The 56,615-nt window shown below is 72.8% G+C and carries 50 protein-coding genes, 3 pseudogenes and 1 riboswitch (1 of these 54 only partly in view); of the genes and pseudogenes, 28 read left to right on the top strand and 25 right to left on the bottom strand.

The window, feature by feature from the left end:
- Positions 1-17: pseudogene (locus JGS22_RS10845) on the bottom strand (ABC transporter ATP-binding protein); its annotated part reaches 298 nt to the left of the window's first position; the annotation flags it as partial.
- A pseudogene (locus JGS22_RS10840) lies at positions 17-319 on the bottom strand (rod shape-determining protein); the annotation flags it as partial. The pseudogenes JGS22_RS10840 and JGS22_RS10845, both read right to left, overlap by 1 nt.
- Positions 320-450: 131 nt before the next feature.
- Between JGS22_RS10840 and JGS22_RS10835 the strand changes: the two are divergent.
- Together JGS22_RS10835 and JGS22_RS10830 are read left to right on the top strand one after the other, a co-directional pair.
- Positions 451-1,482, top strand: coding sequence for a rod shape-determining protein (locus JGS22_RS10835; RefSeq protein WP_211043647.1), 1,032 nt, complete (start codon positions 451-453; stop codon positions 1,480-1,482).
- A 296-nt stretch (positions 1,483-1,778) separates the two neighbouring features.
- Positions 1,779-2,669, top strand: coding sequence for a glycoside hydrolase family 16 protein (locus JGS22_RS10830; RefSeq protein ID WP_211043649.1), 891 nt, complete (start codon positions 1,779-1,781; stop codon positions 2,667-2,669).
- A 69-nt stretch (positions 2,670-2,738) separates the two neighbouring features.
- On the opposite strand, the gene JGS22_RS10825 is transcribed toward JGS22_RS10830, so the two are convergent.
- From JGS22_RS10825 to JGS22_RS10800, 6 genes are all read right to left on the bottom strand, one after another.
- Positions 2,739-3,299 carry an SRPBCC family protein gene (locus tag JGS22_RS10825; protein WP_211043651.1) on the bottom strand — a complete coding sequence of 187 codons (561 nt, stop codon included), beginning with the start codon at positions 3,297-3,299 and terminating at the stop codon, positions 2,739-2,741.
- Positions 3,300-3,701: 402 nt separating this feature from the next.
- Positions 3,702-4,691, bottom strand: coding sequence for an L-histidine N(alpha)-methyltransferase (gene egtD / locus JGS22_RS10820; RefSeq protein ID WP_211043653.1), 990 nt, complete (start codon positions 4,689-4,691; stop codon positions 3,702-3,704).
- Positions 4,688-5,548, bottom strand: coding sequence for a class II glutamine amidotransferase domain-containing protein (locus JGS22_RS10815; protein ID WP_216814939.1), 861 nt, complete (start codon positions 5,546-5,548; stop codon positions 4,688-4,690). Before JGS22_RS10815 ends, egtD begins: the two co-directional genes overlap by 4 nt.
- A complete protein-coding gene (gene egtB, locus JGS22_RS10810; protein WP_216814938.1) occupies positions 5,548-7,113 on the bottom strand; it encodes an ergothioneine biosynthesis protein EgtB in 1,566 nt (521 codons plus the stop codon). Before egtB ends, JGS22_RS10815 begins: the two co-directional genes overlap by 1 nt.
- 435 nt (positions 7,114-7,548) lie before the next feature.
- Positions 7,549-8,973 (bottom strand): glutamate-cysteine ligase family protein, encoded by a 1,425-nt coding sequence (locus JGS22_RS10805; RefSeq protein ID WP_216814937.1) that lies wholly within the window; start codon positions 8,971-8,973, stop codon positions 7,549-7,551.
- A 337-nt stretch (positions 8,974-9,310) separates the two neighbouring features.
- Positions 9,311-10,000, bottom strand: coding sequence for a formylglycine-generating enzyme family protein (locus JGS22_RS10800; RefSeq protein WP_236073114.1), 690 nt, complete (start codon positions 9,998-10,000; stop codon positions 9,311-9,313).
- Between the two features lie 142 nt (positions 10,001-10,142).
- Here JGS22_RS10800 and JGS22_RS26815 point away from each other — a divergent pair, with 142 nt between their 5' ends.
- The 3 genes from JGS22_RS26815 to JGS22_RS10790 all read left to right on the top strand — a co-directional run bounded on the left by JGS22_RS26815 (position 10,143) and on the right by JGS22_RS10790 (position 12,704).
- Positions 10,143-10,595, top strand: a complete 453-nt coding sequence (locus JGS22_RS26815; protein ID WP_372454303.1) for a protein kinase domain-containing protein — start codon at positions 10,143-10,145, stop codon at positions 10,593-10,595.
- The gene (locus tag JGS22_RS10795) at positions 10,499-12,205 is read left to right on the top strand and encodes a protein kinase domain-containing protein (protein WP_372454302.1); all 1,707 of its coding nucleotides are present in this window, start codon (positions 10,499-10,501) and stop codon (positions 12,203-12,205) included. The genes JGS22_RS26815 and JGS22_RS10795 overlap by 97 nt, the downstream gene beginning before the upstream one ends.
- A gap of 106 nt (positions 12,206-12,311) precedes the next feature.
- A riboswitch (guanidine-III (ykkC-III) riboswitch) is annotated at positions 12,312-12,379 on the top strand.
- Between the two features lie 10 nt (positions 12,380-12,389).
- Positions 12,390-12,704 carry a DMT family transporter gene (locus JGS22_RS10790; protein WP_211041430.1) on the top strand — a complete coding sequence of 105 codons (315 nt, stop codon included), beginning with the start codon at positions 12,390-12,392 and terminating at the stop codon, positions 12,702-12,704.
- A 73-nt stretch (positions 12,705-12,777) separates the two neighbouring features.
- Here the strand turns inward: JGS22_RS10790 and JGS22_RS10785 are convergent, their stop codons facing one another.
- From JGS22_RS10785 to map, 5 genes are all read right to left on the bottom strand, one after another.
- Positions 12,778-13,209, bottom strand: a complete 432-nt coding sequence (locus tag JGS22_RS10785; protein WP_211041429.1) for a PPOX class F420-dependent oxidoreductase — start codon at positions 13,207-13,209, stop codon at positions 12,778-12,780.
- Between the two features lie 459 nt (positions 13,210-13,668).
- A complete protein-coding gene (locus JGS22_RS10780; RefSeq protein ID WP_236073735.1) occupies positions 13,669-15,726 on the bottom strand; it encodes an ABC transporter permease in 2,058 nt (685 codons plus the stop codon).
- Positions 15,727-16,047: 321 nt separating this feature from the next.
- A complete protein-coding gene (gene modA / locus JGS22_RS10775) occupies positions 16,048-16,842 on the bottom strand; it encodes a molybdate ABC transporter substrate-binding protein (RefSeq protein WP_211041427.1) in 795 nt (264 codons plus the stop codon).
- A 253-nt stretch (positions 16,843-17,095) separates the two neighbouring features.
- Positions 17,096-17,500, bottom strand: coding sequence for a TOBE domain-containing protein (locus JGS22_RS10770; RefSeq protein ID WP_211041426.1), 405 nt, complete (start codon positions 17,498-17,500; stop codon positions 17,096-17,098).
- A gap of 106 nt (positions 17,501-17,606) precedes the next feature.
- The gene (map, locus tag JGS22_RS10765) at positions 17,607-18,374 is read right to left on the bottom strand and encodes a type I methionyl aminopeptidase (RefSeq protein ID WP_211041425.1); all 768 of its coding nucleotides are present in this window, start codon (positions 18,372-18,374) and stop codon (positions 17,607-17,609) included.
- A gap of 61 nt (positions 18,375-18,435) precedes the next feature.
- On the opposite strand from map, the gene JGS22_RS10760 reads away from it, so the two are divergent.
- Both JGS22_RS10760 and JGS22_RS10755 read left to right on the top strand, forming a co-directional pair.
- Entirely contained in the window at positions 18,436-18,726 is a 291-nt protein-coding gene (locus JGS22_RS10760) for a helix-turn-helix domain-containing protein (protein ID WP_211041424.1), read from the top strand.
- Positions 18,727-19,074: 348 nt separating this feature from the next.
- The gene (locus tag JGS22_RS10755) at positions 19,075-19,668 is read left to right on the top strand and encodes an NlpC/P60 family protein (RefSeq protein ID WP_211041423.1); all 594 of its coding nucleotides are present in this window, start codon (positions 19,075-19,077) and stop codon (positions 19,666-19,668) included.
- A gap of 292 nt (positions 19,669-19,960) precedes the next feature.
- On the opposite strand, the gene aceB is transcribed toward JGS22_RS10755, so the two are convergent.
- The gene (aceB, locus tag JGS22_RS10750; RefSeq protein ID WP_211041422.1) at positions 19,961-21,565 is read right to left on the bottom strand and encodes a malate synthase A; all 1,605 of its coding nucleotides are present in this window, start codon (positions 21,563-21,565) and stop codon (positions 19,961-19,963) included.
- Positions 21,566-22,117: 552 nt separating this feature from the next.
- Positions 22,118-23,401, bottom strand: a complete 1,284-nt coding sequence (aceA, locus tag JGS22_RS10745) for an isocitrate lyase (protein ID WP_211041421.1) — start codon at positions 23,399-23,401, stop codon at positions 22,118-22,120.
- A gap of 464 nt (positions 23,402-23,865) precedes the next feature.
- On the opposite strand from aceA, the gene JGS22_RS10740 reads away from it, so the two are divergent.
- The 4 genes from JGS22_RS10740 to JGS22_RS10725 all read left to right on the top strand — a co-directional run bounded on the left by JGS22_RS10740 (position 23,866) and on the right by JGS22_RS10725 (position 27,611).
- Positions 23,866-25,275: a short-chain fatty acyl-CoA regulator family protein gene (locus tag JGS22_RS10740; protein ID WP_211041420.1), complete on the top strand. Its 1,410-nt coding sequence runs from the start codon at positions 23,866-23,868 to the stop codon at positions 25,273-25,275.
- Positions 25,276-25,699: 424 nt separating this feature from the next.
- On the top strand, positions 25,700-26,038 hold the full coding sequence (locus JGS22_RS10735; protein WP_211041419.1) for a hypothetical protein: 339 nt from the start codon (positions 25,700-25,702) through the stop codon (positions 26,036-26,038).
- Positions 26,038-26,742, top strand: a complete 705-nt coding sequence (locus JGS22_RS10730) for a hypothetical protein (protein ID WP_211041418.1) — start codon at positions 26,038-26,040, stop codon at positions 26,740-26,742. Before JGS22_RS10735 ends, JGS22_RS10730 begins: the two co-directional genes overlap by 1 nt.
- On the top strand, positions 26,739-27,611 hold the full coding sequence (locus JGS22_RS10725; protein WP_211041417.1) for a transporter substrate-binding domain-containing protein: 873 nt from the start codon (positions 26,739-26,741) through the stop codon (positions 27,609-27,611). The genes JGS22_RS10730 and JGS22_RS10725 overlap by 4 nt, the downstream gene beginning before the upstream one ends.
- Positions 27,612-27,740: 129 nt before the next feature.
- On the opposite strand, the gene JGS22_RS10720 is transcribed toward JGS22_RS10725, so the two are convergent.
- Positions 27,741-29,981: an MMPL family transporter gene (locus JGS22_RS10720; RefSeq protein ID WP_211041416.1), complete on the bottom strand. Its 2,241-nt coding sequence runs from the start codon at positions 29,979-29,981 to the stop codon at positions 27,741-27,743.
- Positions 29,982-30,069: 88 nt separating this feature from the next.
- On the opposite strand from JGS22_RS10720, the gene JGS22_RS10715 reads away from it, so the two are divergent.
- The 4 genes from JGS22_RS10715 (at position 30,070) to alaS (ending at position 34,935) form a co-directional block, all read left to right on the top strand.
- Complete coding sequence (locus JGS22_RS10715) at positions 30,070-30,564, top strand: MarR family winged helix-turn-helix transcriptional regulator (RefSeq protein WP_308405609.1); 495 nt, start codon at positions 30,070-30,072, stop codon at positions 30,562-30,564.
- Between the two features lie 92 nt (positions 30,565-30,656).
- The gene (locus JGS22_RS10710; RefSeq protein WP_211041414.1) at positions 30,657-30,971 is read left to right on the top strand and encodes a tetratricopeptide repeat protein; all 315 of its coding nucleotides are present in this window, start codon (positions 30,657-30,659) and stop codon (positions 30,969-30,971) included.
- 192 nt (positions 30,972-31,163) lie between these two features.
- Positions 31,164-32,237 carry a tRNA (adenosine(37)-N6)-threonylcarbamoyltransferase complex transferase subunit TsaD gene (tsaD, locus tag JGS22_RS10705; protein ID WP_211041413.1) on the top strand — a complete coding sequence of 358 codons (1,074 nt, stop codon included), beginning with the start codon at positions 31,164-31,166 and terminating at the stop codon, positions 32,235-32,237.
- Positions 32,238-32,292: 55 nt separating this feature from the next.
- Positions 32,293-34,935 (top strand): alanine--tRNA ligase, encoded by a 2,643-nt coding sequence (gene alaS / locus JGS22_RS10700; RefSeq protein ID WP_211041412.1) that lies wholly within the window; start codon positions 32,293-32,295, stop codon positions 34,933-34,935.
- Between the two features lie 792 nt (positions 34,936-35,727).
- Here alaS and JGS22_RS10695 read toward each other — a convergent pair.
- A complete protein-coding gene (locus tag JGS22_RS10695) occupies positions 35,728-36,342 on the bottom strand; it encodes a TetR family transcriptional regulator (protein WP_211041411.1) in 615 nt (204 codons plus the stop codon).
- An 84-nt stretch (positions 36,343-36,426) separates the two neighbouring features.
- On the opposite strand from JGS22_RS10695, the pseudogene JGS22_RS10690 reads away from it, so the two are divergent.
- A pseudogene (locus JGS22_RS10690) lies at positions 36,427-37,370 on the top strand (NAD(P)H-binding protein).
- Between the two features lie 156 nt (positions 37,371-37,526).
- On the opposite strand, the gene JGS22_RS10685 reads toward JGS22_RS10690, so the two are convergent.
- Positions 37,527-38,564, bottom strand: a complete 1,038-nt coding sequence (locus JGS22_RS10685) for a 2-dehydropantoate 2-reductase (protein WP_236073112.1) — start codon at positions 38,562-38,564, stop codon at positions 37,527-37,529.
- Between the two features lie 162 nt (positions 38,565-38,726).
- On the opposite strand from JGS22_RS10685, the gene JGS22_RS10680 reads away from it, so the two are divergent.
- Both JGS22_RS10680 and JGS22_RS10675 read left to right on the top strand, forming a co-directional pair.
- Entirely contained in the window at positions 38,727-39,314 is a 588-nt protein-coding gene (locus tag JGS22_RS10680; protein ID WP_211043586.1) for a hypothetical protein, read from the top strand.
- A 342-nt stretch (positions 39,315-39,656) separates the two neighbouring features.
- Positions 39,657-39,983: a hypothetical protein gene (locus JGS22_RS10675; RefSeq protein WP_211043588.1), complete on the top strand. Its 327-nt coding sequence runs from the start codon at positions 39,657-39,659 to the stop codon at positions 39,981-39,983.
- Positions 39,984-40,103: 120 nt separating this feature from the next.
- Here the strand turns inward: JGS22_RS10675 and JGS22_RS10670 are convergent, their stop codons facing one another.
- The 3 genes from JGS22_RS10670 to JGS22_RS10660 all read right to left on the bottom strand — a co-directional run bounded on the left by JGS22_RS10670 (position 40,104) and on the right by JGS22_RS10660 (position 42,018).
- Positions 40,104-40,805: a DinB family protein gene (locus tag JGS22_RS10670; protein WP_211043595.1), complete on the bottom strand. Its 702-nt coding sequence runs from the start codon at positions 40,803-40,805 to the stop codon at positions 40,104-40,106.
- A 161-nt stretch (positions 40,806-40,966) separates the two neighbouring features.
- Positions 40,967-41,134 carry a hypothetical protein gene (locus tag JGS22_RS10665; protein WP_211043590.1) on the bottom strand — a complete coding sequence of 56 codons (168 nt, stop codon included), beginning with the start codon at positions 41,132-41,134 and terminating at the stop codon, positions 40,967-40,969.
- A 122-nt stretch (positions 41,135-41,256) separates the two neighbouring features.
- On the bottom strand, positions 41,257-42,018 hold the full coding sequence (locus JGS22_RS10660; protein ID WP_211043592.1) for a sulfite exporter TauE/SafE family protein: 762 nt from the start codon (positions 42,016-42,018) through the stop codon (positions 41,257-41,259).
- Positions 42,019-42,188: 170 nt separating this feature from the next.
- Here JGS22_RS10660 and JGS22_RS10655 point away from each other — a divergent pair, with 170 nt between their 5' ends.
- A complete protein-coding gene (locus tag JGS22_RS10655; RefSeq protein ID WP_216814936.1) occupies positions 42,189-43,271 on the top strand; it encodes a LysR family transcriptional regulator in 1,083 nt (360 codons plus the stop codon).
- Positions 43,272-43,386: 115 nt separating this feature from the next.
- On the opposite strand, the gene JGS22_RS10650 is transcribed toward JGS22_RS10655, so the two are convergent.
- A complete protein-coding gene (locus JGS22_RS10650) occupies positions 43,387-43,965 on the bottom strand; it encodes a hypothetical protein (RefSeq protein ID WP_211041962.1) in 579 nt (192 codons plus the stop codon).
- Between the two features lie 89 nt (positions 43,966-44,054).
- On the opposite strand from JGS22_RS10650, the gene JGS22_RS10645 reads away from it, so the two are divergent.
- The gene (locus JGS22_RS10645; protein ID WP_211041961.1) at positions 44,055-44,231 is read left to right on the top strand and encodes a hypothetical protein; all 177 of its coding nucleotides are present in this window, start codon (positions 44,055-44,057) and stop codon (positions 44,229-44,231) included.
- A 132-nt stretch (positions 44,232-44,363) separates the two neighbouring features.
- On the opposite strand, the gene JGS22_RS10640 is transcribed toward JGS22_RS10645, so the two are convergent.
- Both JGS22_RS10640 and JGS22_RS10635 read right to left on the bottom strand, forming a co-directional pair.
- Positions 44,364-45,554 carry an LLM class flavin-dependent oxidoreductase gene (locus tag JGS22_RS10640; protein ID WP_211041960.1) on the bottom strand — a complete coding sequence of 397 codons (1,191 nt, stop codon included), beginning with the start codon at positions 45,552-45,554 and terminating at the stop codon, positions 44,364-44,366.
- Between the two features lie 330 nt (positions 45,555-45,884).
- The gene (locus tag JGS22_RS10635; protein ID WP_211041959.1) at positions 45,885-46,886 is read right to left on the bottom strand and encodes a DUF6891 domain-containing protein; all 1,002 of its coding nucleotides are present in this window, start codon (positions 46,884-46,886) and stop codon (positions 45,885-45,887) included.
- A gap of 130 nt (positions 46,887-47,016) precedes the next feature.
- Here JGS22_RS10635 and JGS22_RS10630 point away from each other — a divergent pair, with 130 nt between their 5' ends.
- The 5 genes from JGS22_RS10630 to JGS22_RS10610 all read left to right on the top strand — a co-directional run bounded on the left by JGS22_RS10630 (position 47,017) and on the right by JGS22_RS10610 (position 50,519).
- Positions 47,017-47,349, top strand: coding sequence for a cupin domain-containing protein (locus tag JGS22_RS10630; protein ID WP_211041958.1), 333 nt, complete (start codon positions 47,017-47,019; stop codon positions 47,347-47,349).
- Between the two features lie 213 nt (positions 47,350-47,562).
- Complete coding sequence (locus JGS22_RS10625; RefSeq protein ID WP_211041957.1) at positions 47,563-48,204, top strand: hypothetical protein; 642 nt, start codon at positions 47,563-47,565, stop codon at positions 48,202-48,204.
- Positions 48,205-48,332: 128 nt separating this feature from the next.
- The gene (locus tag JGS22_RS10620; protein ID WP_211041956.1) at positions 48,333-48,839 is read left to right on the top strand and encodes a SigE family RNA polymerase sigma factor; all 507 of its coding nucleotides are present in this window, start codon (positions 48,333-48,335) and stop codon (positions 48,837-48,839) included.
- Positions 48,840-48,967: 128 nt separating this feature from the next.
- The gene (locus tag JGS22_RS10615) at positions 48,968-49,738 is read left to right on the top strand and encodes a hypothetical protein (RefSeq protein ID WP_211041955.1); all 771 of its coding nucleotides are present in this window, start codon (positions 48,968-48,970) and stop codon (positions 49,736-49,738) included.
- A gap of 157 nt (positions 49,739-49,895) precedes the next feature.
- Positions 49,896-50,519: an NUDIX hydrolase gene (locus tag JGS22_RS10610; protein WP_211041954.1), complete on the top strand. Its 624-nt coding sequence runs from the start codon at positions 49,896-49,898 to the stop codon at positions 50,517-50,519.
- A 100-nt stretch (positions 50,520-50,619) separates the two neighbouring features.
- Here JGS22_RS10610 and JGS22_RS10605 read toward each other — a convergent pair whose 3' ends face one another.
- Positions 50,620-51,753, bottom strand: coding sequence for a glycoside hydrolase family 5 protein (locus JGS22_RS10605; RefSeq protein WP_211041953.1), 1,134 nt, complete (start codon positions 51,751-51,753; stop codon positions 50,620-50,622).
- 1,235 nt (positions 51,754-52,988) lie between these two features.
- Here JGS22_RS10605 and JGS22_RS10600 point away from each other — a divergent pair.
- The 3 genes from JGS22_RS10600 to JGS22_RS10590 all read left to right on the top strand — a co-directional run.
- A complete protein-coding gene (locus tag JGS22_RS10600) occupies positions 52,989-53,903 on the top strand; it encodes a Vgb family protein (protein ID WP_211041952.1) in 915 nt (304 codons plus the stop codon).
- Between the two features lie 266 nt (positions 53,904-54,169).
- Positions 54,170-55,399, top strand: coding sequence for a winged helix DNA-binding domain-containing protein (locus tag JGS22_RS10595; protein ID WP_211041951.1), 1,230 nt, complete (start codon positions 54,170-54,172; stop codon positions 55,397-55,399).
- Positions 55,400-55,606: 207 nt separating this feature from the next.
- Positions 55,607-56,615 (top strand): alpha/beta fold hydrolase (locus JGS22_RS10590; RefSeq protein WP_216814935.1); only part of this gene is annotated, 1,009 nt, incomplete at its 3' end.

Below are 56,615 nucleotides of genomic sequence, written 5' to 3'. Positions count from 1 at the left end.
AGGAGCCGGGCGATGGTCGGCGAGAAGACCGTACGGTCTTCTCGCCGACCATCGCCCGCAGCATGCGCTGCGCCATCACGATGTCCACGACCGTGCCGTGGCTGACCGGACGCACGACCCGGATGTGCGAGGGGGTGCGGCCGGACATCCGCTCGGCCGGCGTACCGACCGCGATCAGCGCGCCGGACATCACGTTGACGGCGACGATGGACGGCTCGTCCACGACGAGCCCCGCACCCTTGAGGTGAACCCTCGTCCTGGACGCGCCGAGGTCGACAGCGACGGTGCAGCGGCGCAGTTGGTCTGGGCTGAGATACACGGCGGTCTCCCCGCGGACGACGTCGATCGGTGTCCGCACGTCCCCTCGTCCGGCCCAGCTGAGCGGGCAGGCGGGGCGCGGCCGCCGGACGATGAGACCTACCGATCGACGTCGTCCGCGGGGAGACCGCCGTGTATCTCAGCCCAGACCAACTGCGCCGCTGCACCGTCGCTGTCGACCTCGGCGCGTCCAGGACGAGGGTTCACCTCAAGGGTGCGGGGCTCGTCGTGGACGAGCCGTCCATCGTCGCCGTCAACGTGATGTCCGGCGCGCTGATCGCGGTCGGTACGCCGGCCGAGCGGATGTCCGGCCGCACCCCCTCGCACATCCGGGTCGTGCGTCCGGTCAGCCACGGCACGGTCGTGGACATCGTGATGGCGCAGCGCATGCTGCGGGCGATGGTCGGCGAGAAGACCGTACGGTCCTGGCGACTCAACCCCCGTCTGCGCACCGCGGTCTGCGTACCGCACGAGGCCGACCCGCTGGCCCAGCGCGCCGCGATCGAGACGCTGACCGGGGTGGGCGCCAGACGAGTGCTGCTGGTGGACACGCTCATCGCGGCGGGGGTGGGGTGCGGGCTCCCGGTGGAGGAGCCGGAGGCGACCCTGATCGTGCTGTGCGGTGCGGCGGCGACCCAGGTGGCCGTGCTGTCGATGGGGTCGATCGTCGCGGCCGCGAAGGTGCCGGTCGGCGGGGAGACCATCGAGCAGGCGATCATCCAGCATCTGCGGAACCACCACGAGCTGGTGCTGCCCAGTCAGTCGGTGCGTACGCTGCGGCTGGACGTGGCGACGGGGGGCCTGAACTCGCCGCAGGGAACGGTCGTGCACGGAAGGGACGTGGCGACCGGCCTCGGACGGAAGGTGCAGATCGACCCGGCCGAGGTGCGCGAGGTGATGGCCGCTCCGCTGACCTCGCTGGTCGACGCGATCCGCAGTGTGCTGCACCGCTGCCCGCCCGATCTCGTGGCCGACCTCGCCGACAGCGGCGTGACACTGGCCGGCGGCAGCGCGTTGCTGCCGGGACTCGACGAGCAGCTGCGGCAGGCGACGCGGATGCCGGTGCAGATCGCCGAGGACCCCTCGACCGCGGCAGTCAACGGTCTCGCCGCGCTGATCGAGGGCAGGGTCAAGCCGTTGAACCTGGACGCGATGGCTCTCTGAGCATCCGACCGAGCTCCACCCGCGGAACGCCCGCCACCGCTGCCGAGCGGAGGCGGGCGTTCCGCGTGCGCAGGTCAACAGGCCTTTGGGGCGCCCGCGTTCAAGCCTTGGAGCCGACGGAGGCCGCCGAGCCCGAAATCTCGCCCCGAACAAGCCCGTGCCCGGGTTATTGACGTGCTCTCCTCAAAGCAGTTAACTCACAGGGCCGGCAAAGGTCCGTACCTTCATGGATCGCGCGAGCCGTACGCGAGACGGCTCTCCCCCGCGTTCCCCCCACCACACACGAGGTCACCGACATGCCCGTTTCGCTCACCCCACGCAAACGCAGGAAGCGCTCCACTGCGCTGGTCACCGGCGGACTCGCCGCCGCACTGTGCTGGTCGCTGCTCGGGTCCGCGGGCCCGGCCGCAGGCGAGCCCGAGCCGAAGGCCGACGCCAAGCCGATGGAGGTCCTCTTCGAGGACCAGTTCGACGGCTCCGCCGGCTCGGCGGTGGACGGCTCCAAGTGGCAGCTGGAGACCGGCGACAACGTCCACAACCAGGAGCGCCAGTACTACACCGGCGGCAACGACAACGCCGCACTCGACGGCAACGGCAATCTCGTCATCACTGCCCGCAAGGAGAACCCGGCCAACTACCAGTGCTGGTACGGCACTTGCGACTACACCTCGGCCCGCCTGAACACCTCGGGCAAGTTCTCCGCGCAGTACGGCAAGGTCGAGGCGCGCATCAAGGTCCCGCGCGGCCAGGGCATGTGGCCGGCGTTCTGGATGCTCGGTGACCGCTTCAGCGAGATCGACTGGCCGTACTGCGGCGAGATCGACATCATGGAGAACGTCGGTTTCGAGCCGTCCACCGTCCACGGCACCCTGCACGGGCCCGGCTACTCGGGCGGCGAGGGCATCGGTTCCAGCTACACCCTGCCGGACGGCCAGCAGTTCGCCGACGACTTCCACACCTTCGCCATCGACTGGGCGCCCGACAAGATCGAGTGGTCGGTCGACGGGAACGTCTTCCAGACCCGCACCCCGGCCGATCTGAACGGCAAGGAGTGGGTGTACAACCAGGGGTTCTTCATGATCCTGAACCTCGCCGTCGGTGGCCTGTGGCCGGGTGACCCCGACGACTCGACGCCGCTCCCGCAGGAGCTGGTGGTCGACTACGTACGGGTCAGCGGCTCGGAGTAGTCCGCGCCAAGTCCGCGTCAGGCAGGTTCGGAGCGCAGTGCCTCCGGACGACCGCGACGCACACGCAGCTCAACCGTGCATCGCGGGCGCCCGGAGGCCCCGGACAGCCCGTCGTCGTGGCCGTGCCGCCACGGCGACGGGCCCTGCCTCGTAGCCGATGTCCGCGCCCTCCTCGGTGCCGGTGAGCACCTGGTAGAGCCGCTGCACGTCCTCGGGCAGATCGCGACGCCACCCCAGCGAGACGACCGGCCACATCATCACCATCCCGCCGGCCAGCCACGAGGTGACCTGCACACCCACCCTGCACCCCGTCCCCTGCGGCCAGACGCGGAAGTCGAAGCGCGGCATCTGGCTGCCCAGCGGCGTCCACATGCGCTGGCCCAAGTAGCCGACGCTGACGTTGTGTTCGTAGGCGCAGCACTCCAGCCGGAAGCTGCGGTGACGACCGGGGAAGCGGTACTTGTACGCACGGCGTTCGGCCAGCGCGGACTCGTCCGGCTCCTCGGGCCCGTCGGGGCTGATCTCCGTCACGCCGCTGTGCCAGCGTGGCAGATTCCTGCCGTCGGCGAGGAAGTAGAAGACCTCGTCGACGGGCAGCGGGATTGAGACATGGACCTGCACCTGCGGCATGTGGCACCTCCTACGAGCGGGGCGTCGGATCGGCTGCGACCCGTACGCCCGGCTCCCCGTCCCGCGTGTACCTCGGTAAGCCAAGCGTGGTCGGATATGAGATATATGTCCCTTTGGGGTCGGCCATTCGAGCGACCCGCCGACGGGGGTGCGGACCGTCGGCCGGTCAGGTGTCGAACCGGTTCGCCCGCAGGGCCGTCCGAGCCGCCCGGAGTGCGGTCGGAACGGTTTGCGGGCGGGCCCGCCGGGTGGGCCGGGCCGGGCCGGTCGCTCGGACGGGCCTGGTGCGGGTAGCCCGGGCCCGCTCGGACGGGTCGCTCGGACGGGTCGCTCGGAGTTGCGACGGGTCGGCGGGAACGGGTCGCCACCGCTGTCGGCCGAACCGGTCGCCCGGAGGGGGTGTCAGAACGGGTCGGCGAGCAGCAGGCCGAAGCCGTCGCCCTGCCACCACTGCCGCACCTCGAAGCCGGCCGCGGCCAGCTCACCGGTCAGCCCCTCCCGGCTGAATTTCACCGAGATCTCGGTCCGCATCCCCTCACCGCGTTCGAACTCCGCACGCAGCGGCGGATCGGTCAGCACGACCCGTTGCGCGACGCGCGAACGCAGCCACATCTCCACCCGGGACCGCTCCGCGTTCCACCGCGCACGGTGGTCGAAGGCGTCCGGGTCGAAGTCCGCGCCGAGCTCCCGGTTGAGGACGTGCAACACGTTCTTGTTGAACTCGGCCGTCACACCCCGGCTGTCGTCGTAGGCCCGCACCAGAACGTCCGGGTCCTTGACGAGGTCGACGCCCAGGAGGAGGGCATCGCGTCCGGGGGTCAGCAGTCGGCGCAGCGAGGCGCAGAAGGCACGGCGCTCGGCGACGTCGAGGTTGCCCAGGGTGCCGCCGAGGAAGGCGACCAGGTACGGGCCGCTGCCCGGCGGCGTCAGATCGGCCTCGTAGTCGGTGACGACGGCGGAGACCTCCAGCGAGGGGTAGTCGCGGCACAGTGCCTGCCCGGCCTCGGCCAGCGCGTCCGGGCTGACGTCCAGCGGCGCGTACCGGGCGAGTGCGCCGTGCGCCAGCAGTGCGTCCAGCAGCAGCCGCGTCTTGCGTGAGGAACCCGAGCCCAGCTCCACCAACGTCGCGGTGTGCGGGGCCAGTTGGGCGACCTCGCCGGCGCACCGCTGGAGCAGGCGCTGTTCGGCCCTGGTCGGGTAGTACTCCGGCAGCTCGGTGATCCGCTCGAACAGCTCGCTGCCCCGCGCGTCGTAGAACCACTTGGGTGGCAGCGTCTTCGGAACAGAGGTGAGCCCCTTGAGCGCGTCCGCCCGCAGCGCGTCCGCGAGGTGGCCCGGGGGCAGTCGGTGGCTGAGCGAGAAGCGCGGCTGTGCGGTGTTCGATGCATTCATGGCGTGGCGGTCCTCTCGGTGGCAGCTGCCTGGGCGGGCGGCACGGCGGCGGGGGCGAGGGGGCGGAACCGCACCGGCTCGTCGTGGGCGACGGTCACGAGCGTGTGGTCCGGTACCTCGCGCCAGCCCGCGCTCGCGTCCGGTTCGGAGGCGAGCACCACCCCGTCCGCGTCGGAGCGGCACCAGAGGGTGTCTCCGTGGCGCACAGCGGTGAGCCGCGCGCCGTCGGTGAGCAGGATGTTGAGACGTACGCCGGGCCGCAGCGCGGCAATACGGGGCACCAGCTCGGCCAGCACCTCGGCGGCCGGCTCTCCCGTCAGCAGCCGGCGGTGGATCAGCAGCCAGAGGAGCGCGCTGTCGCACCGCGCCTCCATCCAGAGCAACTCCTCGGCGGAGAGCGGGAGTCGGAGCTCGTCCGGCAGCCGCTGCCAGCTGGGAACCGCGCCGTTGTGGCTGAAGAGCCAGGGCCCGCACCGGTACGGCGCGGCGGCGGACTCGTCCTGACTGGTGCCGGGCGTGGCGTCCCGCACCGCGCCCAGCACGCAGCGCGAACGCACCGTGCGGGCCAGGTCCGGGAGGTTCTGGTCGGCCCAGATGGGCACCGCTCGGCGGTAGCGGGCGGGCGGCGGAGCGGCAGCGTTCGGGCGATGGTCCGGCGGCGCGGCGTCGGACCACGTGGTCGCGGTTGTTCCGGGCGGGGGTGGGGGCGGGTACCAGCCGAGGCCGAAGCCGTCGGCGTTCACGGTGCCGTACCGCTGCTGCCGCGGCGCCCAGGACTGCTCGTACAGGCCCTGCGGCGGGTGGATCAGCTCGGTCAGCGGCAACTCGCGGCCCAGATACGCGAAATGACGACACATCAGCTCTCGGTCCGCTCGTCGGCCGCGCTGCCGCCGCGGGGATCGGGACGGGAACGGGGATCGGGGTCGCGGCGGGGATCGGGGTCGGCGCGAGGGTCGCGGGCAGGGACGGGGTCGCGGGCAGGGACGGGGTCGCGGGCGGTGCGGAATCCGGCGAAGATCTGGCGACGAATCGGCAGGTCCCAGTTGCGGAAGGTGGCGCGGCAGGCCACCTCGTCCGTACCGAAGGAGCCGCCTCGCAGCACCTTGTAGCGACCGACGCCGTCGCTGCGGCCCGGATCGGGTCCGGTGGAGGGGAAGAAGACCTCGGAGTACTCGGCGTAGGGGTGGGCCCTGAAGCCCGGGTAGGCGGTGAAGTCCGAGGACGTCCACTCCCACACGTCGCCCAGCAGCTGCCGTGCTCCGGTGGGCGCCGCACCCGCCGGGTAGGCGCCCGCCGGGGCCGGTCGCAGATGGCGCTGGTTGAGGTTGGCGTGCCGCTCCCGCGGCGGCTCGTCGCCCCAGGGATGGCGGCGCGAACGACCCGAGGCCGGATCGTGGCGGGCGGCCTTCTCCCACTCCGCCTCCGTCGGCAGCCGCCGGCCGGCCCACCGGGCGTACGCGTCCGCCTCGTACCAGCAGACGTGGAGCACCGGCTCCGCCTGCGCCACCGGCTCCAGCCGGCCGAAGCTGCGGCGCAGCGTGCGCCCCTCCTCGACGCGCCAGAAGAGCGGGCCCCGCAGCCCGGCCCGGTGCACGTACGCCCAGCCCTCCGGCTGCCACCAGCGCGGATCGTCGTAGCCGCCCGCGTCGACGAACTCCTGGTACGCACCGCAGGTCACCGGGGCGGTGTCCAGCCAGTAGGGCCCCAACTCGACCAGGTGAGCCGGGCGTTCGTTGTCCAGCGCCCAGGGGTCGGCGTCGGTGCCCATGGTGAACGGCCCGCCAAGGACGAGGACTTCGGCCGGCAGCGGTTCGTCGCTGCCCTCGCCGGGCGGGGGCGGTGCGTGAAGTACCGGTTCACCGCGCCGCAGTTGGTGGGTGGCGAGCATGGTCTCGTCGTGCTGCTGCTCGTGCTGGGCGACCATCGCGTGCAGGAAACCGTGTGCGGTCAGCGTGTCCTCGTCGTCCAGCGGAAGGTCCGCCAGGATCCCGAGCGAGAGCCGTCGGACCTCGTCCACGAAGGCACGGGCCTCGTCCGGCGACAGCATCGCCAGTGCGGGGCGATCCGCCCGAGGGGTGCGGAACGCGTCGTAGACCGCGTCGAGTTCGGGACGCAGCGCGGGCCGGTCACCGGCCGCGCGGACGAGCCAGATCTCCTCCTGGTTGCCGATGTGCGCGAGGTCCCAGACCAGCGGTGACATCAACGGCGAGTGCTGCGCCGTGAGTTGCTCGTCGTCCAGGCAGTCGGTGAGCGCCCGGGTGCGGTCGCGGGCACGGCCGAGCGCGGCCCGTACGGCGTCACGTGTGCGTTCGACGTCCGCCGCCGGCGGCGCGGTCTCGGCGGGGGCGGAGCCCGGCGCCGCGCCGCGGGGCGGGGCGGTCTGCGCCGCGGAGCGGGCGGGCGCTTCCGGCGCGTCGGGCACTTCGGCGCGGGCTTCGGGTGCTCCTGCGCGATCCCCGGGTGCGTCCGGTGCGTCCGGTCGTCCGGGCTCGGGGGCGGGGGCGGAGCCCGGCGCCGCGCCGCGGGGCGGGGCGGTCTGCGCCGCGGAGCGGGCGGGCGCTTCCGGCGCGTCGGGCACTTCGGCGCGGGCTTCGGGTGCTCCTGCGCGATCCCCGGGTGCGGTCGCGGGCACGGCCGAGCGCGGCCGATGCCCCGCCGACCCCGAGTTGGGCCCTGCCGTACGGGCCGCGCTCGGAGTAGCGCTCGGCGAACGCGGCCACCGCCCGGTGCGCCGTACCGCCGGGGTCGCTGCGGGCCAGCGCCAGCTCGGCGGCGGCAACGCAGGCCCGTACGGCGTCACGTGTGCGTTCGACGTCCGCCGCCGGCGGCGCGGTCTCGGCGGGTGAGTCGTGGGGCGTCATCGGCGGGCTCCCGTCAGCTGGTCCAGGCAGTCGTCGGCGGGGCATCGGCCGCGCTCGGAGTAGCGCTCGGCGAACGCGGCCACCGCCCGGTGCGCCGTACCGCCGGGGTCGCTGCGGGCCAGCGCCAGCTCGGCGGCGGCAACGCAGGCCCGTACGGCAGGGCCCAACTCGGGGTCGGCGGGGCCGAGTCGGGCGGCACGCAGCCACAGGTCGGACGAGTCGAGCCCCTCCAGTGCGCGGTGGGCGACGCGGGCCGCGTACGGATCGTCCAGCAGTGTGGCCGTGACCGCAGCCGCGGCGATCCAGCCGTCGCCGTACTGGGCGTCGATCATCCGCAGCTCCATCCAGCCGCGCGGCCGGACCGGCGGGAAGAGGGTGCCGAGGTGGTAGTCGAGGTCCGCGCGGGTGGGCGGCCTGATCCGGCCCCGCCCGCGCAGCCAGTCGCGGAAGGTGAGCCGCGGTGGCGCCGACCAGTCCGCGCCACCGCCGTCCTCCGGCCCGCCGCGCAGGCAGAGCAGGGAGGCGTCCAGCGCGTAACGGGTCCACTGCTCGCGCGGACAGGCGGAGGAGTGGGCGAGGTCCGGCCGCGGGGCGGGCGGACGGGTGGCGCCCGCGGGATCGGGGCTCGCCCCCGCAGCCGCCCGGCCGGCCGGGGAACGGTCGGCGGGGGCCTGCTCGGCGGAGGAACGGTCGATCGTGGAGCTGTGCGCGGGGCGGGTGCGGGGCGGGTCCATTCGCGCCCAGATGCTCTGCCGCGTGGATGCCCACCCGGTCGGACGGCCGCGCCACACCGGCGAGTTGGCGAAGGCGGCGACCAGGACGGGGCCGAGGCGGTGGGCGAGCAGCCAGCGCTGCCGGTAGCCGGCCGGCCCCTCGGTGTCGTCGCCCGCGTCGAGGCTGATCTGGAGGGCGGCGGTGGCCCGCATCATCACCCGCCCCCACGGGCCGCCGCGGTCGAAGTGCGCCTCCATGGCGCGGTAACGGGGGCTGTCCAGCACCCTCGGCGGGGTGCGGTACGGGTCGAGGCCCCGGCCGTGCAGCAGGGCTCCGCCACGAGCCAGGGCCGCGCGGAGCAGTTCGAGATCGGCGGCGGTGCGGTTCAGGCAGTCGCCCAGCGACTCACCGGGTGCGCTGCTCAGCTCCAGCTGCCCGCCCGGCTCCCTGGTGAGCCTGCTGCCGCCGGGGAGCCCGTCGGCGGCGTACAGAGGCGCCAGCACCGGAGTGATTCGCTCGGAGGGCACCACCGACGACGGGTTCGCACGGTCGCGCACCAGCCACTCCAGCTCGACCCCCACCCGGGTCGGCGGGCCGGTCTTGAAGCAGATTCCGTTGATGTACTGCTCGGCCTCGGGTTCGGACAGCACCGTGTCCGCACCGATGGGCCCTGCTGTTCCGGCTGTTCCTGACAACGCGGCGTCCATATCCGGCTCCTCGCAGAGGGGGGCGGTCAGGCGTGCGGCACGGTACGACGCACGGCGTTCGCGTCGATGTACGGCACAGAGATCTGCCTGCCCGTACCGCTCGGCAAGCGAAACGTCGGTTTCGCGACATACCGCCGCCGTACGCCTGCGTTCGCCTGCGTTCGCCTGCGTACCGCGGACGTCCGTATGCCGCCCACATCGGGCGTCCGTCGTTCACCGGGCCGCCCGGCGGGCGCCCGTCCACGGTAACCACGCCGCGGACGACCCGCGCGGCGACGGAACCGGCCGGACGGCGGCCCGGCGGCGGGTGCGGCGTACGTACGGGCGGGACGGAGAGTCAGGCGGGCAGGTTGCGGGCCGGGCGGAAGCCGACGTCCTCCAGCCGGAGCGTCGGGTGGCTGCGCCTGCGCACCGAGGCGCGGCAGCTCCAATGCTCGTCGAACCAGCCGCCGCCGCGCAGCACGCGGTAGGTGCCGTAGACCTCCGGGTCGTAAAGGTCCCAGCACCACTCCCAGACGTTGCCGAGCATGTCGTGGAGACCGAAGGCGTTGGGGCGCCGACCGCCGACCTCGTGCGGGCGCTCGCCGGAGTTGCCGCGGTACCAGGCGATCTCGTCGAGCTCGCCGTAGCGGGCGGCGTCCGTACCGGCACGGCAGGCGTGCTCCCACTCGGCCTCGGTGGGCAGCCGGTATCCGTCGGCGTCCGCGTCCCAGTCGGCCTGCTCGGCCTCCGGGTCCAACCGGTAGGCGGGGGTGAGACGTTGCTCCTCCGACAGGGCGTTGCAGCAGCGCACCGCGTCCCACCAGGAGACGCTCTCGACCGGCAGGCGACCGCCCGCGGAGGCGCTCGGACGCTCGCCGGTGAGCCGTGCGTAGTCGTCCTGGGTGAGCGGGTGGACCGCGAGCGCGTACGGGGCCAGGTCCACGCTCCAGGTGCGCTGCGTCCGCCGGTCGGCGAGCAAGACCCGGCCGGGCGGCACGGCGATCAGATCCAGCCGCCCGCCGGAGTCAACTCGCTTCTGTCGCAAGGGAGTTCCATCCGTCGAACTGTTGCAGGGCCCGTACAAGACACCTACTGGGCCGTCGGCCACCACCCCTATTCTGAGGCATCTCACGACTGGCGCCGTGACCGGGCGCACGACGAGGAAACAGGGGATCAGCGGTATGTCGATGGCTCGTACGAACCGGGGTGTGCAGGCGCTGGCAGCACACGATCCGAACACCGTCGGCCCGTACACCCTGCTCGGACGCATCGGCGCCGGCGGCATGGGACGCGTCTACCTCGCGCGCTCCGGCGAAGGGCGGTTGGCCGCGGTCAAGGTCGTCCACGAGGAGCACGCGGCCGTCGGGGAGTTCCGCGACCGCTTCCGTCGCGAGATCCGCGCGGCGCAGCAGGTCGGCGGCGAACACACCGCCGATGTGCTCGGTTCCGACGCCGACGCCGACCCGCCCTGGATCGCCACCACCTACGTTCCCGGGCCCTCGCTCGAAGCGGTCATCCGCGAACACGGCGCCCTGCCCACCGAATCCGTCCACGCGCCCTGGCCGAAGGCCTCCTCAAAGCCCTTCGCGGCATCCACGACGCCGGGATCATCCACCGCGACCTCAAGCCGTCCAACGTAATGCTGACCGTCGAGGGCCCGCGCGTCATCGACTTCGGCATCGCCCGCGCCGTCCAGCCCTCCGCCGAATCCATGCTCACCAGCACCGGCATGGTCATCGGCTCGCCGGGCTTCATGGCCCCCGAGCAGGTGCTCGGCGCATCCGTCGGGCCGCCCGCCGACGTCTTCGTCCTCGGCTGCGTCCTCGCCTACGCCAACACCGGCAACCTCCCCTTCGGCAGGGGCGCCACCAACCAGCACGCCGTCATGTACCGCATCGTCGAACAACCGCCGGATCTGGACGGCGTCGACGACGAGGCGTTGCGTGACCTGATCACCCGGTGCACCGCCAAGGACCCCGACCAACGCCCCACGGTCGCCGCCCTGTTGGCACAGTGCGCGGAACAGGAGTGGGGCGAGGACGGCCAGTTGTGGCTGCCGCCCGAATTGGTCGGCGAACTCGCGCAACGGGCAACGGAGTTGCTGGCGATCAACGCGCCGATCCGCACCCGGGACAAGCGCGCGGGCACCGCCCCGGCGCAGGCGGAAGCGAACCCGGAGGCGGTCCCGGACGACGGCCCGGACGACGGCCCGGAGGCGACGAACGGCTCGAAGGGCTCGGTCGACGGCGGTACGGGTGCCGGGCCCGGGGGCGGCGCCTCGACGGGGGCAGCCGCGGGCGCCACGGAGAACGGCGGGCGCGAGGGCGGAAGCGTCAACGCCGAGCCCGAGGACGAGCAGCCCGATGGGGTGACAGCCGGAGGCAGACCCGCCGGAAGCGGTGGCGAGGGCGACGGGGGCGAGGGGGGCGAGGAAGCCGGCGCAACGGACGAGCCGGACGACCGCCGAGGTTCCTCACGACGACGCGGGGCGCTGATCGCCACGGCCGTCGTCCTCGTTCTGGCCATCGGAGGCAGCACCGCGTACTTCGGTCACTTCCGGGACGGCGACACCGGACGGGACGGCCGGGCCGCACCCTCCGGTCCCTCGGACCCCTCCGACCCCGGAGAGAACGGCGACACCGAGGGTTCCGAGGACGACAAGGACAAGGGCAAGAGCGACAAGGACAAGGACAAGGACGACGACAAGGACGACGCGAAGGACAAGGACGCGAAGGACGGCAAGGACGGCAAGGACGGCGCCGACGGCAAGGGCGGCGACGGGGCTGACTCCGGCAACGGCGGTACGGGCGAAGGGAGTTCGGCCTCCGGCGGAGGAGGTGGATCCGGTGGCTCCGGTGGCTCCGGCAACGGTGGCGGCGCGGGCGGAGGGGCGGACAAGCCGCCGAACCCCGGCGGTGGAGTGCCGGGGAGCTTCGTCGGCACCTGGACGCGCTTCACGCACTTCGGCCCGTTCCCCCACATCATCGAGATCCGGTCCGCGTCCAAGGGCCAGCGCGCCGTGATCACGACCGACAACACGGGCCCCCGACGATGCGTACGGGCCGGAAACCTCACGCAGATGAGCGAGGGCGGCAAACGGCTGGTCGTCGGACCGCTCAAGGTGATCGAGAAGGGCGAGCAGGCGGCCACCAACTGCACGGACAGGGCGAGTGAGTCCTACATGCACGACGGCAGCCAGCTCACCCGCTGGACCAGCTTCCCCGACGGGCAGGCCTACAACCGCGGCTGACCGCCCCACGAACGCCGGACCGCAGACCGGCGGACGCCCCCGACCACCGCATCCGCCCGTGCACGGGCGGCGATCCCCGGCCCGGCGGCTGGTGTGAGAACGTGGCGGGGAGCCCCGCGACGGTGGCTTCCGGACGAGGGGCGCCGTACCCGGTGTGCGACAAGACGGCCCGTTGGAGGCTGTGATGTCGTGGCTCGTTCTGGTGGTCTCGGGTGTCCTGGAAGCCGTGTGGGCGACCGCCCTCGGCAGGTCGGAGGGGCTGAGCAGGCTCGGCCCCTCGGTCCTCTTCTTCACCGCGCTGACCGCGAGCATGGGCGGACTTGCGTACGCGATGCGCGAACTGCCGGTGGGCACCTCCTACGCGGTGTGGGTGGGTATCGGCGCGGTGCTGACGGTCGTCTACGCGATGACGACCGGCCAGGAGTCGATCTCCGCGGCGAAGGTGCTCTTCCTCACCCTGATCATCGGCGGTGTGGTCGGGCTGAAGGCCGTCCACTGACCCCTTGGCCGATCGGTCCGCGGCGGGCCGCGTGTCGTCCCGCCGCGGACCGCCAACTGCCCCTGTAAGTACGTCAGTTGAGGCGCCGACCGTAGATGTGGTCGACGGTCGCCGACATCAGTACGCGGCGCTCGGCGACCATCGCCGCCCGGTACTCCGCCCAGTCCGGGTGCTCGCCGGAGGCACGCCGGTAGTACTCGACGAGCGCGTCGACCTCGGAGCTGTCCAGGTCCTGCCCCGGGCCGGTGAGCGTGGTGACGCCCTCGGCGGTGGCCCACGACCCGCCGTCCGGAGCCGTGACCTCCAGGGTGACGCGGGGGTCGCGGCGCAGGTTCGCCGTCTTCGCCCGCCCGTCGGTCAGGGAGACGTACAGCGTGTTCGAGGCGGGGTCGTAGTACGGCATCACGGGCGACAGCTGCGGACGGCCGTCCGCCTTGATGGTGGCCAGAACGCCGAGTCGGCTCTCGGCGAGCAGTGTGCGGGGGTCGAACGCGGGGCTTCCCACGGATCGGCTCCTTCATCTCGGGTGCAGTGGTGCTCAGTTGGTGGTGCGGGGCGGCTGGTGCTGGGTGGTCGGTGCTGGGTGGTCGGTGCTGGGTTGGTCGGTGCTGGTGCCTGGTGCTGGGTCGGTGACGCGCGGGGCGGGGCCGGGCGCTGCCCCCTCGGAGGCCGAGTCCGGCAGGACCGCTACTCGGTTCAGCGCCCTCCCGTTGTACCTGTTCGTCCCCCGCGGGCCCACGATCGACGCAGACCCGTGCGGGCCGAGTTCTCCCCGCCGGACGGACGCGGACTCGGCCCGCCGGGCGGGCGCGACGAGGCGCGGTGGCCCCGTACGCCTGGCCCCGACTCCGTTGCGGCGGACGGCTGTTCGCGATCCGGAGTTCCCAAGACGATCGCCCGCAGCCTTCGTACACCCTCCGGGCGCACGAACTCCGGCCTGTACAGGCGTTGTTCACACGCCCGGCTACAGCCTCACGAGGGTCACCTCGGTCGCCTTCACCGAGGCCCAGACCAGCACGCCGTCGGCGAGTCCGAGGTCCGCGGCAGCGGCCGGGGTGACCTCGGCGACCAGTTCGACCGCGCCCGCGCCCGCGCCCGCGCCGCCGTCCCTGCCGTCCCCGCCGTCCCTGCCGGCGCCCGGCGCCTTGGGGCCGGGCGTCGGCTCCAGCGCGAGGAGGACCCTCAACCTGCTGCCCACGCCCGTGAGTTCGCGCACCCGGCCGCGCCAGACGTTGCGCGGGCTGCCGTCCGGACGGTCGCGGTGCAGCGCCACCGCCTCCGGAGCCACCACAGCGAGCGCACCGGCACCGGAACAGGGCAGCGGCTCCGCCGCGACGATCGTGAACTCACCTGCTTCTGCAGGTAGTTGGAGCCCGTCGGGGGTGGCGGTGCCCTGCCAGGCGTTCCGCCCCAGCATCCGCGCCACCCACGGCGAACGCGGGTGGCGGGTCACCTCCGACGGCGGGGCGTCCTGCACCGCCCGTCCCTCCTCCAGTACGAGTACGCGCCCGGCCAGCGTCACCGCCTCCACCGGATCATGGGTGACGATCAGGCACACACCGCCGAAGTCGGCGAGATGGGAGCGCAGCGTGTTCCGCACCCGGGCGCGGGTGGTCTGGTCGAGCGCGGCGAGCGGTTCGTCGAGCAGCAGCAGCCGCGGCCTGGACGCCAACGCCCGCGCCAGCGCGACCCGTCCGGCCTGCCCGCCGGAGAGGCCGGCGGGCCTGCGGTGTGCGAGGTGGCCGACGCCGAGCCGGTCGAGCCAGCACTGCGCCTCCGCACGGGCGGCGGCCCGGGAGTGGCCGTGCGCGCGCAGCCCGTACGCGGTGTTTGCCAGAGCGCTCAGATGCGGGAGGAGCGCGCCGTCCTGCGGTACCCACGCGACGTCGCGGCGGTGCGGCGGCAGATCGGTGACGTCCCGGTCGCCGAGTCTGAGGACGGCATGGGCGCGCGGGGTGAGACCGAGCAGGGCGCGCAGAAGGGTCGTCTTCCCCGCACCGTTGGGGCCGACGACGGCAAGGGTGGTACCGGGCTCCGCGGTCACCACGAAGCGGGTGTAGCCGGTCAACTCCGCACTCAGGTCCGAGAGTTGACGCACATCTGCGACGGGCGCCTCGATGCGCGGAGGATCGGCGGACGAGTCCGTCGCGGCCGGACGCGCCCCGCCGTCGGGCCCGTCCTCCGCCGAACCGCCCGGGCCTCCCCCTGCCGCACCGTCGTGCGGCCCGTCCCCCGCACCGTCGCGCGTGCCGTCCCCCGGGCCGCTCGCGGCGCCGCCCGTCCAGCGCCCGCGCAGGGCGACCAGGGTCGCCATCGCGATGGCGAGCAGCAGCAGCGAGACGCTCGTCGCCGCTTCCGGCGAATCCTGGAGCAGCAGGTACACCTGGAGCGGAAGGGTCTGCGTCTCACCCGGCAGATTGCCCGCGAAGGTGATCGTCGCGCCGAACTCACCGAGCGCCCGCGCCCAAGTCAGCGCCGCGCCGGCGGCCAGTCCGGGTGCGACCATCGGCAGCGTCACGGTGCAGAAGACCCGCAGGGGTGAGGCGCCGAGCGAGGCGGCGGTCTCCTCGTAGCTGGGGCGGAGGCCGGCGAGGGTGCCCTCCAGGCTGATCACCAGGAACGGCATCGCCACGAAGGTCGCCGCCAGCACCGCCCCCGCCGTGTGGAAGGGGAGCGTCACCCCGAACGTGTCCTCCAGCCACGGGCCCAGCAACCCTCGCCGCCCGAAGGCGAGCAGCAGCGCGACACCCCCGACGGTCGGCGGCAGCACCATGGGCAACAGCACCAGCGAACGCACCACCGCCTTGCCGGGGAAAGACACCCGGGCGAGCAGCCAGGCGAGCGGTGTGCCCAGCACCAGTGCGAGGGCCAGCGACCAGAGCGAGACCACGAGCGAGAGCCGCAGCGCCTCGGTCGCCGCCGGCGAGGTGAGGTGCCCCGGGAGCTCCCGCCAGGAGGTGCGTGCCAGGATCCCGGCGAGCGGCAGCAGCAGAAAGCCGACCGCCAGCAGCGCGGGCACCATCAGGACCACCGGCTGCGCCCCGCCTCCCGTACGACCCGCAGGCGTACGACCCGCAGGAGGCGCGCCTCCCGTACGGTCCGGGCGGGCGCGGCGCGGGCGCCAACGGGCCGTCGCGGCAAGGGAATCGGCGAGGCGACGGCCCGTCGTACGGGTGCCCGCGGGTCTGCTGCTCATCGTCTGCCCCTCGCTGCTGGTGCGGTACGCCGCCGGTCGGGGCCGGCCTCCCGGGAGTGGCGGCGCGGTGGTGGCGGCGCGGTGGGCGATGGGCGGTGAAAACACCCCCACCATCGATCGGTCGTCACGACAGTCACCGCCCGGCAGTCACGGCTTCTGGAACCCCGCATCGGTCAGGATCTTCCGTGCGTCGGCCGAAGCGAGCCATTTCACGAACGCGTCGGAAGCGTCCTTGTCCCGGGAGCCGTTCAGTGTGGCGGCGGGGTAGGAGGCCACGGCGTTCTGGCGGTCCGGGATCTCGACGGCCTCGGTGCGGTCGGTGGCGGTCGCGGCGTCGGTGGCGTAGACGATGCCGGCGTCGGCCTCGCCGAGCGCGACCTTGCTGAGCACCGCGCGTACGTTCGCCTCCTGCGAGACCGGTTCGACCTCGACGCCCTGCCGCTTCAGCACCTCGCGGGAGTAGCGGCCGACCGGCACCTCCGGGGCGGCGAGCACGACCTTCAGCTCGGTGTCGTCCAGGTCCGGCAGCCCGCCGACCTGCTCCGGATTGCCCTTGCCGACGGCGATGACCAGCCGGTTCGCGGCGATGACGGTGGGCTTGCCGGTCTCGCCGCCGAGATCGTCCATGGTCTTGGTGTCGGCGGTGACCAGTACGTCGGCCGGGGCGCCCTGGTTGACCTGCGCGGCCAGCTCCTGGGAGCCGGCGAAGGAGAACTTCAGCCGGGTGCCGGGGTTCTCCTTCTCGTAGCGCTTGCCCGCGGTCCGGAAGACGTCCTGGAGCGAGGCGGCAGCGAGCACGGTCAGTTCTACGTCCTTGCCCCCGTCACCGCCGTCACCCCCGTCACCGCCGTCACCGCCGCAGGCGGCGAGCGGGGCGATCAGCGCGGCGGCCAGCAGTGCGGCGACGCCGGTGCGTCGAAGGGAGGTACCGGTACGGATCATCTCGAGGTCTCCTCGGCGTTGGGGCCGCTCCGGGACGGCGACGCTGCTGCGGGACTGGTGACTCGGACGGCGAGCGGGCACGGCTGCGGCCCGACGACCGGACGGCGTACGGCAGTTCACCCGACGGCCCCGTACGGCTCGCTCCCGGGGGGCGCGTACGGCGGCGCACTCCCGGCGGGCGCGTACGGCGGCGCACTGCCGGCGGGCCGGGACAGCGGGCGCGAGAACGCCGGGGGCGGGAACGGTGTGGCGCTCAGGTGCGGTCGACGTGCACGCTGGTGGACTTCACCCGGGCGGTGGCCCGCATTCCGACCTCCAGGCCGAGCTCCTCCACGGCCTCCCGGGTGAGGAGCGAGACCAGGCGGTGCGGCCCTGCCTGGATCTCCACCTGTGCGGCGATGTCGCCGAGCTTGACGGCCGTGACGATGCCGGGGAAGGAGTTCCGCACAGAGGTGTGCGGCTCCTCACCCTCCTCGGTCTGCCCGGGGAGCTGCTGGGCCAGCTCCACGGAGAACGCCGCCAGGTCCCGTCCGTCGATCAGCCGCCGACCGGACTCGTCGCGGTGGGTGCGCATCCGCTCCGCGTCCGCCCAGCGCCGCGCGGTGTCGGGACTGACACCGAGCAACCGCGCCGCCTGGCCGATGGTGTAGTTCTGCATACGCCGCACGATAGAGCGATCGTCGACGCATCCACAATGCTTTTGGGGCTATCCACATGGCATCTGCGGATCGGTGGTACGAACGCACCACGCCCGCTCGCGAACCTCAGGGCAGGGTGAGGATGCGCGGTCCGTCCTCGGTGACGGCCACTGTGTGCTCGATGTGCGCGGCGCGGCTGCCGTCGGTGGTGCGCAGCGTCCAGCCGTCGAGGTCCTCGTAGTAGGAGTCCCGGCCGCCGGCCATCATCATCGGCTCGATGGCGATCGTCAGCCCGGGCCGCAGCGGGTAGCCGCGCCCGGGGCGTCCGCGACCGGGCACCGGCGGGTCCTCGTGCATCTGCCGACCGATGCCGTGGCCGCCGAAGTCGGCCGGCATACCGCAGCGGGCCTGCCTGGCGACGGTGTCGATGGCGTGCGAGATGTCCCCGATGCGGTTGCCGGGGACGGCGGCGGCGATGGCCGCGTCGAGGGCCCGCTGCGTGGTGTCGATGAGTTCCCGGTCACCGGGGCGCGGAGTGCCGACGATGCAACTGATCGCCGCGTCGCCGGTCCAACCGTCGAGCGTGGCGCCGCAGTCCAGACTCAGCAGATCGCCGTCGCACAGCCGGTAGTCGTCGGGGATGCCGTGCACCACCGCGTCGTTGACCGAGGCGCAGAGCACCGCGGGGAAGGGCGTGGCCGCGAAGGAGGGCCGGTACCCCAGGAAGGGCGAGGTGGCGCCGGCTGCCTCGATCACCGCTCGGGCGACCTCGTCCAACTCGCGCAGCGCGACCCCGACCGCCGCCGCCTCCCGAGCCGCGTCGAGCGCATGGGCCACCACCCGACCCGCCTCGCGCATCGCCTCCAGAGCGTCGGCGTTCTTCAACTCAACCATCGCGCACGTCTCCTGTTGCCCACCTTGAACCAATACTTATACCGGTATTAGTATCACGCGCATGGTACGAACCCCCTTGACTCCCTGGGAGCGCGCACGCGGTGAGCAGTTCGGCGCGCTGCTCCGCGAGGCGCGCGGCGAGCGCAGCATGGTGGAGGTCGCCGCCGCGGCCGGCGTCTCCGCCGAGACGCTGCGGAAGATCGAGACCGGACGCGCCCCCACCCCGGCCTTCTTCACCATCGCGGCCGTCGTACAGGTGCTCGGCCTGTCGCTGGACGAGTTGGCGGTGGCGAGCACGGAAGGGCTCGACGAGGAGGGCGACTCGGCACCGGTGAAGGTGTCCGCCGCCTGATTACCTCTGCCTGAACGCCCCTTCCGTGCGGGCGGGTTGACCGGCCGGCGGGTTGACCGGCCGACCGGGTCGACGGGCGACGGACCGGCCGGCGGGGGCGGCGCGCCGGTCACCGGGTCGCGGCGGGCCGGACGACTGCCGTGCACCCGCCCCGTGCGCGGAATGAGGGCGTCCGCCGGAGGTGGGGACGTGAGATGTCGGCCCGGTGAAGGTTCGGTTCGAGGCATCGGCCAGCCATCGGAGCCTGGGCAACCATGTACGGACGTACGGGAGTCGGCGCCGCGCTGCCGGTGCGAACGCCCGCTTCCGTCGGACAGGCACTCGTCCCCCCACCTCCTTGGAGGCGCCATGTCGCTGCTCTCCCGACTGAATCGCAAAGCCCGCATCTCCCTGGTCGCCGCCGTCGCCGGTGGCGTGGCCCTGACCGGTCTCACGGTCGCTCCGTCCTTCGCCTCGACGACCGCCCCACCGGCCGTCACCCAGAGCGCGGACGAGGTGTCGACGCAGGCCGCACCGGTCTCCCGCGCCGAGATGCTGCGCCGCGCGAAGGTCTGGCTCACGGCCAACAACGGCGCCCAGGTGCCCTACAGCCAGACCTCCGTCTGGAAGGACGGGTACCGCCAGGACTGCTCCGGCTACGTCTCGATGACGCTCGGCCTGTGGAAGTCGGGCCCGAACACGGTGGAGCTGGCGGGCAACCGCGACCTCACCACCCCGATCAAGCTCGCCAACCTCAAGCCCGGCGACCTGCTGATCGACGCCGACGGCTCCAACACCACCCGGCACGTCGTGATCTTCGAGGGGTGGACGGACTCCTCCCACAGCGCGTACACCGCCTTCGAGCAGCGCGGCGGCCACGGCACCGACCACCGCACGCTGAAGTACGGGCTCGACGCGGGCAGCGAGTACAAGCCCTACCGTCCGGTGAACCTCAGCGACTGACCGGGCCGGCTGAACCGGCCGACGACGCAACACCCGTGCCGGACCGGGCCTGCTGAACCGGCCGACGTCCCTGCCGGGGGGCGGCCGTTCGCGGCGCTTCGGCGGCACACACAGAAGGCGCGGTGCGCGACCGCTGTTCGTCGCACACCGCGCCTTCTCCTCCAGGCCCCTCAGCCCGGGCCGGGCCGGTGGACAGGCCACCGGCCACGGGTCCAGTACGCCGCCGGTGAACCCACCGCGCGCCTGCGCCGCACACGCGGTACGCGCGGGTGGGCCCACGGGCGCCGGTCGCTCAGACGGTCACCAGGTTCGGCCTGCGCACCAGGTAGCGGGCGTAGGCGTCGGTGGTGAAGAACGCCGGCAGCTGCTCGCCGAGGGCGGTGCGCTCGAAGATCGCCGCGGCCTCCGCGCCGAGCGAGCGCGGGTCCTCCTTGCCGAGGGCGAGCACCTCCTCGTGCAGGTGCTTGCGCACGGTCTCCTCGTTGACCAGTCCGTGCCGCAGCCACTGCCAGATCTGGCAGCGCGCGATCTCGGCGGTCGCCGCGTCCTCCATCAGCCCGTACAGCGCGACGGCGCCGCTGCCGCGCAACCAGGCGTCGAAGTACCGCAGCGCGACGGCGATGTTGGTGCGCACGCCCTCCTCGCTGGGCGGGCCGGCGTTGCGGTGGACGGCGACCAGTTCCTCGGCGGAGACGTGCACGTCGGAGCGCATCCGGTCCAGCTGGTTGGGACGGCTGCCGAGGACCTCGTCGAAGACCTTGCGGCAGACCGGGACCAGGCCGGGGTGGGCGACCCAGGAGCCGTCGAAGCCGTCCTCGGCCTCGCGCTCCTTGTCCAGCCTGACCTTGGCGAACGCGGCCTCGTTGGCGTCCGGGTCGTGGCTGGGCACCTGGGCGGCCATCCCGCCGATGGCGTGCGCGCCGCGCTTGTGGCAGGTTCGCACCAGCAGTTCGGTGTAGGCGCGCATCATCGGCGAGGTCATGGTGACCTTGGCGCGGTCGGGCAGCACGTACGCCGGGCGGTGCGCGAAGTTCTTGATGAGGCTGAAGAGGTAGTCCCAACGCCCGGCGTTCAGACCGGCGGCGTGCTCGCGCAGCTCGTAGAGGATCTCCTCCATCTCGAAGGCGGCGGTGATCGTCTCGATCAGCACGGTGGCACGGACGGTTCCCCGCGGGATGCCGAGCAGGTCCTGGGCGACGATGAACACGTCGTTCCACAGGCGGGCTTCGAGGTGGTTCTCCAGCTTCGGCAGGTAGAAGTACGGGCCACTGCCGCGGTCGATCTGGCGCTGGGCGCAGTGGTAGAAGTACAGCCCGAAGTCGACCAGCGAGGCGGAGACCGGACGGCCGTCGATGGTGAGGTGCTTCTCGCTCAGGTGCCAGCCGCGCGGGCGGACGACGATGGTCGCCGGGTTGCGCGACAGCTCGTACCGCTTGCCGTTGTCGGCGGTGAAGTCGATGCGCCGCTCGATGGCGTCCAGCAGGTTGAGCTGGCCGTCGACGACGTTCTGCCAGGTGGGCGAGGTGGCGTCCTCGAAGTCCGCGAGCCAGACACGGGCACCGGAGTTGAGCGCGTTGACCGTCATACGACGGGTCGGCGGCCCGGTGATCTCCACCCGGCGGTCCTCCAGACCCGGCGCGATCGGAGCGACCTTCCAGTCCGGGGCCTCACGGATCTCGGCGGTCTCCGGGCGGAAGCCGAGGGCTGCGCCGGCGGTCAACTCCTCGGCGCGGCGGCGGCGTTCGGCCAGCAGCTCGACGCGGCGCTGCGCGAAGGCGGCGTCCAGGCGGAAGATGAAGTCCAGGGCGCCGGGGGTGAGAATCTCGTCGAACCGGTCGCCCGGCTCACCGACCACGGCGATCTCTCGGGTCCGGTCCATCAGTGCGGTACTGGCCATGGGTGGTCACTCCTTTGGTTGCTCGTGGGCCACCCCCTCGCCGGGTGGTGGTCCGCGATCGCCGGTCTGGCTGGAACGTATGGCTCGCCCTCTTCGTTGGCGGCTTTCCAGTCCTCCGGGGGTTGCGGGGAGGGACTGCCTTCGGTGGGTCTCCGTGACGGTGGAGACCCGCCCGAACGGGTCGGTACTCGCCCTGAGTCGGCGGGTTCCGTTTCTCCCGGGGTGTCGGGAGCGGGGTCGTGCGGTGGTGCGGTGGTGCGGTCCTGCTGTGGTGCTGTGCGGTGTCGTGGCGGGCCGCGGGGGTGGACGCTCGCGGGGAGCGCCGACTCCCGCGGCCTGCCGGCGACTTCGGTGCCGCCGCGGCGGACGCGCGCGAATTGCGAAAGGCGCGGCGGCACCTGTCCGGGTTGTCGGCTGACCCCCGGAGGAAGGACGGAACCGGGGGTCAGCCGAGGAGCGCGAGGGGGCCCCGAGCGCGCGCCACACCACACAGCGCGCGCTGCCGGGCCCACCCCGCCGCCTGTGGTGAGGCGGAGCAGCAGCCGGTGAGGCTTAGTGGAACTGCTCTTCCTCGGTGGAGCCCTTGAGGGCCAGGGTCTCGCCCTGCGGGTTCAGCGCGGTGCTGATCCCGTCGAAGTAGCCGGTGCCGACCTCACGCTGGTGCTTGACGGCGGTGAAGCCGTCCTTCTGCGCGGCGAACTCGCGCTCCTGGAGGTCGACGTAGGCAGTCATGCCCTCGTCGGCGTAGCCGCGGGCCAGGTCGAACATGCCGTAGTTCAGCGAGTGGAAACCGGCCAGCGTGATGAACTGGAAGCGGTAGCCCATCGCACCCAGCTCGCGCTGGAACTTGGCGATCTGGTCGTCGTCCAGCGACGCCTTCCAGTTGAAGGAGGGCGAGCAGTTGTACGCGAGCATCTTGCCCGGGTACTTGGCGTGGATCGCCTCGGCGAACTCACGGGCCTGCTCCAGGTCCGGCGTACCGGTCTCGACCCAGATGAGGTCGGAGTACGGGGCGTAGGCCAGACCGCGGGCGATGACCGGGCCCATGCCGGGCTGGACGCGGTAGAAGCCCTCGGCGGTGCGCTCGCCGGTCACGAACTCCTGGTCGCGCTCGTCCACGTCGCTGGTCAGCAGGTTCGCGGCCAGGGCGTCGGTACGGGCGATGACCAGGGTCGGGACGTCCGCGATGTCGGCGGCCAGACGGGCCGCGTTCAGGGTGCGGATGTGCTGACCGGTCGGGACGAGCACCTTGCCACCGAGGTGGCCGCACTTCTTCTCCGAGGCGAGCTGGTCCTCGTAGTGGATGCCGGCCGCACCGGAGGCGATCATGGCCTTGGTGAGCTCGAAGGCGTTCAGCGGGCCACCGAAGCCGGCCTCGGCGTCGGCGACGATCGGGGCGAGCCAGTCGGTGGTGTCCGTGCCGCCCTCGGCGACCGCGATCTGGTCGGCGCGCAGCAGCGCGTTGTTGATCCGACGGACCACCTGGGGAACGGAGTTCACCGGGTAGAGGCTCTGGTCGGGGTAGGTGGCGCCGGCCTGGTTGGCGTCGGCGGCGACCTGCCAGCCGGAGAGGTAGATGGCCTGGAGGCCGGCCCGCACCTGCTGCACGGCCTGGCCACCGGTCAGGGCGCCCAGAGCGTGGACGTAGTCGCGCTCGTGCAGCTGACGCCACAGACGCTCGGCACCGCGGCGGGCCAGGGTGTGCTCCTCGCGGACGCTGCCGGAGAGCCGAAGGACCTCTTCGGCGCTGTAGCTGCGCTCGATGCCGTTCCAACGCTCCTCGGTCGCCCAGCGCTCTGCCAGCGCCTTGGCCGCTTCGCTCTGTCCTGCAGTCATGCCCGCTCCCATGATTGTTCGGCAACCGCCCCTGCGGGGGGACGGCCCCAGCGTCTTGCTGTGCTGCTGGTACTTCCTGGTACTGCTGGTACTTCCTGGTGCTTCGCGACCGACCGGAAGCCGTACTTCCGGTACACGATCAACCGGTGCAGTAGCACCGACCCTGAGGTCCGGGATTGCCGACGTCAGGGCGGGGTCGGTCCCCGCTAGTGCCGGGCCGGTGCGTGGTGCTCCGGTCGGCCGCAAGTACGAATGTGGCACTGAGTGCCAGCCCCTGTCGAGGATTTCCAGGGGGTAAATTTCTGTGAAGTATCCCGAGCCGTTTGCCAACTCTGCGAAGATTGAGCAAACAAGCTGGCCACAGCATCGAGAGGGTTTCGAACCTTCCTTGCAGATGCCCGATGATCGATCAAAGCAAGTCTCTGAGCTGCGGCGCAGCTCCACGAAGGGGAGGTGGGCGACCGATGGCGAAGACCTGGGCGGGCGCTCGACTGCGACGGCTCCGCGAAGAGCGCAAACTCAGCCAGGCTGCTCTGGCGAGGACGCTGGGCATCTCTCCCAGCTACCTGAACCAGATGGAACACGACACCAGACCGCTCACTGTTCCGGTACTGATGAGGCTCACAGAGGCATTCGGTGTCGACCCTGGATTCTTCTCCGAACGGGACACCACGCGGCTGGTCGCCGACCTCCGCGAGTCACTCGCCGACGAGGTCACCGGCGGCAGGGTCTCCCCCGCCGACCTCGCCGACCTCGCCTCCCGGCTGCCCGCCGCCGCCGAAGTGCTGCTCGACCTCACCCGCCGCAACCAGGCCCTGACCGAGCAGGTCGGCAGGCTCGCCGGCGACGACCGCGACGGCACCCTCGCCGGCGTCGACGCGGCCCGCACCCCGCACGAGGAGGTGCGCGAGTTCTTCTACCGCCGGCAGAACTACCTGCACGAACTCGACGTCGCAGCCGAGGAGTTGGCCACCCGCGTCGGCGTACGGCGCCGCGATGTGCGCAACGCGCTCTCCACCCATCTCGCCGACCGGCACGGCGTACGCGTGCTGCACGACGAGAACGAGCAGCTGCACCGCTACGACGCCGAGAGCCGCGTACTCCACCTCTCGCCGAGGCTCAAGCCCGGCCAGCAGAAGTTCCGTATGGCCACCCAGCTCGGACTCCTGGAGTTCGGCGAGGAGTTCAGCCGCCACGCCTCCGAGGACGCCGAGGAGGGCAGCCCGGGCTGGTCCCTCATCCGCATCGGAGTCGCCAACTACTTCGCGGCGGCGGTGGTGCTGCCCTACGGCGCGTTCCACCGGGCGGCGGAGGAAATGCGGTACGACATCGAGCAGTTGAGCGACTACTTCGCCATCGGCTACGAGACGGTGTGCCACCGGCTCAGCACCCTCCAGCGCCCGCGCGCCCGCGGTGTCCCGTTCTCCTTCATCCGCGTCGACCGCGCCGGCAACATGTCCAAGCGGCAGAGCGCCACCGGCTTCCACTTCTCGCGCACCGGCGGCACCTGCCCGCTGTGGAACGTCTACGAGGCGTTCGCCGCGCCCGACCGGGTCAACGTCCAGGTGGCCGAAATGCCGGACGGACAGCGCTACTTGTGGACCGCCCGCACCGTCACCCGGTACCGCGGCGGCTGGGGCGAGCCGGGCAAGACCTTCGCCATCGGCCTCGGCTGCGAACTGCGCCACGCCCATCGGCTGATCTACAGCAAGGGCCTGGACCTCGAGGATCGGGACGCGGCCATGCCGATCGGCATGGGCTGCACCGTCTGCGAACGCCTCGGCTGCCCCCAGCGAGCCGTCCCACCGCTCGGCCGCCGACTGGAGATCGACGAACACCGCACCACCTTCATCCCGTACCCGGTGGCACGCTGAAAGCAGACCCGGCGGCGGGAATTCCGGTACGTCGCGGACAAGGACCGGACGACCGGTTCTGCTTCCGGAAAACGGACCCACCTGCCGGAAAGCATGATCGCCAGAAAACCCGCCCCACCCGGAATGCATGATCGCCAGAAAGCATGATCGCCCGAGAACCGATCGACGGGAAGGCATGATCAGCACCGTCCGCCCGAGCGAAATGCCGATCACCGGGCACCTCCGTGCCCGGCCCGGACCCGGGACACATTCCACGGTTCGGGAAAGTCTCGACACCACCTGTGTCCACCCTTCGAAGCTCCGCCGAAACCTTGACCTGTCGTGTTTCCGAAGGCGGTGGAGTGATCTCCGATAAACCCCGGACGAGATTGGCACAGGAGTCGTACCATCGAATCAACGGGCGTACGGGGCAGGGGGGTTGACGATGTCGGAAGAGCTTGTCGTGGCAGGTGCCACCGCGGCGATGAACGCGATCGCAGGTGTGGTGGGCCAGATGTCCTGGCCGGAGATATCCGGTCGAATTCGCGCGGTGCTCACCCGCAGGGGCCGGACCGCCCCGGCCGAGCTGGACGAGTTGCTGGACGACGAGCGGCCGGACGCCCCCGACGCGCGGGTGCTGGAGCCGCTGCTGCGCGGCCTGTCCGCCGAAGACCTGGCAGCCGTCCGGCAGGACCTGGTGCGCGCACAGACCCAGGTCAACAACTACGGGGACAAGAACGCGGTGAACACCGGCCCCGGCACCCAGAACGTCACCTTCAGCTGATGCCCGACAACTTCGGGGACTACAGCGCGACCAACACAGGGCCGGGCCGCCAGACAAACAACTACAACCAGGTCCAGCCCTGGATTCAGGGCGCGGCCCTGCTCCTCGTGCTCGCGGGGCTGGTCCTCGGTGTCGTACTGCTGCCACGCGGTTCGGCTTCCCAACGCGCCTGGTACGTCGCCATCCTGGCCGGATGCGCGGTGCTGAGCGCGATGTGCCTGTGGATGCTCCTGGGGCGCGGCACCAAGACCCTCAGGTCGGTCGGCGCACAGTCCCTCGGTGTGGTCGCCGCCATGACGCTGTCGGCGCTGAGCTATCAGCAGCTGTCCTCGCACGGGGACGTGGACGCCTCGGTGCGGATCGACGGCAAGCCCCCGCTGACCGGCAGGGACGTCGCGACGGTGACCGTCATCGCACCCGAGACCCGGTCTCACCTGCGGTTGCGCGCCGAACTGACCGACCACCACCCCGCCGGTACGTGCGCGACGGAGTCCACGGTCGACGTGGCGCTGATGGTCGGTGGCACGGAACAGAAGGGCCGGTCGCTCACCCTCGGGAACGCGCAGGCCGGCGTCTTCGACCTGCGCGAGGTCACCGGCCAGGAGTTCCGACTGAGGGCGGTGGTCGAGGCGAAGAAGGGCTGCGAGTTGAGACTCGGATTCACGGAGACGGTGCTGCACGACCGGAGCGGGTGGTTGCTGTGAGGCCCGGAAGACCTCGGCTGCCCCTCGCGGGCTGCCTGCTGCTCGCCCTGGGCTCCGTGTCCGCCTGCGGGACGCCCGGGGGCGGGAACAAGGAGGCCAGGGAGGCCGGCGTCTTCGTCGGGGTGAAGACGGACCAGCCGGGCACGGGCTACGGCAAGGGAGGCTACGCGCCGTACGAGGGCTTCGACATCCGGATCAGCCGGATGGCCACCGAAGCGCTGGGCCGAAAGCCCGACTTCAAGCCGGTCAAGTCGGAGGACCGGGTGGAGGAGCTGAAGGGGGAGCGCTCCATCAGACTCGTCGTCGCGACGTACTCCATCAACAACGAGCGCCTCGCGGACCACGACTTCGTCGGCCCGTACGCGAACACGTACCAGGGATTTCTGGTGCGCAAGGACGAATCGGAGATCAAGAACCTCGACGATCTGAAGGGCGAGAAAGTCTGCACCTGGAGCGGCAGCACTTCGACCGCCGCGATCGTCCAGGAGGAGACGAAGATGGTCAGAGTTCCGGGAAGCACGGCGACGGAGTGCCTCACGGAATTGCAGGAGGGCCGGGTCCGCGCCGTCTCCACCGACCAGTTGATCCTCTACGGATTCAGCGAGGCGTACAAAGATCTGGAAGTCGTACCCGATGTGACCATCCGCGACGAGCAGCGCTACGGCATCGGACTGCCGAAGGGCTACCGCGACGAATGCAGGAAGATCAAGGAAAGGCTCAAGGAGTACGTCACTTCCGGCGACTGGGCCCGTGACTTCAAGGAGGAACTACCGGCGGTCGCGCGGGCGGAACCGAGGGACTGGGAGAGCAACCACATTCCGACCGAGTCCCAGATCGAGAGCTTCTCCTGCAAGGACAAGATCAGCTGACGGCCCGGGCCGCACAGCGATCGGGCTGACGGCCCGGTCCGCGCAGGCCGGGCGCCGGGCGGCCCGACCCCGGTTCGTAGGCGCGCGGCGGGGCGGCGCCCGGCCCACCGGTGCCGCCCCGCGTTCGCCTCACGCCCCGGTGCGGACGCCGCCCTCCGCGCCGGGCGCGCCGGGTGCGTCGCCCGCCGGGACGTCCGGGTCCGGGCGGCCGGGCCACCAGGCGCGCGGGCCCAGCTCCCGTACCAGCGCGGGCACCAGCAGCGACCGTACGACCAGGGTGTCCAGCAGCACGCCGAAGGCGACGATGAACGCGATCTGCACCAGGAACGCCAGCGGGATCACCCCGAGCGCCGCGAACGTCGCCGCCAGCACCACACCCGCGGAGGTGATCACGCCGCCGGTCGCGGTCAGCCCGCGCAGGACGCCGAGCCGGGTGCCGTGGCGCAGCGTCTCCTCCCGGACGCGGGTCATCAGGAAGATGTTGTAGTCCACGCCGAGCGCGACCAGGAAGACGAACCCGTAGAGCGGCACCGAGGCGTCGGTCCCGGAGAAGCCCAGCAGGTTGTCGAAGACCAGCGCGGCGACACCGATGGTGGCGAGGAAGTTCAGCGCCACCGTGGCGACCAGCAGCAGCGGCATCAGCAGCGAGCGGAGCAGCCCGATCAGGATGAGCAGGATGATCAGCAGCACCACCGGGGCGATCAGCGCGCGGTCGTCGGCGGCGGTCTGCTGGGTGTCGTACTGCTGCGCGGTGTACCCGCCGACCAGGGCGTTCGCCTCGGGGGCCTGCTCGTCGAAGGTGTCGCGGAGCCGTTGCACGGTCTCGCGGGCGGCGTCGCTGTCGGCGGCGTCCGCGAGGGTGGCGTCGATCCGCACCCGGTCCGCACCTTGCGGCCCGCGGTCGCCCGCCGGGCGTACGGAGGCGACGCCCTCGACGCCGTCGGCAGCCCGTACCGCGTTCTCCGCGTGGTCGGCGTCGGCGATGATCACCGCCGGATTGCCGGCGCCGCCGGGGAAGTGCTCGCTCAGTCGTTCCTGCGCGGTGACCGACTTCGCCTCTCCGACGAAGAGCTCCTTCAGCGGTACGCCCTGGGAGTTGAGCATGGGCGAGAACGCGGCGGCGGCCACCAGGCCGGCGAGCGAGAGCACCCACACCCTGCGCGGCGAGCGGTCGACCAGCGCCGCCACTCGTCCCCACAGCCGCCCGCTGCCACCGCGCGCCGCATGGGCGCCACCGCTCGCCACACCCGCGTCCGCGTCTGCGTCTGAGCCCGCACCCGCGTCCGCGGCGGGAGCGGCGGACGTGTACGGCTCCCCGGCGGGGCGGGGGCGGGCGGGCCAGTACGCGGCCCGGCCGAGCAGTACGAGCGCGGCGGGCAGGAAGGTCAGCACGCTCAGCACCGAGCAGACGATGCCGATCGCCCCGACCGGCCCGAGCGCGCGGTTGTTGGTGAGGTCGCTGAGCAGCAGCGCCAGCAGGCCCAGCGCGACGGTCGCGGCCGAGGCGGTGATCGCGCCCGCCGAGCGGCGCAGCGCCGCGCGCATCGCCCCGAACCGGTCCGTCCCCGGCGCCGCCAACTCCTCCCGGAAACGGGCGGTCAGCAGCAGCGCGTAGTCCGTCGCCGCACCGATGACCAGGATGAACAGGATGCCCTGCACCTGGCCGTCCACCCGCAGCACGTCCCGGTCGGCCAGCAGATAGACCACCGCACAGGCCAGCGCCAGCGCGAAGACCGACCCCATGATCACCACGAACGGGAGCAGCACGCTGCGGTAGACGAGCAGCAGGATCAGCAGCACCACGCCGAGCGCGACCGACAGCAGCAGTCCGTCGATCCCGGCGAAGGCGTCCGAGAGGTCCGCGGCTGTCGCGGCCGGGCCGGCCACGTACACCTCGGTCCCGGGCACCTTGTGCGCCGCTTCCGCGATCAGCTCCACCGGCTCCGGCTGCGTCTCCTCCTCGCTCTCCGGGAGGTCGGCGCGCACCTGCACCACGGCCTGGAGGGCGGAGCCGTCCTCGGACACCACCGGCGGCGAGGCGGGTCCGGCACTCCACCGCGCGTCGCCGAGGCCGCTCAACGCCCTTGCCGCGGCAGCGCGTTGGGCGTCGGTGATCTCGCCGTCGTCGTCCGCGACCCAGACCACGATCGCCGGTGCGGCGTCGTCACTGCCCGGTTGCCGCAGCTCGCGCTGTTCCTGGAGGACCCTGGTGGACTCGGCGCTCTGCGGCAGGAAGTTCGACTGGTCGTTGGTGGAGACCTCGCCGAGCTTCCCGGCGAACGGGCCGAGCCCGCCGCCCACCGCGAGCCAGACGACCAGCAGGACGCAGGGGAGAAGCCACCTGAGGCGGCGGGTGGTGCGGGACGGCATGTGCTCCCCAGACGTCGGCCGGTCACTGCGTGAACCGGTCACTCAAGAATTGAACATCTCAATCATTGAGTTTATATATCGTGGAGCCGTGCCGGAACAACACGAAGAGCCCGAGGACCCCTGGAAAGGTGACGGCGGCCCCGCCCCCGACCTCCAGACGTACGCCGTCCTGCTGCGCCGGATGAACGCCGAGTTCAACCGTCTCGCCCAGCACTTCGCCCACGAACACGGCCTCCACCTCACCGATGTGCAGGCGCTGATCGAGATCCTCGACGCCGACCCCGGCACCGCCGTCACCCCCGGCCGCCTGCGCGAACGCCTCCAACTGACCTCCGGTGCCGTCACCGCCTGCCTGGACCGGCTGGAGAAGGCGGGCCACGTCCAGCGCGTCCGCGACGCCCGCGACCGGCGCGTCGTCCACATCCACTACGCGGGCCGGGGGCGCGAACTGGCCCGCTCCTCCTTCCGCCCGCTCGCCCGCAGCACCGAAGCCGCCATGCGCCGGCTCAGCGACGACGAACTGCGCACCGTCGCCCGCTTCCTGACCCTGATGGGCGACGAGCTCGACGCCCAGTCCCGCTGACGGCGAGCAGCAGACAGGCGGTTGGGGGCGGGCGCAGCAGCGGCCCCGAAAGGCAGATGCGCGTCGGCCTCGGCTCCCGCCAGACTGCCGGCATGAGCCCCGCCACCACACCGGAGTGGGAACGCCGGTGCACCGCCCTCCGGGAGGGCTTCGACGACCACTCCCCCGCCGAATTCCGCGCGGCCGTCGACGCGTTGACGGCCGAGCTGCCCGACGGCCGCCCGGCGGCCCTCATTGAGCGCGCCTCCGCCCTGGACGCGACCGACCGGGACAAGGAGGCCGTCGCGCTCTGCGAACGCGCGCTCGCCCTGCACCTGCCGGAGTACGGCCGCTCGGTCGCCGAGTACGCGGCAGCGGCCGGCCGTACGGACACCGGGCACGGCACCGCGGACACCGCGGCACCCTGACCCCGCGGCGGCCCCGCCGGCCCGCCCGCTCGCACGCCCGGACACGCACGCCCACACCCCGGTCTCGGTCCCCGGTCGCGGTCACCGGTCGCCGACCGGGGCGGCGGGCCGCCGCGGGAGGCACGCCCCGCCGCGGGTGCGCGCACGCCTCTACACTCGAAGCCCAAGCTGACGCAACACCTGGAGGCCCCCATGCGCGGCTCACCCGTCGTACTCGGCATCGAGTCGTCCTGCGACGAGACCGGTGCCGGCCTCGTGCGCGACGGGAAGCTGCTGGGCCACGCGGTCGCGTCCAGCATGGCCGAGCACGCGCGGTTCGGCGGCGTCGTACCGGAGATCGCCGCCCGCGCGCACGTGCACTCCATGCAGTCCGTGGTCGACAAGGCGCTCGCCGAGGCGGGCCTGTCCTTCGGCGACATCGGCGCCGTCGCCGTCACCTCCGGGCCCGGTCTCGCCGGGGCGCTCCAGGTGGGCGTCGCCGCCGCGAAAGGGTACGCGTACGCGCTCGACGTCCCGCTGTACGGCGTGCACCATCTCGCCGGGCACGTCGCCGCCGACACCCTGGAGCACGGCCCGCTGCCCGAGCCGTGCATGGTGCTGATCGTCTCCGGCGGCCACACCTCGCTGCTGCTGGTGCGCGATCTCGTCCGCGATCCGATCGTGCACCTCGGCGACACCATGGACGACGCCGCGGGCGAGTGCTTCGACAAGGTGGCCCGGGTCTTCGGGCTCTCCTACCCGGGCGGGCCGGCCATCGACCGGGCCGCGCAGTCGGGCGACCCGAAGGCGGTGGCGTTCCCGCGCCCGCTGACGGCGCCGCGCGACCGGGAGGACCGGTTCGCCTTCTCCTTCTCCGGGCTCAAGACCGCCGCGGCACGCTGGGCGGAGAAGCACCGGGCCGCCGGTCCGGAGCTGCCGGTGGCCGACGGCGCCGCCTCGCTCCAGGAGGCCGTGGCCGATGTGCTGACCCGCAAGGCGGTGGCCGCCTGCCGCGAGCACGACGTACGGACCCTGGTGGTCGTCGGCGGCGTCGCGGCCAACTCCCGGGTGCGCTCGCTGGCGCAGGCGCGCTGCGCGAGCGCCGGCATCGAGCTGCGCGTCCCGCCGCTGGGGCTGTGCACGGACAACGGCGCGATGATCGCCGCGGTCGGCGATCTGCTGGTGCGCTCCGGCGCGAAGCCCGCACCGCTGGACCTCGCGGTCGACCCGTCCGCACCACTGGAGTACGCGGCCCTGACCCCGCTGCCGCTCCCGGCCGCCGGCTGACCGCCGGACCACAGACGTACCGCCCGCCAACTCCCCGCATCCATCGGAGACTTCCGTGCGCACCGCCGACATCCGCAGCCGCTACCTCGACTACTTCGCCGAGCGCGGGCACACCGTCGTGCCCAGCGCCCCGCTGCCGACCCCCGACCCGACGCTGCTCTTCGTCAACGCGGGCATGGTGCCGTTCAAGCCGTACCTCACCGGCGAGGACCTCGCGCCGTGGAACCGGGCGACGAGCGTGCAGAAGTGCGTACGGACCCTGGATATCGAGGAGGTCGGCGTCACCACCCGGCACGGCTCCTTCTTCCAGATGAACGGCAACTTCTCCTTCGGGGACTACTTCAAGGAAGAGGCGATCGCCTACGCCTGGGAGCTGTCCACCGCCGAGAGCGGCTACGGCCTCGACCCTGACCGCATCTGGGTCACCGTCCACCACACGGACGACGAGAGCCGCGAGATCTGGCGCCGCGTCGCAGGTCTGCCGAACGACCGCATCGTGGCCCGCGGCGACGAGGACAACTTCTGGTCCATGGGCGTGCCCGGGCCCTGCGGCCCCTGCTCCGAGCTGTACTACGACCGGGGCCCCGCCCTCGGCCGCGCGGGCGGCCCGGAGGTGGACGAGGACCGGTACATGGAGTTCTGGAACCTGGTCTTCATGCAGTACGAGCGCGGCGACGGCCCCGGCAAGTCGGGCTACCCGATCCTCGGCGAACTGCCGCGCCGCAACATCGACACCGGTATGGGACTGGAGCGGATGGCCACCCTCCTCCAGGGCGTCGACAACCTCTACGAGATCGACGAGACGCGCCCGATCCTGGACCGCGCCGCCGACCTCACCGGCACCCGCTACGGCGCCGCCCAGGAGGACGACGTACGGCTGCGCGTCGTCGCCGACCACGTCCGCACCGCACTGATGCTGCTGGCCGACGGCACCGCGCCGGGGAACGAGGGCCGCGGCTACGTACTGCGTCGCATTTTGCGCCGGGCGGTGCGGGCCGTGCGGCTCCTCGGCCACCAGGACCCGGCGCTGCCCGAGCTGCTGCCGGTGGCCAGGGACTGCATGTCGCCCAGCTATCCGGAGCTGGTCGCCGAGTTCGACCGGATCTCCCAGCAGGCGTACGGCGAGGAGGACGCGTTCCGCACGACCCTCAAGCAGGGCACCGTCGTCCTGGACACCGCCGTCGCCGAGGCGCGCGCCGAGGGGGTGCGAACCCTCCCCGGTGCCAAGGTCTTCCAGCTGCACGACACCTACGGCTTCCCCATCGACCTCACTCTGGAGATGGCCGCCGAGCAGGGCGTGGAGGTCGACCGCGAGGGCTTCACCACGCTGATGAACGAGCAGCGCGAGCGCGCCCGCGCCGACGCCCGCGCCCGCAAGACCGGCTCCGGCGACACCACCGCGCTGCGCTCCGTACTGGACGCCAACGGGCCCACCGACTGGCAGGCGTGGACGACACTGGAGACCGAGTCCCGGGTCCTGGCCCTGCTGGGCCCGGCCGGCCCGCTGCCGGTCGCGGCGACCGGCGACATCGTCACCGTCGTCCTGGACCGCACCCCCTTCTACGCCGAGTCGGGCGGTCAGGAGAGCGATGCGGGCCGACTGACCGGCAGCTCCGCCGAGGCCGAAGTCCTCGACGTACAGCGGCCGTTGCCCGGGCTGGTGGTGCACCAGGTCCGGGTCACCGCGGGCGAGCTGGCGACCGGCGACACCGTACGGGCGGCCGTCGACGCCGAGTGGCGGCTCGGCGCCCGGCAGGCACACTCCGGCACCCACGTGCTGCACGCCGCGCTCCGGCAGATCCTCGGCCCGGCCGCGCTCCAGGCCGGCTCCTACAACCGACCGGGCTATCTCCGCCTGGACTTCCCCTGGCGCGGCGCGCTCGGCACCACCGTGCGCTCCGAGGTCGAGGAGGCCGCCAACCGCGCGCTCCGCCACGACCTGCCGGTCTCGGCGAGCTGGATGACTCTGGCCGAGGCCAAGGAGATCGGCGCGCTCGCCCTCTTCGGCGAGACCTACGGCGAAAAGGTGCGCGTCGTGGAGATCGGCGGCCCCTGGTCCCGCGAGCTGTGCGGCGGCACCCACGTCGAGCACTCGTCCCAGGTCGGCGTCGTCGCGCTCACCGGCGAATCCTCGGTCGGCGCGGGAATGCGCCGCGTGGAGGCGGCCGTCGGCGTCGAGGGCTTCGGCTACCTCGCCCGCGAACGCGATCTGGTCGCCCGTATCGCCGAGCAACTCCAGGCCCCCAAGGACCAGTTGCCGGACCGTGTCGCCGGACTCCTGGACCGGCTGAAGGCCGCCGACCGGCAGTCGGCGGAGCTGCGCCGCAAGGAGGCTGTCGGCCGGGCGGCCGAACTGGCCGCCGCGGCAAAGGACATCGGCGGCACCCTCGTCGTCACCGGCACCCTGGAGGGCGACGGCGGCACCGCCCGCGAACTCGCCCTCGCGGTGCGGGACCGGCTCGACGCCCGTACCCCCGCCGTCGCCGCGATCGGTGCGGAGGCGGAGGGCAAGGGCGTCATCGTCGTCGCGGTCAACCGCGCCGCCAAGGACGCCGGCACCTCGGCCGCCACCCTCGTCAGGGCGCTGCTCTCCGGACGCGGCGGCGGCAGCCCGGACGTCGCCCAGGGCGGTGGCCTGGCCGCCGTCGAGCTCCCCACCGCACTGGACCGGCTCCCGACCGTCCTGCGCTCCAACTGACGTACGCCGCGCGGCTGTCCACCCCCCGACGGGGCGTGGGCGGGCGCGCGGCTGCAGGCGCGGCAGGACGGGGGCCGCGTACGGGCAAGCACGTCAGGGCGGACGGCACGGGCTCCGTCAGGGCGGACTGTACGGGCGCGTCAGGCGGACGGTACGCACGTATCGGCAAGCGGGCCGGGCACGGCGGGCAGGTGGTACGGCATCCGACGGTGGGCGGGGCGAACCTCGCGCCCCGGCCCGCGCCCGTCTCCCCGAGGCGCGGGCCGGCGGGGTGTGTTCGGCCGGCACGAGGTCCGCGGCGCTCGGCGGTCCCCACCGCCTGCCCGGGCGCCCCCGCGCCCCGGGCCGCACGCCCCGACCTCGCCGTACTCCGGTCTCCCCAGCCGGAGTCACGACGCCTGCGGCCTCGACGCCCCCCATGCAACGCCGAGGCCGGTGCCGAGCACCTCCCCATCCCCGATCTAGAAGTATTTTCTAGATTGGCCGGAAGAGCAAGCCCGGAACAGAGAGTGCGCCGGGGTCGCTGTTCACCCAACCGGACAGGCACTCCGACCCGTTGCCCGACAGTCGCGGCAACTTGCCGCGCGTGAGGGGCAGTTGCACAGCAGGCCGCGGCACGATCCCGGCGATACGCGGGGCCGGCGCAGGGCCCGGCGGCACGCGGGGCCGCCGCGGGACCGGCCGAACACAGGACCGACGCGGGGCCGGCGGGGCCGCGCGACCCCGACGCCACGCGGCACCGGGCGCGGGGCCGGGGCGACGCCAGGCATTGGGCGCCCGGTGGCGCGTCGTTCAGTCGTGCGCCGGCCGGGTGTCCGCCGCCCCGTCCAGCAACCGCGCTACGTGGGCGCCCAGTTGGGCACGGAGCTCCTCGCGCGGTACGCCGTCCTCACCGACCAGGCGCTCGACGAGATCCGCCCGCACCGCGGCGAGCAGGGCGTGCGCGGTGAACGAGGCGTGGCCGCTCCCGGCCCACCCCGGCAACTGTTCGAGCACGGACTTCAGCAGGCCGTGCCAACTCCGGTAGTGGTCCGCCGCGTACGGGCTCGCGCCGCCGGACTCCTCCAGCGCCAGGGCGAGATGACGGTTGTCGACCTTGAAGCAGAGCGCGGCGTCCAGCAGTGCGCGGACGCGTTCGCGGGGCGGGGTTCCGGGTCCGAGCGGGGGCGGGCCGGTCTCGACGGCCTCCCTGAGCGGTTCGAGCCGCGCACCGTAGAGCGCACGGAGCAGTCCCGCCCGGTCGCCGAAGGCGCGGAAGAGAGTTCCCTTGCCGACACCCGCCGCCGCCGCGATGCCGGCCATGGTGACGTCCTCGGGGCTGCCGCCTTCCGCGAACAGGGCGTCGGCAGCGGCGAACACGGCCTCCCGGTTGCGTACGGCGTCCCTGCGGGACCTGGGCTCGGGCACGGGCTCTCCCTCTTGCAAAGCGGACCACTGGTCCGTATCTTTAAAGCGGACCTACAGTCCGGATTCTACGAGAAGGGCCCGCCCATGCCCACACCGTCCACTCCCGACCCCTCCGGACCGCACCGGACCGACCCGTCCGCAGCCGACCCGTCCTCCACCTGCTCGCCCACTGCCGACCCGTGCGCGTCCGCAGCCGGCACCGTGCTGGTCACCGGCGCCTCGGGCACCACCGGCTCGCGCGTGGTCGCAGGCTTGGCGGCGGCGGGCGTGCGGGTACGCGCCGCGACCCGCCGGGGGACGCCTGTCGCGGGCGCCGAGAGCGCGGTCTTCGACTGGTACGACCCCGACACCCACCCGGCTGCCCTCGACGGCGTCGACCGGATCTACCTCGTCGCCCCCACCGGCGACCCCGAACCGGCCGCCGTCGTACGGCCGTTCCTGCGCAGGGCGCGCGAGAGCGGGGTGTGCGCCGCGCGGTGCTGCTCAGCTCCTCCGCGATCCCCTCGGGCGGCCCCGCGCTGGGGCAGATCCACCTGGCTCTGCCGGAGTTCTTCGAGGAGTGGGCGGCGCTGCGACCCTCGTGGTTCATGCAGAACTTCCTGCACGCCCCGCACCCGCACGCGGTGAGCATCCGCGAGGAGGGCGTCATCCGCACGGCGACCGGCGACGGCCGGGTGGGCTTCGTCGACGCGGACGACATCGCCGCGGTCGCCGTCCACACCCTGTGCACGGAGGCGGCCCCGGCCGACGAGTTCGTCATCACCGGGCCCGAGGCGCTCAGCCACGACGAACTCGCTTCACTGTTCACGGAGTTGACCGGCTCGCGGGTGACCCACCTGAGACTGTCCGAGACGCAGCTGGCCGAACGGCTCGCGGCCACGATGCCGAGGGAGTACGCCGAGGTGCTCGCCCGTCTGGACCTGGCCATCGCGGCAGGAGCCGAGGACCGGGTGAGCGACACCGTCCAGCGGCTCACCGGCCGTCCGCCGCGCAGCTTCCGCTCACTGCTGGCGCAGCACAACCGGTGAACGGAGCGTCCGCACACCGCAGTTGGCGCCCGTCACCGCACCCTCGCCGCTGGACGCCCGGCGCAGGAACCGGCGGCTCCGCGCGGCCCGGACAGCCGGCCGCCGGAGCACACCCGACGGCCGTACGGGCACGACCCGCCTGCCCAACCAGCCTGCTCAGCGCGTGAGTTCGGCGAGCAGTTCGGCGCCCGTTCGGGTGCGACCGTCGCCGCTCTCGGCCTCGCGGACCAGGGCGATGAGGCGTTCGTTGGCGGTGGCGCGCTGCCCGTGGCGGGCCGCGAGCGTGACGATCTCCCCCTGGAGGCTGTCGATCTCGGTCGTCCGGCCGCGCTGAAGGTCCTCCCACATGGAGCTGCGGGCCTGCTCGTCGATGGCGAGCGCGGAGGCGGCGACCCGCCGGAAGACTCCGTCCGGCAGCCCGAGCAGGGTGGGCGTCAACCGCGGTGCGACGAGCCCGAGTCGAGCCGGGCGGATGCCCGCGGCCCGGTAGGCGGCCAGCGCCTCGCGCTGGAGGACGGCCAGGCAACGGCGGTGGTCCCGCTGTCCGAGCTGCTCGCGCAGCGGCAGCCCGGAGAGCGCGTTGAGCGCGTTGTTGAGGTTCATCAGCAGCTTGGCGTACTGCACCCCGCGCATGTCGGGGTGCTGCTGCGCCGGCAGCCCGGCCCGGCGCAGCACCGCCGCCAGCGGCGCCGCCTCGGGCCCGGCGTCGAGAAGCAACTCCCCGCCCGAGCCCTGGTGGTACGTGCCGGGCTCGGTCTGCACGATGTTGTACGGGACCATCCCCGCCACGACCGTCCGCTCGGCGCCCAGAACCGACCGCAGCGTCTCCGCGTTCCGCAGCCCGTTCTGGAAGCTGACGACGACCGTGCCGTCGCTCAGATGCGGCGCCAGCTCGCGCGCCGCAGCCTCCGTACCGGCCGACTTCACGGTCACCAGCACACAGTCGGCGCCCGCGACCGCCTCGGGGCCGGCCGCGGTGCGTACGCCGCCCGGCTCCACCAGCGTCTCCGGCTGCCCGCCACCGGTCAGCCGCAGCCCCTTCTCGTCGAGCACGGCCATCGCGGCGGCCCTTCCGATCAGCGTCACCTCGGCGTGCGGCGCGAGCCGGCCGCCGAGTTGGCACCCCACGCTGCCGGCGCCGAGCACGGCGATCCTCAACCGTCGACCCGCGTCCATCGCTTCACCGTCTGCCATGCCGCCGATCCTCCCCCAGTCGGCCCGCCCGGCCCCCGGGGGTGGGAACGGCGGGCCGGGTGGGGCCGGAGCGCGGCCGGTTGTCAGTGCCGGGTCCTAGCCTCGGAGGAACAACGGTCGGCGGCGGGTCTCCCGTCGCCGGGGGCGGGTGGAGGAATGGTCGTGACCGAGGAGTGGTGGCAGCGGTTCGCCCGCGAGCGGCTCGGCGGGCGGGAGGTGCCGAGCGATCTGCGGGCCCTCGGCACGGCGCGGCAGCAGGGCGGACGGCATCCGCTGGAGGAGTACGGCATCACGCTCCTGGAGCCGGACGCGCAGCACCCTCTGACGGACGTCAGCCATCTGACCGAGCAGGACCGCGCCAGCGCCGACATCATGGCCAACTGCGCCGCGTTCGAGCAGATGGCCGCGTATGTCAGTGTCGTCGCCCTCGACGACAACAGCGGCTGCATCGGCTACTGGCACCACCCCGACCAGTCGCCGGGGTCGCCCGTGCCGATCGTCATGATCGACTCGGAGGGCTCGTACCGGACGCTTGCCGGGCGGAGCTTCGTCGAGGCGTGCCTCGACGAGATCGCCCATGACGACGACGAGACCTACCGCGGTCTGGCCGCGCAGCTCGCGGCGCTCGGCATATCCGTGCCGGGGTCCTCGACGGAGGACCTGGAGCTGCTCACCCCCGACCCCGACCCGGAAGAGGTGCACCACCGCTTCTACACCGCGGAGCGGAGCCGTCGCGGCCTCCCGGCTTAGGTGCTGGTGTTCGGACCTCGCGGGACCAGAGGGGCAGGTCAACTACCCTGTGTTCAGGGCTGGTTGGGCCCCGGAGTGCTCAGCGGGGGTTCGGCGGGCTGCGTCCTCGGCTGCGATTCGGCGGGATCGCGCACCGCGGAGGCCGTATGAGCCGTCGAGCCGTTCGCGGCGAGGTGCGGATCCGGTGGCCGATCGACGCAGGTGACGCGGCACGCGGTGCCATTGCCGGGCGCAGGCCCTCTGGACACCGTCCGATGTGCCGGGTTCAATCCGTCGCATCCTCGCCGTCTCCGGGCCCATCGGTGCGAGGGCGTCAACGGGGAAGAGCGCGGAGGAAACTGCATGTCGCTGACCGAGCGGTACGCCTACTACCTGGCCGTTTTCCAGAAGGTCGCGCAGGGACAGATCCGGTTCGCACTGCGCGCCGGTGACCTCGGCACGCTGCGCACCTTCGAGCTGCGCGAGGACGCGCGCGGGGTGTGGGCGGAGGTCGTCATCGAAGTGCGCGGCATCGTCGGCCGCCCCTACGAGCGCAGCACACGGATCATCGACGCCACCGAGCATCCCCCGGAGAACCCACCGGACTTCGCCGCCACCCTGTTCGCCGCCGATGTCGTGCAGGAGGACCTGGACACCCCAGGCCTGCGGCAGCAGTGGGGCGACGGCTGACGACCCGCGAGTCACGGGCCCCGGAGGGCACGGAGCCCCCGGCGCACACGCTGTGTCCCTCGGCACGCCCCTGCTCTGTCCGCGCGGTGCGTCAGCCGCGCGGAGGCGGGACGGGGCGGGCTACCGGCGTGCACGCCAGAGGTCGCGAAGAAGCGCGATCTCGGCCATGTGGTGGATGAGTTCGAGATTGACGCCCCACAGGACGTCGACATAGCGCTCGTCGGCGTCGGAGGCGTACGGGTACCGGGAGAAGCCGACGGTGTCCAACTGCTCGTCGGTGACGCTCTCGGCGGCGGCCCGCCAGCGGTCGACGGACGCCCGGAAGCGCGCGACGGCCAGAAAGGCGTCGGGGGTGAAGTCGACCATCAGCCGCGGATCCCTGCGCCGTTCGCCGAAGGTCCACTCCCAGCCGCCCTCGAACTGGACGTGCAGATGCCCAAGCCGCCAGGCGATGGTGGTCAACGGCGCGACATCGGGTTCCACCGGGCCGGTGTGGCGGAGGACCTCGCGGACGCGTTCGACGCTCACGCTCCAGTCCTGCGCGATCTTCTCGACGCTCATCCCGCTCTCGGCCTGCCGGGCGACCTCCTGGTACTCGCTCCCGGGGATGTCCGGCACCTCCCGGTCCAGCAGCCACTCGCCCGGTCCGAACGCGCAGGGGGTGCGCGCCTGGGCACGGGGGCGCACGGACCAGCAGCCGGGCACCGGCTCCCACAGGTACTCGTCGTCGCCGAGACCGGTCAACCGCACCTCGGCCATCTCCCTGGCCCGATCGAACTGGTCGAGCATCAGGCGCAGTCGCTCGGGCCGTAGGTCCTTCATTCCCACGGTTGCACTCCTTCCGCGGCCACGCCCTCGGCAGCCGCCCGGGGAGGCTAGCGACCGCCCGAGCCACCCGCGACTGCTTTTCGCGGCGCCGAAGCCCGTCGGCGCGCACGCTCACGGCACCCGAACCGCGCTGCGTGCCGCACCGGGATCGCCGCTCAGACGCGCGGTCCGCGGAAGGCGGAGAACGTGAGCCAGAGGGCGGCGAACCCGCAGCACACGGCGGGGAGTTCGGCATCCGCGAGCCAGAACAGCGCGACCAGCATCCAGGCACGCAGGGCGAAGGAGAGCAGCGCTCGGGGAGTGGTCGGCGGAGTGGTGTCCATGTGCCTTCTCCTTCGCGATGGTGGCCTCCGCCCGGTTCGCCGAGCGGACGCGGGCGGATCCGTCGGGCCGAACAGGCGGCGGAACCCGGCGGCGCGGGTCAGCGGGTCAGCGGGTCAGCGGGTCAGCGGGCGAGGAAGTACAGGACGGTGGTGGTCGCGGCGATCACCAGCACGGTGCGGCGCAGGAGCGCGGCCGGGAGGCGGCGGGCGAGGTGCGCGCCCCCGTGCCCGCCGACGACGGCGCCCACCAGCAGGGCGAGCAGCAGCGTCGGACTGCCCTGGACACCGAAGGCGAGCAGGAAGAGCGCCGACGCACTCAGGTACATCGCGGCGAGCTGCACGATGCGCGTCGGATTGCCGGTGGCAGCGTCGATCCCCAGCCCCACGCTCCACAGCGACAGCATCAGGATGCCTACGGCTCCGCCGAAGTATCCGCCGTAGACACCGAGGACGAACTGTGCCGCGCGCACGGCGGGTTGGCTCATGCGGACGGGCCGACCGGCGAGCGCGCGGAGCATCCGGGGCAAGCGGTTGCCGAGCGCGAGCAGCAGCGTGGCGAACGCCAGCAGCCACGGCACGGCCGCCTCGAAGGACGCCGAGGGGAGGGTCAGCAGCAACACCGCACCGACCGCCCCGCCGAGCACACTCGTGACGGTCAGGGAGCGGGTCGAGACCGCCGCGCCAATCCCGGCCTCGCGGCGGCTGACGAAGGCGGAGGCACAGGCTCCCGGCGTCAGGGCGATCCGCGAGACGATGTTCGCCTCCACCGGCGGCACGCCGAAGGCGACCAGCGCGGGCAGCGCGACAAAGGTGCCGCCGCCGCCAACCGCGTTCAGCGCACCGGAAAGAAGGCCCGCGAGCAGGACCGCAACCGTGACATCCACTCTCCGAGGATCACCCTGCGGAGCGGAGCCGCACAATGCGCAATCCCCGAACTCAGCCTTAGGCTGGAGCAGAGGCTTACCGGCCGCAAGAGCCGGCAACAGCGCCGGAGACGGCCCGTACACGGCGGCCGGGACAGCACCGGCGGTGCGGACCTGGGAGAGGCTGACCGATGCGGTACGACCTGGACGATCTGCGGCTGTTCCTGCACACCGTCACCGAGGGGTCCATCACCGCGGGCGCGCGGCGGATGCGGTTGAGCCTGCCGTCGGCCAGCGCCCGGATGCGCGCGCTGGAACGGCACGCCGGGGTCGAGCTGCTGGTGCGCGGCAGGCGCGGCGTACGCCCCACACCCGCCGGTTCGACCCTGGTCCGCTACGCACGCGAAGTGCTGGATCGCACGGCGGAGTTGGAGAGCGCGGTGGCCGGCTACGTACGGCCGTCGACCGCTCCGCTGACCCTGCTGGCCGGGGGTTCGGCGATGCACCGGCTCGTCCCCCGGGCGCTGGCCTCGTTCCTCCGGGAGCATCCGGACGTGGATGTCACCGCCTCGGAGAGCCGCACGCCGCACACGATGCGCCGCCTCGCCGAGGGCGGGGTCGACCTCGGGATCGTGCTGGACGACGAGGTGCGGGAGGGCGCCGTCCCCCTGGAGATCCTGGGGGACGACTCGCTGGTGGTCATCGGCCGCCGCGGCGGGCCCCTGGCCGGGCGCTCGGCGCTCACCAACGACGAGGTCGCCGAGCATCCCCTGGTGGGCCTCAACCCCGAGTCGTCACTGCGCCGCTGGATCGAGGCCCATCTGGAGCCGCACGCCGTGGCGCCCCGCTACCGCACCACGGTCGCGGGGCTGGGCGCGGTGGTCTCACTCGTACTGGCGGGAGTGGGCCTGGCCGTCGTACCGCGACGCACCGTCGGGTCCGATCTGCCCCTGGACATCTGCGAGTTGCGTGAGCCGTGGGCACGTCGCACCCATCTGCTCGCACGTGGGATCTCCGCTCCGCCGCACGCCAACGCGGGCACCCCGACGCGGGCCTCGACGTCCGTCTCGACGACGGTCGACGCGCTCGCCGACCACATCCGCCGCGCCGCACACGCCGAACCGGAACCGTCCTTCCGCCACACCGAAGACCCGCACGGCAGCGGCGGGCACGACAGCGGGACAGACGGGACCGAGGGGACCGAGGGGACCGAGGGGACCGACGACCGGGACGGCTCGGACGGCGGCGGAGGCGGAGCTGCCCGGAAGCGCTGAACGGCCCCGTCCGCCCGCGGGCGGGCACCTCAGGAGTCACGGGGCGGACGGGGCGGCACGTCAGGAGTCACGGGGCAGGCGGGCGGACGGGCGGGCAGCCGGGCAGACGGACGGCTCAACGTTCCCGCAGTGCGAGCAGCGCGCTCCACGCGTCCAACGGGCCGTGGAACAGCTCCTGTTCGGGCTCCGCGGATCGGCGGAGCAGATACCCGGTGGCGCGGAAGGAGAGCTCGCCCCACGGTTCGCAGACGTGCAACCGGTCGAGCTCCCAGCCGCGTTCCTCGCACACGATCCACGGCACCACGGCCGTGCCCGGCGCCGGCGCCTCCGCCAACTCCCCGCCCACAGCGGCCTGTTGTACGACGCACTCCTCGATCGCCGGCGATTCGGCTTCGCCCGGCGGCATCACCCGAAGGGTCGAAACGTCGTCCGCCGCGTCCGTGCACCGGTTCAGCCGGTCCGCCAACGCCTGTCGGCAGCCCCAGAGTTCGGCTACCACCGAGAGACCGGCCCGCAACTCCCCGCCGATCGCGACGCCGTGCGCGCACAGCCCGCAGATCGCGGCCTCGATGGCCGCCTCCTGCTCGCCGATGGCTGCCCACTCCTCGGCCGCCGCCTCGGCCCCGGGCAGCAGCGCCACCGCTGCCCGCCACACCGCCTGCTCGGTCTCCCCCTCGCCGCTCTCCCACGTCACGCCGTCAGCGTAGCCACGGACCGTCCCGAACGCCCCGGCCCGTCCTCGGCCTCCGCGTCCCCACGCGGGGCAGGACCCGTCTCACCTTCGTGCAGAGCGGTTACGGGGACGAGGAAGGGGACAGCACCGCCCAGCACGAGGCGGGTTGGCTCGGCAGCATCGCCGAGCTGCGACGGGTGAACGAGCCGGGCGCGGAGTGGACCCCGCTCGTCACCGACCTCCCGACGACGCCGGAGACACCGGGCGGCGAGCATTCGCCCGGCTGAGCCGCAACGCCGTACGCCCGTACACCCGGCCGCCCGGCCGCCCGGCCGCCCGGCCGCCCGGCCGCCGCGACGGACGTACGGCTCCCCGCGACGGACGCCCGGCCCCGGGGCCGGGCGACGGGGCCGTTCCGGTCAGGGGGCGGTGGGGAGCTGGGGCAGGCCGTAGGCGTCGGCGATCAACTCGTAGGAACGCAGCCGGGCGTAGGCGCTGTGGGCGTTGACCGTGAGCATCAGCTCGTCGGCGCCGGTGCGCTTGACCAGCTCGTCCAGCCCCTCCCGGACACGGTCCGGCGTGCCGTGCACGACATTGCCCAACCAGGCTTCGGCATAAGCGAGTTCACCATCGGTGTAGGGATGGGACTCGGCCTCCTCGGGGGTCGGCACCAGACCCGGGTTGCCCCGGCGGAGCCGGATCATGGAGAGCATTCCGGTCATCACCTGGCGCCTGGCCTCCCGCTCGTCCTCGGCCGCGAGGGTCGCGACACCGATCTTCGCGTACGGCCGGTCGAGAATCGCCGACGGACGGAAGGACTCCCGGTAGAGATCGAGCGCCGGGACGGTGTTCTGCGCGGAGAAGTGGTGGGCGAAGGAGAACGGCAGCCCCAGCGAACCGGCGAGCTGCGCGCTGAAACCGCTGGACCCCAGCAGCCAGATCTGCGGCCGGTCGGACGACTGCACCCCGCCGGGCGAGGTGCCCTGCACCGGCCCCGGAACGGCGTGGATGCGGTGGTAGCGGTGGCCGGAGGGGAAGTCGTCGTCGAGGAAGCGCGTCAACTCGGCGAGCTGCTGCGGAAAGTCCTCCGCGCCCTCGCGCAGCCGCTCGGTGCGGCGCAGCGCGGCGGCGGTCGCTCCGTCCGTGCCCGGTGCCCGGCCGAGCCCGAGGTCGATCCGGCCCGGCGCGTACGCCTCCAGCGTCCCGAACTGCTCGGCGATCACCAGCGGCGCGTGGTTGGGCAGCATGACCCCGCCGGAGCCCAGCCGGATCCTGGTGGTGTGCGCGGCGAGGTGCCCCAGGATCACCGCGGGTGAACTGCTGGCGATACCCGGCATCGAGTGGTGCTCGGCGACCCAGTAGCGGGTGAAGCCGCGCCGCTCGGCGAGCCTGGCGAGGTCGACCGAGGTGCGCAGCGCCTCGCTCGCGGTGCTGCCGGCGCCCACGGTGGCCAGGTCCAGCACGGAGAGCGGCACCGGGGCGCTGCCGTGTGCGGTGCCCCGCACCCGGTCCTCGCCCTGGGCGGGCCCGCGCGCGGACTCCCCGCCCGCTCCCCGCTCCTCGGCTCCGCGAGGGGCGTCGCTGCTGTTCCTGTCGTCGGTGCCGGCCATCTGGCCTTCCTTTCCGCTGGTGCGCCCTGGCGCGCGGCACAGGCACTTCCCGGGCGCGCGACTACACCGGGCCAACCACCGGGTGCGGCATCCCTATTCCGCGCCCGAGGCGCCGCCCGCTGTAGGACGGGTCACAGAGGTCGCTCGGGCCGCAGAGGTCGCCGGATGTCAACGAGGGTCCGTCGCACACAGCGGGCCACCCCGCCGGACGCACGGCACCGCACACGCCGGGCCACGGCACACGCCGGGCCACCGCCGACGGCGGGGTTTCGGAGCCCACGCGGGACGGCGGGGGCGGCGGGGAGCAGCCGGGCCGCTCCCGCTTCGGGCTCACGCCTCCAGTCGACGGCGCCACTCCAGGGGCGAGAGAAGGATGGCCCGGTCCGGGCTGCCGTCCCAGTCGCTGGTGAGGCCGACCGACTGCGTCGCGGCGACAACCTCCCGGCCGACGGCGACGGTGGTGCTCTCCGAGCCGTCGAAGCCGCCGTAGTGGAGCGTCAGCCCGCCACCGCCCGCCGCGCGCTCGGTGGACTGGGTGTGGAAGTAGACGAACCCCGGGCTGCCGGGGGCGCGTTCGGCGCCTATCTCGGCGTTCCCGCAGGTGCGGCAGCAGGTGAAGTGCTCCCGGGCGGTGATGCCCGCAGCCTCCAGAGCGACGAACGCACGGGTGAGCCGCTCGGGGTCCGTCTCGCCCCGCCAACCGGCCTGCTCGGCGAGCCGCTCCTGCCATCTGCGCTCGACCAGCGCTTGTGCCGCGCCCTCCGGCAGCGAGCCGTCGATCTCCTCCTCCAGATGCTCCTCGACGAGCTCCAGCAGGTCCTCCCGGTCCGCATAGCCCGCGAGCAGCGCCTCCCGGATGCGCTCCTCCAACTCCTCGCGCTCCTCGGCGTCGAGCTCGTCGAAAGCGGAGAGATCGTCAAGCGCTGCGGGGTCGTCGAGCGTTGCGGGAACGTCGAGCGTTGCGGGAACGCCGTCGGGGCACTCGGGGCCGCGGACCTCGGTGGCGTCCGCGTCGAGGGGCGTCCACTCCAGCCCGGTGTCCCATCCCGGTGAGCGGCGCGCCCAGCCCCCCAGGGCGGCGACCACCGGCTCCGGGCGGTCCACCGAGGTACGGAAGTGGCGGCCGGCCGTGCCCTCGCGGTGCTCCAGCCTGTAGTCGCCACCGGACTCGTGCCAGAGCTGGGCGAACACCCCGGCCTGCTCCGGAGCGCGGCCGAGCACCAGGAAGCGGTCCGCACGCGCGCCGATCCGCCGGACCAGCCGACCCAACTCCTCGGCGGAGACATGCTCCAGCCGCTCCCCGCGCTCGGTGTCCACCGTGATCTCCAGCATGTCGCCGACCCTGCCACGCCCCACTGACACCGGAGCCGCAGGTCGGACCATCGGCCGGCGGCGGGCGGCGGGCCCGGCACGGGTTCGGCTCCGACTCGCGCCGCGGCCCGGGCGCTCGCACACTCGGAGGATGGAGAAGTTCTCGCTGGAGGCACAGGGCAGGGAACTGCTCGCGGACGCGGGCGCGGCCGACTCCGGGCGCAGCGCGAAGACGGTCTACGGCGGCCACGAGCACGTACTGCGGCAGACTCTGATCGCCCTGCTGGAGGGCCGCGAACTGACCGAGCACGAGAGTCCGGGCGAGGCCACGCTGCTGGTGCTGCGGGGTCGCGTACGGCTGCGCGGCAAGTCGGCCGCCTGGGAAGGGGTCGCACGCGATCTGCTGGTCGTCCCGCGCGAGCGGCACAGCCTGGAGGCGCTGGAGGACTCGGTCGTCCTGCTCACCGTCGCCAAACCGGGCTGACCTCCGCCCACGCCCCCGGACCCCGGCGTCGACCGCTCGACGGGCGGCAGCGGCGGGCAGGTGATGTCGGCGAGTTCGGGCACGAGGGCATTACGAGGGCACGCGCCGCGAAACGGAGTTGGCGAGAATTTCGCGAACGCGGGCATAGACAGCGGGAGTCGGCGACGTCTGAAGGGTGAACCACTGGCCACCACCTCTTCAGGGAGTCCGCACATGACCGAGCACCGTCTCGTCCACACCCGTCGGCACGCCGTCCGAGGAGCGGCAGCCGCCGCGGCCGTCGCCGCGCTGCTGCTCGCCGCAGCCGCCCCGGCCACCGCCGCCCAGCTCCACGGCCACCCGACCGAACGCGCCGGAATCGAGGCCGGCCCTGCGGAGGCCGAGGGAGCGGCCTCGGTGCGCGGCGGGCTGGAGGTGATCGAGCTGGAGCCGTACGAGGCGCTGGACATCGCCGACGACTGGCAGCTCGGACTGCTTCCGGAGGGCCGGCAGAACTATGTCCTCTCCTCCCCCGAGCAGTTCGAGGAGAGCGTCGAGAGAGCCAAGCAGCAGATCGGCGACGACATCCGCCCCGACAGCACCAGCCTGCACGTGAGCAGTGAGCAGGGCCAGGTCCGACTCATCGCGGGAGCCTGGCGGTTGGCCGAGGCACCGATGGAGATCACGGTGTACACCGAGGACGGGATCGGCTACGCGGCGCAGCTGGTGCAGCTGCCGGGCAAACCGGGCTGGGGCACCTTCCACCTGGACGCCTCCGGCATCGAGGGCCTGGAGAGCTTCGACGTGGTCGCCAAGGACGCCGACGGCAAGGTGTTCTCCCGGCACCACCACACGTCCGTGGGCGGCGTGAAGTAGCAGACGGGGCAGGGGAGTCGGGCACGGAACCGGGGCGTGTCCGACTCCCCCGCCGTACGGGCGCCCAGCGGCGCCCGCGAAGTGCCGAAGTCACGGACCGGACGTCCGAAGTGTGGAGTTGCGCAAGGGTGAAGACAGACACGGAGGACGACTTCCGGTCGTTCGTCACCAGCCGCTGGCCGCGAATGGTGCGCACCGCGTACCTGCTCACCGGGCACCACCAGGACGCGGAGGACCTGGTGCAGACGGCGCTGGTCAAGGCGTACACCCGGTGGTCGCGGGTGCGGGAGTCGCAGGACCCGGACGCCTATGTCTGGCGCATCATGATCAACACGAACATCGACAGACTGCGCCGGCTCCGGCTGCGCGAATGGCTCACCCACTTCCTGCCGGACACCGCCGGCCCGGACAGCACCGATCAACTCGCCGAGCGCGGCGTGGTGTTGGCGGCGCTGCGGCAACTGCCGCCGCGCCAACGGGCAACGGTGGTGCTGCGCTATCTGGAGGACCGCAGCGAGAGCGAGGTGGCGGCGCTGCTGGGCACGCACGTCGGCACCGTACGGAGCCAGACCGCCAAGGCGCTCGCCCGGCTGCGGCGGGAGCTGCCGGCCATGACAGCGGCGGGGCAGCCGTGACGGCCCGGAGGCACGAGGGCGCGCACGGAACCGGCGACGCGCGGGCGCGACGGGACGCGCACAGTCGGCGGGACGCGCACGGGCACGGCACCGCACGAGGGTGGCGGGACGGAACGGAGGAGCACGTCATGGAAGAGGAAGGTCGGGCGAACAGGTCCGAACTCGACGCGCTCGGTACGGCGTTGCGCGACGAGGCGGACGGCGTCCGTGCGGGAAGTCCTCCGGTGGAGGCGGTCCTGCGGCGCGGCAGGTCGCGGCGGGCACGGCGCCGGGCAGCGGCGGGCGGGGCCGTGTTCGGCGTCGTCACGATCGCCCTGGCCCTCACCGCGGGCCCGCGGCTGCTCACCTCCGAACCGGCCCCGCCGTCCGCCACCTCCACCGCCGACGACGGTGACGGTGACGACCGTGGCCCGGAGGAACGGGACACCGACACCGACCGTCCCGACAGCGGTACCGCGAAGCCTCCGACTCCCGTCGCACCGACGGTGGTTCAGCCCGACGAGGCGTACCCGGTGCCCGGCGGCGGACGCCTCGCGCTGCTCTCCACCGGCACCCACAACTACCTGCTGGAGCCGGGGCAGATGGACGAGGAGGAGTTCGCCCAGCGACTCGATGCGCGCCGCAGCCCCGCGATCGGCGACAACATCCGCCCGGACAGCATGAGCGGCTCGTCGACGGGTTCCACCGGCCGGATGTGGGGCGCCTGGCGCCACGAGGGCCCGCTGACCATCACCGTGAAGATCGGCGGCGAGGAGTACCCGGCGGACCTCTACTCCCTTCCCGGCAAGCCCGGTTGGGGCGTCTACCACGTGAACGCCGAGGTGGAGGAGGGCGTCGACAGGTACACCGTCACCGCCCGGGACGCCGACGGCGAGGTCTTCGACGTGCTGAAGTCCTGACGTCCGGGCCGCACCCGGCGGGCGGCGGACCGCGGCCGTGAGCGGACCGGTCGAGCCGAGCGGACGGGCCGGACCGGTCAGACCCGTCGGACCCGTCAGACCCGTCGGACCCGTCGGACCGGGTCGGGGCACCCGCGGGGTTCTCTAGGGTGGCCCGATGAACGCACCTCGTGCACAGGACGGTTCGACGCCGAACGGCCCGCCCGCGAGCGGACCCGACACGGGCGCGACAGCCACCGGCTCGACGACCCCGGACCCGACGGGCCCGAGCGCCACCAGCCGGGGCGGCGGCGAGCAGCAGGTGCCGGTGCCGGTGGACCGTCCCACCGCGCGGGTGGTGCTGCTCGACCCCCAGGACCGGGTGCTCCTCTTCCGGAGCATCTCCGAGCGCTCCGGGGAGGTGCTCTGGTTCCCGCCGGGCGGCGGGGTGGAGCCGGGCGAGAGCTACGAGGAGGCGGCGGCCCGCGAGCTGCGCGAGGAGACCGGGCTGACGGATGTGGAGATCGGTCCCGAACTCTGGCGCAGGGAACCGGTGTTGCCGTGGAACGGCGTACCGCACCGGTTCGTCGAACGGCACTTCCTGGCGCGTACGGAGCGCTGCGAGATCGACACCGGGGGCTTCAGCACGCAGGAGCGGCTGAGCATCCACGAGCACCGTTGGTGGACGGGGGACGAGCTGCGCGCCGTCCACGCGCTGCTCGTCCCCCGCGATCTGCCGGCCCGGCTCGCCGAACTGCTGGCGAACGGACCGCCGGACACACCACCGCTGATCGAGACCTGAGAGGTCCGGCCGGCCGGCTCGCACAGGCGCGAACGGCCCGGACCGGTACGGGCTCGCACGACCCGTACGCGTGCGATCCCGACTGCGGCGTGCCGCCGGGTCAGCTCATCCGGTCGCGGATCCAGACGCCCGCTTCCTTCAGAACCTCGGGACCGGCCCACGGGCCGCCCGCGTTGCAGGTGCCCTCCTTGAAGACGGCGCCCGAGCGGTGGTCGTCGGAGAAGTTCCAGTTGATCCAGCTGATGTTCTTCTGCTCCATCAGGTCCAGGTAGCGCTGGGACATGTCGAAGTCGTTGGCGTCCTCACCGGCGTGGTCCTGGGTGCCGAACTCCGTCACGAAGATGGGGAGTTGGTCGGAGGCGCGGTCGAGCGCGGAGAGGTAGGAGTCGCCGTGGGAGGCGGCGTAGAAGTGGAAGGTGTACATGATGTTGTCGGCGTCGACCGGGTCGTTGACGATCTCCTGCTCGTCCGCGCCCTCGGACAGGCCGAGCGAGGACCAGGCCCGGGTGCCGACCAGTACGACGCCGTCCGGGTCGCCGGCGCGGACCGCCGGGATGACCTCTTCGGCGTAGGAGCGGATTCCCGACCAGCCGACGCCGTTGGGCTCGTTGGCGATCTCGTAGATCAGGTTGTTCTGGTCGCCGTGGCGCGCGGTGATGTCGGTGAAGAACTTCTTGGCGCGCTCGGTGTTGTGGTTCGGGTCGCCGGGGGTCAGCTGGTGCCAGTCGACGACCACGTACATGCCACGCTCGGTGGCCTGGTCGATGATGCGGCTGGCCAGGTCGGTGAAGCCCTCGGGGTCGGTCTCGTAGCCGCCCTCCTGGACATAGGTGGAGACCCGCAGGACGTCTGCGCCCCAGTCGTCGGCCAGTGCGTCGAGCGAACCGTCGGTGACGCACTGGGAGTACCACTGCGTGCCGTGCGTACTCATGCCGCGCAGCTGGACGGGCCGGCCGTCCTCGCCGCAGAGCTTGGTGCCGCAGACCTCCAGGCGGCCGTGCTCGGCGAACGCGGTGCCCTCCTCCGCCGCGGCGGGGGCGGGCCCGGCCGGCTTGCCGGTCGCGGGGGTGTCCGCACCGGCTGCGGCTGCGAGCCCTGCCGAGGTGCCGGCCGCCAGCAGCGCGGCGGCGCCGAGCAGCGCTCCGAGGCTTCGCGAGCGGCGGTGCGGCCGGGCGGTGTCGGACCCGGCGTCCGCGACGGCGTCGGGACGGCGTGGGGGGAGGCTGGAGCGCATGAGACTCCGTTCCGCCGGGCTACGGCACGCCCGGCTGCGAGAAGCGGGGGGATTGGTCTGAACCTAAGGCGGTGATCGCGGAGGGTCAAGGTGCGTGCGCGAGTTGCACAGGGAGGGCGGAGGCGGCCACCGCCCGACCGACCCCCGCCCAACTCGCGCCGGAGCGACGCTGATTGCGGGTGCGCGGCGGAACGGGGGAGAGGCCGGAGGGGCCACGCCGGCCCGCGACGGGGTCGAGTTTCGGACAGTCACGCAGGTCGCGGCACCGAGCGGGGCGCCGCGACAGCACACCGAGACCAACCTTCCGCTCATTTCCGACAAATGCACATGTCCACTCAGAACCCTCAGAGAGCATCAAAACGCCATCGCGGAGTGACGTTGCGGTGCACGTTCGTCGCAGCGGGTCCACGCCAGATGACGAGGCGATAACGCTGCGCCCGCCACGGTCGAGAGCGGAGCCGGGGCGTGGGTAGAGTCGGCCAACCGCGACCCCAGGGTCGTCGCACATGTCCCCGGCCCTGGTGGGTGTTTGTCCGTTTATGGCTGAAGACTGGGTTTCCAACGCCTTGTTCGGCGTCCTCGTTGCCGTCTGGGTCGGCTACTTCCTGCTGATCTCACTGCGTCGCAGTCGAAAGACTCAGAAGCGACACAACGCCTGAAACCCTCGCAGTCCGGGTTCACTGCCCGGGCTGCCCGCCGAACGGCCCGCCCGCGCGCCGTCGCACCGACCCCGAGTCGGACGACGCGACCGGCGGGCCGTCCGACGTTCGGGGCCGACCCGCGTCAGACCGGCCGGGCGCAGTCCGGCGGCCGACCCGAGCCGCACGCAGGTCGGCGACTGAACGCACGGGCCGGCGCGTACGTACGACACAGGGCGCGGTGGTGCCGGCACCTGGCCGCCGGCACCACCGCGCCCCGGCGTGCGCGCCGGACGTACGCGCACCGGCGCCCGGGCACGGGACCCCGCGCCGCGGCGTCGGACCGCACGGGCTGATCCGTCTCCGGCCGCCGACGCGCCCGCATCCGCGCACCGTGGGCGGATGCGACGGGCGAAGCCTCGGACTTGCAGCGGCAGCCTCCGGGGCGCGGCGGCGGCCGCCGGCCACACCCGCGCCCGTTCCGACCGGTGTTTCGCTCCGCGCAAACCCTGTTGCGCTCCGGTCGGCCGCTGGGCATGGTCACGTGCACAAGACCGACGAGGCAGACCACTTCCTCGGCGACTGGAGGTTCCCACCGTGTACAGCTCCGACGCCCGTACCGTCGAGGAGTTCCCCGTGGCCGACAGGGGCGCCGGCCCCTACGGGCTCACCGCGGGGCCCGACGGCGCGCTGTGGATCACACTCGTGCACGCCGGGAAGATCGCCCGGTTCTCGACCGACGGGGAAGGACCGCCCCGAACCACCGTCCACGCCCTGGACGGCGCCCCCGACTGCCTGCCGATGATCATCACCCCCGGGCCGGACAGCGCGCTCTGGTTCACCAGGTCCGGCGACCACCGCATCGGCCGGATCACCACCGACGGCGAGGCCGTCTCGTACTCGCTGCCGACTCCGGACTGCGGCCCGTACGGCATCACCTCCGCCGCCGACGGCGGGCTCTGGTTCACGATGATGAACGCCGACCGCGTCGGTCGGCTCGACCCCGCGGACGGCACCGTCGACGAGTACGCGCTGCCCGTCGCGGGCGGGTTCCCCTCGATGATCTGCGAAGGCCCGGACGGCGCCCTGTGGTTCACCCTCAACCGGGCGAACGCCGTCGGCCGGCTCGCCCCCGACACCGGCGAGGTGGCACTCCACCCGCTGCCGACCGCCGACGCCGGACCGGTCGGCATCGCCTGCGACGGCGAGGCCCTGTGGTGCGTCGAGTTGACGGCCAGTCAGATTGCACGGGTCACGACCGGCGGACGGGTCGAGGAGTTCCCGCTCATCGACGACGCATCCAAACCGCACGCGATCGTCTCGACCGGCCCCGGCGAATGCTGGTTCACCGAGTGGGGCGCCAACCGCGTCACCCACCTCCGCGCCAACGGCGCCACCACCCCGTACGCGCTCCCGACACCCTCCAGCGAGCCGCACGGCATCGCGGTGGGCGCGGACGGCGCACTGTGGACCGCACAGGAGACCGGCACCGTCACCCGCATCACGGCCTGAGCCCCGACGGGCAGGCGCGTACGCGGGCGTACGGGCAGCGCGGGCGCACGGACCCACGGGCAGCGCCCGCGGGCACGGGAGCGGGCGCGGCTGCACACGGGTGTACCGCGGGCGCGGCTGCGTACGTGGGCACGGGCGTACGCAGCCGCGTGCGCAGAGGCCACGGCGGGGGCGGACGCCGCCGCGCGCACGCGTCCGGTTGTGGTTGGCTCGGGCGACAGCCGGCCGGTCCTGCGGGCGGCCACCACCAGGAGGAGAAGGCCGGGATGGCGAGGACCAAGGAACGCGGCGCGCTCACCGCCGCCGAACTCAACCGGGCCACGCTCGCCCGCCAACTCCTGCTGCAACGCGTCGCGTTGAAGCCCGAGGAGGCCGTCGTACGGCTTGCCGGGCTCCAGGGCCAGGCGCCCGCATCCCCGTACCTCGCGCTGTGGAACCGGATCGTCGACCTCCAACCGGAGGCCGTGGACGGGCTGTTCGCGCGCGGCACGCTGGTACGGGCGACTCTGATGCGGATGACGCTGCATGTCGTGCACCGCGCGGACCACCCGGTGTTCCTCCAGGCGATGCAGGGCACCCTGCGGGCTCGGCTCGGACATGAACGCTTCCGGTCCTCCGGCGTCACCTCCGGCCAACTCGACGCGCTCCTCCCACAGTTGCTCGACCATCTCGCCGAGCCGCGCACTGTCGCCGAGTTGCAGACGTGGCTCTCCGCCCACTTCACCGAGGGCCCCGCCGACCCTCCGGCCGGGACCGCGGGCCCTGCCGACTCCGAGCGGGCGAGCGAGGCGGTGCGCGGGGCGCTGTGGGCAGCGCGGCTGGTCGCTCCGCTGCTGCGCACCACCGACTCCGCCGAGCCCTGGTACTTCCGTACGGCGGGCAGCGTCTCCTACGTCGCCTCCACGGCACGTCCCGACCCGGACGACGAGGCGGCGGGCGACGAGGCGCTCGGCGCACTGCTGTTGCGCTACCTCGGGGCCTACGGCCCTGCGTCCGTGGCGGACGCCGCACAGTTCCTGACGGTCCCGCGGCGGCGGGTGCGGCGCGTGCTGACCGGGCTCGAAGACGCGCTGGTGACCCGGCGAGGCCCCGGCGGCGAAGAACTCTTCGACGTTCCGGACGGCGAACTCCCGGACGGTGAACTCCCCGCGCCTCCAAGGCTGTTGGGCATGTGGGACAACGTGCTGCTCGCCCATGCCGACCGCAGCCGACTCGTACCGCCCGAGTACCGGCGGGTGATCACCCGCGTCAACGGCGACCAGCTGCCCACGGTGCTCGTCGACGGCAGGGCGGCCGGCGTCTGGCGCCCCACCGGGCACGGCGTCGAGGTGACCGCCTTCCACCCGCTGAGCGAGGCCGACTGGGAGGGCCTGGCCGCCGAGGCGTGCCGCCTGGACGGTTTCCTCGCCGACCGCGAACCCCTGGTCTACCGCCGCTGGTTCCACTGGTGGCCGAAGCTTCCGGCCGGCCACGTCCGCACCCTGCCCGGAGACTGAACCCGGCTCGCCGCGCTCTCCGACGACCGGCCGCGAGCACGCACCTCTCCCGCCGCAGTCCAGCCGCGCACCGTCCACTCGCGCGCCGTACGCTCACCACCGGGCACGCCCGGCACGGCTCCGACGGGGACGGCTCCCCCGGCACGACCGCGCCCGCCGCCCGCCCGTACGCTCCCCGTCCGCCCAGCCCGTCCCGGAGGAACCGCGATGACCCCGACTGCCGTCGTACAGCCCTCGGACGTCACCCACCGACTGGTGCCCACCCCCGCGGGCCGGGCCCATGTCGCCGAACTCGGCGCCGGGCCACTGGTGTTGCTGCTCCACGGCTTCCCGGAATCCTGGTACTCCTGGCGCCGTCAGCTGCCCGCGCTCGCCGCCGCCGGCTACCGCGCGGCGGCCGTCGACGTACGGGGCTACGGGCGCTCCTCCCGCCCGGCGGACATCGCCGCGTACGGGCTGCGGTCACTGGCGGAGGACAACGTCGCCATCGTGCGGGCGCTGGGTGAGGAGAGCGCCGTCGTGGTCGGCCACGACTGGGGTTCGCCGATCGCGACACACTCCGGGCTGCTGCACCCGGACGTCTTCCGCGCCGTGGGGCTGCTCAGCGTTCCCTACTCACCGCCCGGCGGCCCGCGCCCCAGCGACGTCTTCGCCCGCATGCGCGAGGACAGCGGGCCCGGCAGCGACGAGTTCTACGTCTCGTACTTCCAGCAGCCCGGCCGCGCCGAGTCCGAGATCGAGCCCGACGTGCGCGGCTGGCTCGCCGGGATCTACGCCGCCCTCTCCGCCGAGACCATGCCGCCGCCGGACGGTCCGCACCCGCTCTTCGTCCGCGAAGGCGGCACCATCCGCGAACGCCTCCCGCACAACCGGCTGCCGAGCTGGCTGACCGAGGCCGAACTCGACTACTACGCGGGCGAGTTCGAACGCACCGGCTTCGGCGGCGCGCTTGCCCGCTACCGCAACATGGACCGCGACTGGGAAGACCTCGCCGACCTCAACGGCGAGGCCATCACCCAGCCCTCACTCTTCCTCGGTGGCGCCCTGGACTCCTCGACCACCTGGATGGGTCGGGCGATCGAGGCCCACGCGCACACCCTGCCCGGCCTGCACCCCGCGTCCCGTCTGCTCGACGGCTGCGGCCACTGGATCCAGCAGGAGCGCCCGGAGGAGGTCAACGAGACCCTGATCCAGTGGCTCGGCGACCTGGACCACC

This window comes from Streptomyces tardus (assembly GCF_018101125.2).
Classification (GTDB): domain Bacteria; phylum Actinomycetota; class Actinomycetes; order Streptomycetales; family Streptomycetaceae; genus Streptomyces; species Streptomyces tardus.
The sequence above is the reverse complement of the archived record's forward strand: the minus strand, read 5'-3'. Positions and strand labels throughout refer to the sequence as shown.

Bases quoted from the DNA above. Each gene is read 5' to 3' on its own strand.
- JGS22_RS10830 (WP_211043649.1), top strand. From the start codon at position 1,779: ATGCCCGTTTCGCTCACCCCACGCAAACGCAGGAAGCGCTCCACTGCG.
- JGS22_RS10825 (WP_211043651.1), bottom strand. From the start codon at position 3,299: ATGCCGCAGGTGCAGGTCCATGTCTCAATCCCGCTGCCCGTCGACGAG.
- egtD (WP_211043653.1), bottom strand. From the start codon at position 4,691: ATGAATGCATCGAACACCGCACAGCCGCGCTTCTCGCTCAGCCACCGA.
- JGS22_RS10815 (WP_216814939.1), bottom strand. From the start codon at position 5,548: ATGTGTCGTCATTTCGCGTATCTGGGCCGCGAGTTGCCGCTGACCGAG.
- JGS22_RS10805 (WP_216814937.1), bottom strand. From the start codon at position 8,973: ATGGACGCCGCGTTGTCAGGAACAGCCGGAACAGCAGGGCCCATCGGT.
- JGS22_RS26815 (WP_372454303.1), top strand. From the start codon at position 10,143: ATGGCTCGTACGAACCGGGGTGTGCAGGCGCTGGCAGCACACGATCCG.
- JGS22_RS10790 (WP_211041430.1), top strand. From the start codon at position 12,390: ATGTCGTGGCTCGTTCTGGTGGTCTCGGGTGTCCTGGAAGCCGTGTGG.
- JGS22_RS10780 (WP_236073735.1), bottom strand. From the start codon at position 15,726: ATGGTGCCCGCGCTGCTGGCGGTCGGCTTTCTGCTGCTGCCGCTCGCC.
- modA (WP_211041427.1), bottom strand. From the start codon at position 16,842: ATGATCCGTACCGGTACCTCCCTTCGACGCACCGGCGTCGCCGCACTG.
- JGS22_RS10770 (WP_211041426.1), bottom strand. From the start codon at position 17,500: ATGCAGAACTACACCATCGGCCAGGCGGCGCGGTTGCTCGGTGTCAGT.
- map (WP_211041425.1), bottom strand. From the start codon at position 18,374: ATGGTTGAGTTGAAGAACGCCGACGCTCTGGAGGCGATGCGCGAGGCG.
- JGS22_RS10760 (WP_211041424.1), top strand. From the start codon at position 18,436: ATGGTACGAACCCCCTTGACTCCCTGGGAGCGCGCACGCGGTGAGCAG.
- JGS22_RS10755 (WP_211041423.1), top strand. From the start codon at position 19,075: ATGTCGCTGCTCTCCCGACTGAATCGCAAAGCCCGCATCTCCCTGGTC.
- aceB (WP_211041422.1), bottom strand. From the start codon at position 21,565: ATGGCCAGTACCGCACTGATGGACCGGACCCGAGAGATCGCCGTGGTC.
- aceA (WP_211041421.1), bottom strand. From the start codon at position 23,401: ATGACTGCAGGACAGAGCGAAGCGGCCAAGGCGCTGGCAGAGCGCTGG.
- JGS22_RS10740 (WP_211041420.1), top strand. From the start codon at position 23,866: ATGGCGAAGACCTGGGCGGGCGCTCGACTGCGACGGCTCCGCGAAGAG.
- JGS22_RS10735 (WP_211041419.1), top strand. From the start codon at position 25,700: ATGTCGGAAGAGCTTGTCGTGGCAGGTGCCACCGCGGCGATGAACGCG.
- JGS22_RS10730 (WP_211041418.1), top strand. From the start codon at position 26,038: ATGCCCGACAACTTCGGGGACTACAGCGCGACCAACACAGGGCCGGGC.
- JGS22_RS10720 (WP_211041416.1), bottom strand. From the start codon at position 29,981: ATGCCGTCCCGCACCACCCGCCGCCTCAGGTGGCTTCTCCCCTGCGTC.
- JGS22_RS10710 (WP_211041414.1), top strand. From the start codon at position 30,657: ATGAGCCCCGCCACCACACCGGAGTGGGAACGCCGGTGCACCGCCCTC.
- tsaD (WP_211041413.1), top strand. From the start codon at position 31,164: ATGCGCGGCTCACCCGTCGTACTCGGCATCGAGTCGTCCTGCGACGAG.
- JGS22_RS10685 (WP_236073112.1), bottom strand. From the start codon at position 38,564: ATGGCAGACGGTGAAGCGATGGACGCGGGTCGACGGTTGAGGATCGCC.
- JGS22_RS10675 (WP_211043588.1), top strand. From the start codon at position 39,657: ATGTCGCTGACCGAGCGGTACGCCTACTACCTGGCCGTTTTCCAGAAG.
- JGS22_RS10670 (WP_211043595.1), bottom strand. From the start codon at position 40,805: ATGAAGGACCTACGGCCCGAGCGACTGCGCCTGATGCTCGACCAGTTC.
- JGS22_RS10665 (WP_211043590.1), bottom strand. From the start codon at position 41,134: ATGGACACCACTCCGCCGACCACTCCCCGAGCGCTGCTCTCCTTCGCC.
- JGS22_RS10655 (WP_216814936.1), top strand. From the start codon at position 42,189: ATGCGGTACGACCTGGACGATCTGCGGCTGTTCCTGCACACCGTCACC.
- JGS22_RS10640 (WP_211041960.1), bottom strand. From the start codon at position 45,554: ATGGCCGGCACCGACGACAGGAACAGCAGCGACGCCCCTCGCGGAGCC.
- JGS22_RS10635 (WP_211041959.1), bottom strand. From the start codon at position 46,886: ATGCTGGAGATCACGGTGGACACCGAGCGCGGGGAGCGGCTGGAGCAT.
- JGS22_RS10630 (WP_211041958.1), top strand. From the start codon at position 47,017: ATGGAGAAGTTCTCGCTGGAGGCACAGGGCAGGGAACTGCTCGCGGAC.
- JGS22_RS10625 (WP_211041957.1), top strand. From the start codon at position 47,563: ATGACCGAGCACCGTCTCGTCCACACCCGTCGGCACGCCGTCCGAGGA.
- JGS22_RS10615 (WP_211041955.1), top strand. From the start codon at position 48,968: ATGGAAGAGGAAGGTCGGGCGAACAGGTCCGAACTCGACGCGCTCGGT.
- JGS22_RS10610 (WP_211041954.1), top strand. From the start codon at position 49,896: ATGAACGCACCTCGTGCACAGGACGGTTCGACGCCGAACGGCCCGCCC.
- JGS22_RS10605 (WP_211041953.1), bottom strand. From the start codon at position 51,753: ATGCGCTCCAGCCTCCCCCCACGCCGTCCCGACGCCGTCGCGGACGCC.
- JGS22_RS10595 (WP_211041951.1), top strand. From the start codon at position 54,170: ATGGCGAGGACCAAGGAACGCGGCGCGCTCACCGCCGCCGAACTCAAC.